This window comes from Bradyrhizobium sp. JYMT SZCCT0180, assembly GCF_018130165.1.
Classification (GTDB): domain Bacteria; phylum Pseudomonadota; class Alphaproteobacteria; order Rhizobiales; family Xanthobacteraceae; genus Bradyrhizobium.
This window is the reverse complement of sequence record NZ_JAFCLZ010000014.1, coordinates 168,744-225,111: the sequence shown is the minus strand read 5'-3', so window position 1 is coordinate 225,111 and position 56,368 is coordinate 168,744. Positions and strand designations below refer to the sequence as shown.

The following is a 56,368-nucleotide window of genomic DNA, read 5'->3' as shown; positions in this document are numbered from 1 at the left end:
CGTTTGGCGACCGCCATCTGGCTCAGGCCCGGATTGGCGCCGATCACCGTCAGCACCGAATACTGCGTCGGCTTGATATCGACCGCCGCCAGCGTCCGGATGAAATCCTGAAAGATCCAGATCTGGAAGCGCCGCACCGCGTAGCCGGCATGGCCGACCAGTCCGTCGAGGCCGACCTCGATGTCCTGCTCCCGGTGGCGTGCCTTGCCATTTCCGCCGCGCTTGCCGTTCGCGGAAACTGGGGTTTTCAAGGCTGGTTGGGTCGCTCTGCTCGACACATGCTTCTCCCCGCGTCGCTCTCCTTCTAGCGCTTTGCGGCCGGGAAGGAAATATTGTTGTTGACGACAACAATTGTTGCGACCAACAATATGCGCAAGAGCGGCCCACAGAGGCCTGCGGCCGACGGGCCGCGCGAGGAGGAAACCGATGACGACAGCCGCCGCCGCAGGCCGCGACCCATCCGAAGTGCTGTTTGCGAAGCCCGCGATATCAGCCGATCGCCGCGCGGACGGCAGCATCATCCTGAAATCGACGGTGCCGTTGCAGCCAAGCGCGCGTTGCGTCGGCGATTGGCTGGAACATTGGGCGCGGCAGACGCCGGAGCGGATTTTCCTCGCCGACCGCAAGACGCCAGATGCGCCGTGGAACACGGTCAGTTATGCCGATGCATTGCGGCAGGTCCGCTCGGCCGCGGCGTGGATTTTGGCGCAGGGGCTGAGCGCGCAGCGGCCATTGGTGATCCTGTCCGACAACGGCGTCGATCACGCGCTGTTCGCGCTGGCGGCCCAGCATGTCGGCGTGCCCTCGGCGGCGATCTCGCCGGCCTATTCGCTGATGTCCAGGGATTTCGACAAGCTCAAGGGTATGATCAGCCTGCTCGGGCCCGGCGCGATCTATGTCTCCAGCACCAAACCGTTCGCGGCGGCGCTCGCGGCGATTGCACCGCTGCACTCGGCTGCGATCGTCAGCAGCGACCCCAGCGACGGCGACGTAATCCCATTCCCAAAGATCGCGGCCACACCGGAAATGCCGGCCGTCGAACAAGCCTTCAAGGCCGTGACGCCGGACACGATTGCAAAGTTCCTGTTCACCTCGGGCTCGACCGGCACGCCGAAGGCTGTGATCAACACCCAGCGCATGCTGACCTCGAGCCAGCAGGCCAGGGCGCAGACCTGGACGTTCCTCGAAGCGGCGCCGGGCGATCTCGTGATCCTCGACTGGCTGCCGTGGAGCCACACGTTCGGCGGCAACCACAATTTCAATCTCGTGCTGCGCAATGGCGGCACGCTCTATGTCGACGGCGGCAAGCCGGCGCCGGGGCTGTTCGCGACGTCGCTGGCCAACCTGCGCAGCGTGATGCCGACGGTCTACTTCAACGTGCCGCGCGGTTTTGACATGCTGATCGCGGCGCTCCGCAGTGACGACGAACTATGCGGCAAGTTTTTCAGCGAGGTGAAGTTTGCCTTCTATGCGGGTGCCGCGCTGCCGCAGAATCTCTGGGATGCGCTAGAGGAACTCTCGATCAAGACCAGCGGCCGGGCGCTGCCGATGGTGTCGGCCTGGGGCTCGACCGAAACCTCGCCGCTCGCGACCGACTGCCATTTCCAGGCCAGGCGTTCCGGCAATATCGGCGTGCCGATATCAGGCACCGAACTGAAGCTGGTGCCGTCAGGCGACAAGCTCGAAGTGCGGGTGCGCGGCCCGAATGTCACGCCCGGCTACTGGAAGGCGCCGGAACTCTCCGCGCAGGCGTTCGATGCGGAAGGCTTTTATCTGATCGGCGACGCCGTGACCTTTGCCGATCCCGAGCGGCCGGAACTCGGATTGTTCTTCGATGGCCGCGTCGCCGAGGATTTCAAGCTCAACTCCGGCACCTGGGTCAATGTCGGCACGCTGCGCGTTGCGGGAATCTCCGCCTTGGCGCCGCTGGCGCAGGACATTGTCGTCACCGGCCATGGCGGCGATGAAGTGCGTTTTCTGGTGTTCCCCAACATCGCCGCTTGTCGTGCCCATGCCGGTCTGCCCGACAGCGCCGGCGCCGATGAGGTCATCGGCCACGAAAAAGTTCGCGCCGCGATCGGACAGGGTCTCGCCAAACTGAAAGCGCAGGGCAGCAACTCATCCGGCCACGCCACGCGCGCGCTGCTGCTGGCCGAACCTGCTTCCGTCGATGGCGGCGAGATCACCGACAAGGGCTACATCAACCAGCGCGCGGTGCTGACCCGCCGGGCAGGTGCGGTGGCGGTACTGGACCAAGACACGTCGGCCGAGTGGATCGGCTGCGCCGGCTAAGCGTCAAGTGGCGTCGCTTCGCGAAAGGTCGCGCCGGTAGGCCTCGACCAGCCGCGTCAGCATGTGAAGAAATGCCTCCCGCTCTGGCTTGCTGAGCGGGGCGAGCGTGTGTTCGTTGAATATCTCGCCAGCCCGGCTTGCCTCATCGGCCCGCCTTTGCCCGGCCGCGCTGAGCGAAAGCTCGACCGCGCGCTTGTCGCGGGACGATCGCTTCCGCCTCACGATGCCGGCCTCTTCCATGGCGGACAGGATCTTCACGAGGTTGGGGAGTTGCATCTTGAGCACGGCGGCGAGTTCGCTCTGCGTCACGGCCTCGTTGTCGCGCACGGTCATGAGGATGGAATATTCGACCGGCGACACTTCCAGCGTCTGGAAGTGCCGGAAGAAAGCTTCGAAATTCAAGAGCTGCAGGATCCGGATCATGAACCCGGGCGTCTGCTGTAACGCGCTCAGATCGAGAGACTTTTTCCTGTCATCGACGGTTTCAACCAGCGGCGATTTTTTCGCCGCGGCGCGGCTGCGGGGCTTTTGCATTTGTTCGGTGATTCCCGGTCGAGATTGACTCTCCGAAAAATACTTATATTATATAAGTAATTTCGGCAGCGTGAAGATTGCCTTTTGGGTTTGTAAACACAAGGAGGCCCTGATGGGTTATGTTTTTTCGCGGCTGAAGACGCCGCTCGTCGCTGCGGCCGCGGTGCTGCTCGTCTCCGGCGCGCAGGCGCAGGAAAAAGTCCGCATTGGTATCCTGAACGATCAGTCCGGCGTGTTCGCGACCTACCAGGGCATCGGTTCGGTGGTCGCGGCCCAGATGGCGGTCGAGGATTACGGCGGCAAGGCTGCCGGCAAGGTCGTGGAGGTGGTCGCGGCCGATCACCAGAACAAGCCTGACATCGGCGTCGGCATCGCGCGGCGCTGGTATGAAAACGAAAGCGTCGATGCGATCTTTGATCTGCCGAACTCGGCGATCGCGCTCGCGGTCGCAGGCATCAGCGAACAGAAAAACAAGGTGTTCATCGGCTCCGGCGCCGGAACCGTGCTGCTGACCGGCGCGAAATGCACCCCCAACACCGTGCACTGGACTTACGACACCTACGCCTATGGCCACGGGCTCGGCAAGGCGGTGGTGGCGAAGGGCGGCAAGAAATGGTTCTTCCTGACCGCCGACTATGCGTTCGGTCACGATCTCGAAAAGCAGGCGATGGAAGCGGTCAAGGCCGCCGGCGGCGAGGTGGTCGGCGCCGTCCGCCATCCGCTGGGAACGGCGGATTACGCCTCCTTCCTGCTGCAGGCGCAAGGCTCCGGCGCTGATATCGTCGGCATCGCCAATGCCGGCGACGACACCATCACGTCGATGAAGCAGGCGGCCGAATTCGGCCTCACCCAGAAGCAGAAGCTGGTCGGCCTGATCCTCGGCATGAACGGGTTGCCGGCGCTAACGTTGAAGGCGGCGCAGGGCGCGCAGATCATGAACCCGTTCTACTGGGATCTGAACGACGGCACCCGCCGCTTCGCCGCAAAGTTTGCCGAGCGCCACCCGCAGAAGAACTATCCTAACGACATGCAGGCCGGCGTTTATGCCTCGGTGATTCACTACCTCAAGGCCGTCGACAAGGCCGGCGGCGCCACCGATGGCAAGGCGGTTGTCGAAGCGATGAAGGCGATGCCGACCGACGATCCGCTGTTCGGTAAGGGTTTCATTCGCGCCGATGGACGAAAGATCCATCCGCTCTACCTGCTCGAGGTCAAGAAGCCGGATGAGTCGCAGTCGAAATGGGACCTTTTGAAAGTGGTCGGCACGATCAAGGGCGAGGACGCGTTCCGGCCCGAGAAGGACGGCGGCTGCCCGCTGTCGAAATAGGCGGCGCGCCGCAGCGCGCGGCCATTGTTCAGGGGCTGGCCGAAAAGCAGTCAGTACTTTCGCTTTTTCGTCATGGCCGGGCTTGTCCCGGCCATCCACGTCTTTCTGGCCGCGAGACCGCAAAGACGGGATGCCCGGCACAAGGCCGGGCATGACGAGCGTTTAACCCATTATCGATCTTCGCCAGAAAGCCGGTGGCCAAAGTTCCCAACCGAGCATTTCGTTGCTTCGGCAACACTATATTGTTGCCACGGCAACTAATTCGTGCCAGTCTCGCGGTCAATGATGGCCACAAAAGCAGTCCAACTGCCGGGTCTCGCAGGGAGGTATGGATGGGCGAAAGCCAAGGCGGGTCACGGGCCGCCGCGCTTCAAATTAAGTTTCCAGCGCTGGGCCGCCTACGGGCCGCCGACGCCCTTGACCGCATCGAGATTGCCGTGGACGCGGCGCAGCAGGTCGATCAACACCTCCCGCTCGTCCTTGCGCAGGACGGACAGCAGCCGTCGTTCGCGTTCGAGCGCAGCGACGATGACCTTGTCGTGGGTCGCGCGGCCCTTCGCGGTCAGCGATATCGAATGGGTGCGTCCGTCGTCCGGAGCGGTCCGGATCGCAACGAGGCCGCGTTTCTGCAGCATCGAGAGCGTGCGGCTGACCGGCCCCTTGTCGAATCCGATCACCTGGCAGATGCGCGAGGCCGGGATGCCGGGCTCGATCGCCAGCAGCGACATGATCCGCCATTCCGTGACGTTGACGCCGAAATTACGCTGATAGAACGCGGTGGCGCTGTTCGAGAGCTTGTTGGCGATGAAGGTGATGAACGCCGGAACGTAGCGCTCGAGATCGAGGGTCGGGCCGTCATCGGCGCTGGCGATTTCCGCCGGTCTCGGCCGGCGCGCATTCCTGGCGGGTGGTTGACTGCTCATGTCCCTGATCATCGCTGCAAACGCTGGGCTTGAGAGATAGAGACATGCGCCAGCGCTTTACAAGAACAAACTTTGGGAGGTCGGAATGAGTGCATCAGGCTTCGCGCCATCGGCGGGCGTGCCGCATATGGACATCGATCCGTTCTCGATCGAGTTCTTCGAAGACCCGCATCCCGCCCACGAGGTGCTCCGGGAAGCCGGGCCGGTCGTCTGGTTCGACAAATGGAAGGTCTACGGCGTCGCCCGCCATGCCGAGGTTCATGCCGTCCTCAACGATCCCCTGACCTTCTGCTCCAGCCGCGGCGTTGGCCTCAGCGACTTTGCGAAGGAAAAGGCCTGGCGGCCGCAAAGCATCATTCTGGAGGCCGATCCGCCGGAACATGCGCGCACGCGGGCGGTGCTGAGCCGGGTGCTCTCCCCGACGGTCATGAAGCAATTGCGCGGCAGCTTTGTCGCAGCCGCCGAAGCCCGGGTCGAGGCGCTGCTCGCCAAAGGCAGCTTCGACGCCATCGCCGACCTCGCCGAGGCCTATCCTTTGTCCGTGTTTCCCGATGCGCTTGGGCTCAAGCCGGAGGGGCGCGAAAACCTGCTGCCCTATGCGAGCCTCGTCTTCAATTCGTTCGGGCCGCCGAACAAGCTGCGCCAGGACGCGATCGAACGCTCGGCGCCGCATCAGGCCTATGTTGCCGAACAATGCCAGCGCGAAAATCTCGCGCCCGGCGGTTTCGGCGCCTGCATCCATGCCCGCGCCGACGCCGGCGATATCACAGCGGCCGAAGCGCCATTGCTGGTGCGCTCGCTGCTCAGCGCCGGCCTCGATACCACGGTCAACGGCATCGGCGCTGCGGTCTACTGCCTGGCGCGTTTTCCCGATCAATGGGCACGGCTGCGCAGCGACCCGACGCTGGCGCGCAACGCCTTTGAAGAGGCGGTGCGGTTCGAAAGCCCGGTGCAGACGTTCTTCCGGACCACAACACGGGACGTCGAGATCAGCGGTGTTGGGATCGGCGAGGGCGAGAAAATCCTGATGTTCCTCGCCGCCGCCAACCGCGATCCGCGGCGATGGGACCGGCCTGACGAATATGACGTGACGCGCAAGACCAGCGGTCACGTCGGCTATGGCTCCGGCATCCACATGTGCGTCGGCCAGCTCGTCGCGCGGCTGGAAGGCGAGGCGGTGCTTTCGGCGCTGGCGAAACGGGTCAGTGCGATCGAGATCACGGGGCCGGCGACGCGGCGTTTCAACAACACGCTGCGGGGCCTCGAAAGCCTGCCCGTGTCCATCAAAGCAGCGTGAGCCTGATCATGCCGACCATCATTTTCAATCGTCCCGACGACCGTTCCGAACGCATCGACGCGAGCGCCGGCGACAGCGTCATGCAGGTCGCAACCACGAATGGTATCGACGAGATCGTGGCCGAGTGCGGCGGCAACGCCATGTGCGCGACCTGCCATGTCTATGTCGATGAGGGCTGGATCGCGCGGCTCGCGCCCATGAGCGAGGAAGAGGATGAGCTGCTCAATGGCGTCGCCGCCGAGCGGCTCGAGAACAGCCGGCTGTCCTGCCAGATCAAAATCACGCCGGAGCTCGACGGCCTCGTCGTGCGGCTGCCGGACCGGCAGATCTGATTCAAAACCCGGCGCAGTCCGGGAACAACAACGATCACATTCATAGGGAGAGTATGATGAAGAATATCAGGGTCTATCTGGCGCTCGCGCTATCCTGCGCCGCGTTCGGACCGGCGCGGGCGGAGATTTCCGAAAACGTCGTCCGGATCGGCGTGCTCAACGACATTTCCGGCATCTTCCAGGACACCAACGGCATGGGGTCGGTAGAAGCTGCACGGATGGCGGCGGAGGACTTTGGCGGCGGCGGCAAGAACATCAAGGTCGAGATCGTCTACGCCGATCACCAGAACAAGGCCGATGTCGGCTCGGCGATCGCGCGCAAATGGCTCGACGTCGACGGCGTCGATGCCATTGTCGACGTGCCCAATTCTGCCGTCGGCCTCACCATCAACTCGCTGCTGCGCGATTCCCGCATGACGTTCCTGGCGTCATCGACGGCGAGTTCTGACCTCACCGGAAAAGCCTGTTCGCCGAACACCATTCAGTGGGTCAACGACGTCTGGGCCACCGGCAACGCCACGGCGGCGGCGATGGTCGGGCGGGGCGGCAAGGAATGGTATTTCGTCACGGTCAACTTTGCGCTCGGTCAGGGCATCGAGGCCGAGGCCACCAGCTACATCGAAAAGCACGGCGGCAAGGTACTGGGTTCGGCCAGGCATCCGCTCGGTACGTCCGACTTCGCCTCGCTGTTGCTGCAGGCGCAGAACTCCAAGGCCAAGGTGATCGGGCTTGCCAATGCCGGCGGCGACACCATCAACGCGGTGAAGCAGGCGGCCGAGTTCGGCATCCAGCAGGGCGGCCAGACCATGGTCGCGTTCCTGCTGTTCGTCAACGACGTGCACGGCATGGGATTGAAGGTCGCGCAAGGCCTGCAACTGCTCGAAGCGTTTTACTGGGATATGGATGACGACACCCGCGCGTTCGCAAAACGCTTTGCGGCGCGGCCCGGCATGAACGGCAAGATGCCGAGCGGCAATCAGGCCGGCGTCTACGCCTCCACGCTCGCCTATCTCAACGCGGTGGCGGCGACCGGCAGCGACCATGCCAGGGATGCCGTGCCGGAGATGAAGAAGTTCAAGGGCAAGGACAAGCTGTTCGGCGACGTCACCATCCGCCAGGACGGCCGGGTCATTCACCCGATGTATCTGTTCGAGGTGAAGAAGCCGGCGGAGTCGAAATATCCGTATGATTATTACAAGCTGGTTTCAACGATTCCCGCCGATCAGGCGTTCCGGCCGATGGCCGATGGCGGGTGCTCGCTAGTGAAGTGAGTGGAGGCCCGTAGGGTGGGCAAAGGCGCTCTTGCGCCGTGCCCACCATCACGAGCAATGCGGGAGACGGTGGGCACGCTTCGCTTTGCCCACCCTACGATTGCTGCGTCAGGGAGCTTGGCGGCTCACCCCGTAACCTTGCTGCTCCCCTGCGTGATCAGCCGCGCCGCGCGCTGGTTCCTGGCATGGATCCAGAGCCAGCTCATGGCGACGCTGAGCCGGTGGCGCAGGCCGATCAGGAAATAGATGTGGGCGATGCCCCAGATCCACCAGGCGAGATTGCCGCGCAGCTTCATCCAGCCGAAATCGATCACCGCCTTGCGCTTGCCGATCTGCGCCAGGCTGCCGGCATGCTTGTAGCGGAACGGTGGCAGCGTGCCGCCGCCGAGCCGCGCCTTGATGAGGGCCGCGACGTAGCGGCCCTGTTGCTTGGCCGCCGGCGCAATGCCGGGCACCGGATTTCCGCTCGCATCTGCAATCGTTGCGGTGTCACCCACAGCGAAGATATCGGGATGACCGGGCACTGTCAGGTCCGGCTTTACCTGCACGCGGTAGGCGCGATCGGCGGGCGCACCCAGCCATTCGGCCGCGCGCGAGGCACGCACGCCCGCGGCCCAGATGATGGTTTTCGCGTCGAGCCTGGTGTCGCCATAGACCACGCCATCGATGCTGCATTCCGTCACCGGCTTTCCCAGCATCACTTCGACGCCGAGGCCCTCGAGCGAGGTTTGTGCGTAGGCCGAGAGATCGTCGGGAAAGCCCGCCAGCACGCGGGGACCTGCCTCGATCAGCACCACGCGCGCCTTGCTGGTGTCGATGTTGCGGAAATCCTGCGGCAGCGTGTCCTTGGCGAGGTCGGCAATGGTGCCGGCGAGTTCGACGCCGGTGGGACCCGCGCCGATGATGACGAAAGTCAAAAGCGCGGCGCGCCGCGCCGGATCGGTCTCGCGTTCGGCGCGCTCGAAGGCGACCAGGATGCGCCGCCGCAGCGTGGTGGCATCCTCCAGCGTTTTCAATCCGGGTGCGAACGGTTCCCATTCGTCATGACCGAAATAGGCGTGGCGCGCACCGGTGGCGAGGATCAGCGTGTCATAGGGCAGCGCCTCGCCGTCATCGAGCAGCACCCGTTTGCCCGCGGCGTCGACGCCATTGACGTTGGCGAACAGCGTCGTGACATCGGGCCTGTCGCGCAGGAGATAGCGGATCGGCCAGGCGATCTCGGAGGTCGCCAGCGATGCGGTGGCAACCTGATAGAGCAGCGGCTGGAACAAATGGTGGTTGCGCCGGTCGATCAGCGTGATTTTCACGGGTGCGCCGGCAAGCCCGAAGGCGGCTTCCAGCCCGCCGAAACCGGCGCCGACGATCACCACGTGGTGCGGTTCTTTCGGCGCTGTCGTCATGGAATCCGACCTCGGTTTGAGTGTCTTCGTGCCCTGACAATGTAGTTATTTGTGCGCTGCATCCAAGGTGTGTTTGCCAATCGACCGATAACGAAAACGCATCGTTGAGGGTGCCAAGGACGGCCGCAAAAATATTCTTCGGACGCCTGCATCCTTTGCCTGCCGCCAAACGTCCTTGGCTCGAGACACCCACGCCATGGAGACGGCAAGATGAAACGCACCCTGATAAGGTATAAGACCAGGCCCGAAATGGCCGAGAAGAACGCCGATCTGGTTGCGGCGGTGTTCGCCGAATTGAAGGCGCTGCAGCCGGAAGGCGTCAGTTATCTCTCGCTGCGGCTGGAAGACGATACGTTCATCCATTTCGTCGAGACCACGGCCGACGACGGCGCCAGCGCGTTGCCCAAACTGGCATCGTTTGTTGCCTTCCAGAGCGGTATTCGGGAGCGTTGCGCTGAGCCGCCACTGGCGCGCGCCGTTACCATCGTCGGCAATTATCGGATGCTGGGCGAGGCGTGAGGTCTTCGGAAGCGAGAATGACAGAGATACCTGAAGCTTCGCCAGCTGCGACGGATATCGACGCGCTTCTGGTCGCGCTGCGGCCAAAGCTGCATCGCTATTGCGCGCGCATGGTGGGTTCGGTGATCGACGGCGAGGATGTGCTGCAGGACGCGCTGATCAAGGCGGTGGAGGCGTTCGCTGCCGCCACGCCGATCGGCAATCCCGAGGGTTGGCTGTTCCGGATCGCGCACAACACCGCGCTGGACTTTTTGCGTAGGCGCAAGCGCCAGGAGGCGCTTCATTCAGTTGTGGAGGTGGACATGATGGCCGACCAGCTCGATGCCGTGACAAGCCGCCAGATCGCCAGCGCCAGCCTGCGCACCTTCATGCGCCTCAACGTGACGCAACGCTCATCCGTGATCCTGATGGACGTGCTGGGTTGTTCCTTGGCGGAAATCTGCGCGGTCATGGATGTGAGCCTTGCCGCCGCCAAGGCCGCGCTGGTTCGCGGCCGCGCGCAACTTCGAAAATATGCCGATGAGCCTGACGATGCGCCGCAGCCGAAATTATCCGACGCCGATCGCAAGCGGCTCGGCGCTTACGTCGCCCATTTCAATGCGCGGGATTTCGACGCCATCCGCGCCATGATATCAGACGACGTGCGGCTCGATCTCGTCAACAAGACCCGCATGACCGGCAAGGCCGAAGTGTCGCGTTATTTCGGCAACTATTCCAAGGTCAGCGACTGGCATCTGGTGCCTGGCCTGGTGGAGGGGCAGCCGGCCATCCTGGTGTTCGATCCAAATGAGCCCAACCCACAGCCGAAATATTTCATGCTGCTGGACTGGTCGGCCGACAAGGTCGCGACCATCAGGGATTTCCGCCACGCGCCCTACATCATCGAGGGGGCGGAATATCTGGTTTGAGCCATAGTGCCGAACCGGGCCGCAAAGCAGGATCAATGCCTATGTAGCCGCGGCTTTCACCAGGCAGTCCGACAAGCGCTGCGCGGCAGGCGAGAGACTACGGCCGCGAAGATGCGCCATCACGAACGCTCCCGGAGCGGCCTGCGGCGGAACGTTGAGGATGCGAAGCGCGCCGAGCTTGAAGAAGTATTCCGCGACATCGGCTGAAAGCAGCCAGATCAGGTCGGAACCATTCATCAACGCGACATTGGTCTGGATCGACGATGATTCCACCAGGCAACGTTCGGGCCGGCACCGCTGCTTTCGAAACAGAGTCTCCGCGGCGCTGCGCATCGCGGTGCCGTTTTCCGGCAGGATCCAGGGATACACCATCAGGTCGTTCCAGCCCGTCGTGCGTTTTCTTGCCAACGGATGATCGGGTCCGCAGACCGCCCTGACAGCAGGCCGGTACAGCTCGCGGGTGACGATGTCGGCGTTCTGGACGTGGTTGGAGAAGCGCCCGACGAGAATGTCGATGTTGCCGGTGTGCAATCTGGTGAGAAGTTCGTCCATCGGCCCTTCGCGGACGGTGACGTTGATGCGCGGCGCCTCCGTCAAAAGCAGACTCAGCGCCCGCGGTACGATGACGTAGCAAGAGCTCACGCCAGCGCCGATGCTGGCCGCGCCAATCAGGCCTCCATCGATCGCCTCGAGTTCCTGTTGCGTGCGGTCGATATCGGCAATCAGCCCCGCGGCCCTCCGGACCAGGGTCCGTCCCGCGGCCGTCGGCTTCAAGGTCCGTCCGACGCGTTCGAACAGGCCGATGTTCAGATCGGATGCCAATGTCCGCAGCAGGCGCGACGCCGCCGGTTGGGTCAGATTCACTTCACGGGCGGCGGCGCTCAGTGTCTCCGTCCTTTCCATCGCGGCGAGCAGTTCGAGTTGCGAGGGACGAAGGCGGCTTAGCAGCCGGGTCTTCCGCTTGCGGGGGCTTTTCATCGACACATTCCAGAATTGGTATGTATTGGCGTCAACAATTCATTGGATATGATAGCTCAAAAACCACAGCATTGGGCAAGGTGCACTCCGCAGACCGAAAGCTCCTCAAGAAGCCCATGACCCAATCGGCTGGATTCATCGAAAAGCACGGGCTCTGGTCCGACGATCAGCGCCGCCAGGCCGCGGAGATTGCCGCGCGGCTCGAACGCGAAGATATCCGGCTGGTGCGGATTGCCTGGAGCGATCCCCACGGCGCGTCGCGCGCCAAAATGGTAACGGCGCAGGCGTTCCTGTCGGCTCTCAAGGGCGGTTACAACATCAACGTCGCCACCGCGATGCTGGACGGCTCGGGTGCCCGCGTCTTCTCGTCGTTCACGCGTGGCGGCGGCCTCGGACTGGAGGAAATGACCGGGTCGCCCAATCTCATCGTGGTGCCGGATCCCGCGACGTTTCGCGTCTTGCCATGGGAGCCCGATGTCGGCTGGGTCCTGTGCGACGATTATTTCAGCTCCGGCCGGCCGTTTCACTTCTCGCCCCGCCATTTGCTTCGCAAACAGCTCGCGCGGCTGCAGCAGCGAGCGATGCGCGGCGTCGTCGGGCTCGAAGTCGAATGGTATCTGCTTCGACTGTCTGAGGAGCATCTGACGGACGAGCATATCGGCGCGCCCGGGATCAAGGGACGGGCGGTGCGCGCCCATCCGCCCGAACCGGGATACTCGTTCCATTCCGAGACCAACCTCGACCGGATGCACGCTCCGCTCTCCGCTTTGGCGCGTGCGTTCGCGAAGTTGGACCTGCCGGTCAGGTCGTTCGAAAACGAGTGGGGCCCGGGTCAGGTCGAATGCACGTTCGCGCCTGCCGAGGCGCTGCAGGCCGCCGACAACATGGTCCTGTTTCGAAGCGCGACACGGCAATTGTGCCGCCGGATGGGTTATCTTGCGAGCTTCATGTGCCGCCCGAAACTGAAAGGGATGTATCCGAGCGGCTGGCATCTGCACCAGTCACTCGTCGACATCAGCAATGGAAGCAACCTGTTCGCGCCGCAGTCGCCCGACGAGAATCTATCGCCGGTCGGCAGGGCCTATCTCGGCGGCGTGTTGAACCATGGGCTTGCCGCGACCATCTTCGCCAATCCGACCGTCAACGCCTATCGCCGGTTTCGCGCCAATTCGCTGGCGCCGGATCGGCTGGCGTGGGGCACGGACCATCGCGGCGTGATGCTTCGCGTACTCGGCGAGGTCGGCGACCCCGCCAGCCGCATCGAGAACCGGATCGGCGAGCCGGCCGCCAATCCCTACCTCTATATCGCCTCCCAGATCATTACCGGCCTCGACGGCATCGACCATGCCCGCGATCCCGGCGCACCGGATACCGACCCCTACAATGCGGAGCGGGCCAAGCTGCCAAAAAGTCTGCTCGCCGCGCTCGATGCGCTCGAGGGCGAGCCGCTGTTTCGTCGCGAAATGGGTGACCTCTTCATCGACTACTATCTGGCGTTCAAACGCGTCGAAGCGGGACGCTTCATGGAATTTGCCAGGCAGAACGATCTCGATCCGTCGAGCGACGAAATCACGGATTGGGAACAGAACGAATATTTCGATTTCTTCTGACGCGCCGGAAGTCGGCCGGGCGTCGAATTGAGAGCATGAGCATGACACAGATGGAACGCGTGGAGACGGTGCGGCCGCGTAACTTCGGCGTATCGTATGATTGGGACGAATTGGTCCAGGAAGACCGCGTCCATCATTTGCTCTACACGGATGCGGCGATCTTCGACGCCGAGATGCGGCACATCTTTGGCGGCACCTGGGTCTACCTGGCGCACGAAAGCCAGATTCCCAATGTCGACGACTACGTCACCGCCAAACTCGGCCTGCGTCCGTTGATCATGACGCGCGACAGCGACGGGATCATCCGGGCGCTCTACAACCGCTGCACCCATCGCGGGACCACGCTGTGCCGCTTCGAGAAAGGCAACAAGCGGTCGTTCCAATGCCCGTATCACGGCTGGAATTTCCTCAACAACGGCAAGCTGCGCGGCGTGCCATGGGCCGAGGGCTATGGTGAAAACCTTACCAGGGATCCGAAGTTCAACCTCGCACAGGTGCCGCGCGTGGAATCCTATCGCGGCTTCATCTTCGGAACATTGAACGCGTCGGCGCCGCCGATCGGCGAACATCTCGGTCCGATCAGAAAGCCGATCGACGAATGGCTGGACCGCAATCCGGGCGGCAAGGTCGTGGTCTGCGAGGCCAATCGGATCAAATACAAGGGCAACTGGAAACTCGCCTACGACAATTCGGGCGACGGCTACCACGTGCTCTACTCGCACCGCTCGCTGCTGGAGACTGAAAACCGCTTCGTCGACGAAAATACCGAAAAGGGCATGTCTTACTACAGGACGGCGCCCGACGAGCAGCCGATGTACATGCAGTACATGGGCAACGGCCACCACTTCAAGGACAAGCGGCCCAATCTGCAGCCGCGCAATGGCGGCCTGTGGGCGATCGAGTCGCTGCATCCCGGGATGGAACATGTCGAGCAAAAGCTGCGCAGGCAATTTGGTGATCGCGCCGACGCGTTGCTCGATCTTGCGGGCTCGGAACCGGTCAACATCAACGTGTTTCCGAACCTGTCGCTGCTCGGAAACCACATTCAAGTGTTTCAGCCGGTGTCGTTCGAGGAAACCGATACGATCTGGTACGGCACCAGGATCGAGGACGTCGACGGCACGATCGGCGAGGATGCGTTGAACGACATCAACACCCTGCGCATGCGAACCCAGGAGGGGTTTCCGAACTTCGGCGAAGTCGATGACGTCACCAATTTCGAGCAGATCCAGCGCGGACTGCGCTGCCAGGAGGACGAGTGGATCTACATGAATCGGGGTCTCGGCATTCCCGGACGCATTCACACCCTGGAGGACGGCACGATCAAGGCGCCAGCGACGGATGAGATGTTCATGCGGGAATATATCAAGGAATGGAAGCGCCTCATGAAGGCCGAGCCCCACCTGACCATTCAGCGGGAGCCCTGATCATGGCCCAGCCCGCTCACGATCCATCACGCCATTCCTATTATGTCGGTGACGCGCTTTACCAGGAACTGATCGCCGATTTTGACGTCGTGCGACGGGATGACCCGACGATCCAGGACTTGGCGGAGCGCGACGTGTTTCGTGGCCTCGTCGAGCGCGAAGCCCGACTGCTCGACCGGCTTCAGTTCAAGGAATGGTTGCAGCTCTATGCGGACGAGTGCCTGTACTGGGTGCCGAGCACGCCCAATGGCGGCGATCCGCGGCGCGAGATCGCCGTCATGTTCGACGACCGTCGCAGGCTGGAAGATCGGGTATTCCGGCTCGCGACCGGTTTCGCATGGTCGCAGGCGCCGTCGTCGCGGACCGTGCGGATGGTCTCGAACGTCGAGGTCTTCGCGTCCGAAAATCCCGATCAGCGCCTGGTGCGCTCGAATTTCTTGATCCACGAATTCTGGGATGACGAAACCCGGGCGCTGGCGGGGTGGGCCGGGCATCGGTTTCGAAAGTTCGATGGCGTTTGGCGGATATCCGCCAAACAGGTGAATCTGCTGGTGTGCGACCAGTGCATCCGCAACCCCAGCATCATTTTGTAGCGCCGTTTGTCGTCAGTTTGACGTTGCCGGTGTCCCCGATGGGGGCGCTGTTTGCAGGGCAGACGATCGTACCAGCAGATGGTCGCTATTTGGGTGACGGCCACACGGTAGAGGCCTCGATGATTTCAGCGGTTCGCCGGTAATGTTCGGCCAGATAGCCCACGGCGTCTTCGCTGCGGCGAAGCGTGGCGTCCATGATCTGCTGATGCTCGGCGGCAACGTCGCGCGCCGGCGTTCCCGCCACCCGGCCGACCAGGCACGGCAGCCGGTAGCGCTGGGTTTCGACATAGAGCTGGTCGGCGAGGTCGAGCAGCCGCGGCGAGCCGCAATGGGCGATCAGCGCCCGATGGAATTGATAGTGCCGCTCGTCCATCGCGTGCATGTCGACGGCGCCTACTTCGCCGGAGAGGCGCGATTGCCGTTCGGCCTGCAGGCTGAGCGCATGGAAGGCGGCCACGATGCCGGCTTCCCAATCATCGTCGCCGCCCTGCATCGATCGGCGCAGCGCGTCGGATTCGATCAGGATGCGGGTTTCCGTCGCGTCCTTCATTTCCTCGCGCGACAGCGGCGCGACGGAGAAGCCGCGCAGCGCCGTCGAGAGCACCAGACGCTCGGACTGCAGCCGCATCAACGCCTCGCGCAGCGGCGAAAAGCTCAGGCCGTAGCGCTGCTTCAGCGCTTCGAGCCGCAGCGGCTTGCCCGCGTCGAGCGCGCCGGAGACGATGTCGGTGCGCAGGCGCTGATAGGCCACCTCGCTCAATGTTCCGGGCTCGCCAGCTGCTTCGCTGGCGATCCGGCGGTCGTTTCCTGCTTTCGCGGCCGCCACCATCGGTTCAATTTCTTTCGAAAATTTCCTATTGCTTCGAACATATATCCTATTTTATATGATTGGCAATCCAGGGAGAGCGAAATGGCAGCAGGACGCCGCGAAAACCACCGGGAAGACGTCGCCGGGCGCGCCAATGTCGAGGACACCCCGGAACTGCTCGCCTATTACGACGAGCTGGAAAATCTCGACGCCGGTGCGCTGTGGACGGTCGCCAACAAGATCGAGCCCTGGCAGCCCAAGTCGTCATCGGTCCCCGTGCTCTGGCGCTACGAGGACCTGCGCAAGCATGTCTTGCGATCCGTCGAACTGGTGTCTCCCGAAAAGGCCGGCCGCCGCGTCATCTATCTGAACAATCCCGGCCGTCGCGACCACGCCGCCGCCGTGGGTTGGCTGTATTCCGGGCTGCAGGTGATGCATCCCGGCGAGGTTGCCTCCGCCCATGCGCACTCAGCCTCTGCGCTGCGCTTCATCATGGAAGGCGAGGGCGCCTACACCATCGTCGATGGCCACAAACTCACACTCGGCGCCAATGATTTCGTGCTGACCCCAAACGGCACGTGGCACGAGCACGGTGTCTCCGGCGACGGCACGCCGTGCATCTGGCAGGACGGTCTCGATATCCCGCTCGTCAACACGCTCGAGGCCAATTTCTACGCGGTGCATCCGAAGATGCAGCAGGAGGTCGGCTATCCCGTCGACGACATGACCCACGCCTGGGGCAATCCGGGCCTGCGCCCCGCGGGCGCCGAATGGACGCGCGGATATTCGCCGCTGCTGAAATACGAGTGGGGCCCGACCTACGAGGCGCTGCAGCGCTACGGCAAGGCCTCCAACGGCTCACCCTATGACGGCGTGCTGATGAACTACGTCAATCCCGTCACCGGCGGTCCTGTGATGCAGACGATCGGCGCGTCGATGCAGATGCTGCGACCCGGCGAGGCCACCAAGGCCCATCGTCACACCGGCAGTTTCATCTATCAGGTGGCGAAAGGAAGCGGTCACTCGATCATCGACGGCAAGCGCTTCGACTGGAAGGAGCGCGACATCTTCTGTGTGCCGTCCTGGTCCTGGCACGAGCATGTCAACGGATCTGCCAGCGACGACGCCTGCCTGTTCACCTTCAACGATCTGCCTGTGATGCACGCTCTCGGCCTGTATCGCGAGGAGGCCTATGGCGACAATCAAGGCCGGCAGCCTCTGACATCTTAAGGATACAACCATGCGTCTTGTTACCTACCGCGCCAACATCGAGGCGGCGGCCCGTCTCGGTGCCATCGTCGATGACCTGGTCGTGGACGTCGAGCGGATCGGCGCGCATGCCGGCACGGCATTGCCGTCCTCGATGCTCGATCTCATCGATCTCGGGCCGCCGGCGACGGTGGCGCTGAAGAAGATTTTGAGTGATCACGCAAGCCATTGGCCGGTAGGCACGGCGCTGCCGCTTGCAAATGTCCGGCTGCTGGCGCCAATCCCGCGGCCCCGGAAGAACATTTTCGGGATCGGCCTGAACTATGTCGAGCACGTCGCGGAATCATCGCGCGCCCTCGATACAGCGAAGGAATTGCCGAAGCAGCCGATCATCTTTTCAAAGCCTCCGACCAGCGTGATCGGGCCCAACGAGGCCATCGAGCACAACCGGACCATCACGCAGCAGCTCGATTGGGAAGTCGAACTCGCGGTCGTGATGGGGCGAACGGCGCGCCGCATTCCGGAAGCGCAGGCGCTCGATTTCGTTTTCGGCTACAGCGTGATGATCGACGTCAGCGCGCGCGACAATCGCCGCGCCGGCCAGTGGATCTATTCCAAGGGCCAGGACACCTATGCGCCGTTCGGTCCATGCATCGTGACATCAGATGAAATCGGCGATCCGCACGCGCTCGATCTCTGGCTCACGGTGAACGGCGTAGAGAAGCAGCGCTCCAACACCCGCCACATGCTGTTCAAGGTGCCGCTGCTGATCTCGGACATTTCGGCCGCGATCACGCTCGAGCCGGGCGACATCATCGCGACCGGCACGCCCGATGGCGTCGGCGCGGGGCGGACGCCGCAGGAATGGCTGTGGCCTGGCGATGTCGTGGAGGCGGAAGTGGCCGGCATCGGCCGGCTGCGTCATCCGGTCGTGGCGGTCTGAGCGCGGGGGCCGGCGATGCTGTTCGACATGGAGACGCTGGAGGCTCAACAACGCTACAAGATATTGACGGCGACGGTGACGCCGCGGCCGATCGCCTGGGTGACGACGCTGTCCGAAGACGGGGTCATCAACGCGGCGCCCTACAGCTTCTTCAACGTGTTGGGGCACGAGCCGCCGACGCTTGCGATCGGGCTGCTCGCCGGGCCGGGGCGCTTCAAGGATACCGCGACGAATATCCTCGCGACCGGAGAGTTCGTGGTGAATCTCGTCTCCGAACGGAACGCCGCTGCCATGAATGTCACCTGCATAGATGCGCCGCCCGATATCGACGAGCTTGCGCTGGCGGGCCTCACCGCCGCTCCGTCACATGCGATACGGCCGCCGCGCATCGCGGAGTCCCCGGTTTCCTTCGAATGCCGGGTGCTGAGTTCGATGGTGACCGGACCGCGCCAGACCGCAGTGATCGGCCGCATCCTGTGCGCGCACGTCGATGGTGCGGCGGTTCAGGACAAGGAGCGCTGCTATATCGACACGCCCGCGCTGCAGTTGATCGGCCGCATGCATGGCAGCGGCTGGTATGCCCGCTGCACCGATCTGTTTCAGCTCGACCGGCCGAACTGGGCGGAGTGGCGACGAAACGCCGCGCCCCAACCGGATCAGGCGCCATGAACATGATGGCGCGCGCTGTCTCTTCCGATTGTGTTGCGGCCGTGCCCTGCGACATTTGTTGCCCCGGCAACCGGAACTATAGTTCTTGCCTTCCGCGCCATCTGCGAATTATGGTGCAGGCCGCTGGGGTATGGGCCGAAGGTTCTAATCGGAGCTTTCGGTTCGTGCTTGCTGCGGGCCGCAGATTTCGCGCACAAAATATCCGGGCTTACCGGGATTATACGAAGGCGCAGGCCTCGAGACGGCAGCCGCACTGGCTGGCGGAACAAAATAGATAATGAGGAGGGGAGTGAATATGAAAAAGACATTCTGGCTGGCGGGCGCAATGGCTCTGGCGCTGGCGCAGCCCGCGCTCGGCGCCGACAGCATCAAGATCGGTTTCGTCTCGACCTTCAGCGGCCCCACGGCCGCGATCGGCAACGACATGCGCAACTCGTTCGAACTGGCGCTCGATCATCTGGGCCGCAAGATGGACGGCAAGCCGGTCGAGGTGATCTATGAGGACGACGGCCAGAAGCCGGATGTCGGCAAGCAGAAGACCGAAAAGCTGATCCAGTCCGACAAGGTCGATTTCATCGTCGGCTACATCTGGTCGAACGTGCTCTTGGCCTCGCTGAAGACCGCGGTCGATGCCAAAACCTTCCTGATCTCGGCCAATGCCGGTCCCTCGCAGCTCGCCGGCGAATTGTGCTCGCCGTACGTGTTCTCGACTTCCTGGCAGAACGACCAGACGCCGCAGGCGATGGGCACCTACATGAACCAGAAGGGCGTCAAGTCGGTGTTCCTGATCGGCCCGAACTATGCCGCCGGCAAGGACATGCTGGCCGGCGTCAAGAGCACGTTCAAGGGCCAGGTGGTCGGTGAGGAATACACGGTGTGGCCGAGCCAGCTCGACTTCTCCGCCGAACTCACCAAGGCCAAGAACTCCAAGGCCGAGTCGATCTTCGTGTTCTATCCGGGCGCTGCCGGCGTGCAGTTCCTCAACCAGTATGCGCAGGCCGGCATCAAGGCGCAGATCCCGCTCTATACGGCGTTCACGATCGACGAATTGTCGCTGCCGCTGCAGAAGGAGAACGCGCTCGGCGTTCCCGGCGCCCAGCAATGGGTCAACGACCTGCCAAACCCCGAGAACAAGAAGTTCGTCGAGGACTACCGCAAGAAATATCCGAACCTGCGCCCGACCTTCTATGGCGCGCAATCCTATGATGCCGCGAACCTGATCAACAGCGCGGTGGTTGCGGTCAAGGGCGACACGACCAAGAAGGACGCGATGAAGGCCGAGATGGAGAAAGCCAACTTCAAGTCGGTGCGCGGCCCGTTCAAATACGGCAAGAACCACATTCCGATCCAGAACTTCTATCTGCAGGACGTGGTCAAGGATGCCGACGGCCAGCTCGCGCTGAAGACGGTGGCCACCATCGTCAAGGACAGCCAGGATGGCTTCCACGATAAATGCCCGATGAAGTGATTGTTGGCATGACCGGTGCATGATCGGCCAAGGGGCTTGTCGAAAAATTACTTTATGTTTAAAGTAATTTCAGAAACCCGATGGCCTGCTTCGGAGGCGTGGATGTGTAAGCGGTTTGGCAAATGATCCTGCGCCAACAAAAATAGGCGGCGGCGCCGACGCGCTGCCGCTGTTTTGTTTCGGATTGAGGGGCGCGATCTGAAAGGGAAGCCGGTTTTCCCTCGCGACGAACGCGTGGCGTCGGCGTGAGATCACGATCGGAGAGGGGTCTATCGTTGGTTCTTGTCGAACAATCGCTGAACGGGTTTCAGTTCGGCCTGTTGCTGTTCCTGCTGGCGGCCGGGTTGACGCTGGTGTTCGGCATCATGGATTTCGTCAATCTGGCGCACGGCTCGCTCTACATGATGGGCGCCTATTTCGCCGCGACGTTCACCGCCTGGACCGGGAGCTTCATCCTCGGCGTGCTGCTGGCGCTCGGCGCCACGCTGCTGCTCGGGATCGTACTGGAATTCGTCGCGCTGAGACATCTCTACGGCCGCGACCATCTCGACCAGGTGCTGGCGACGTTCGGACTAATCCTGTTTTTCAATGACGCGGTGCGGCTGATCTGGGGCCCGGCCGGCCTTGCGCTGCCGCTGCCGGCCTGGCTGACCGTGCCGGTCCAGATCATCCCCGGCGTGTATTATCCGGCCTACCGGCTGTCGATCATCATCGTCGCGCTCGCGGTCGCCGCGCTGCTTTACGTCGTGGTGATGCGGACCAAGATCGGCATGCTGATCCGCGCCGGCGCCTCCAACCGCGAAATGATCGGCGCGCTCGGCATCAACATCAAGCTGCTGTTCACGCTGGTGTTCGGGCTTGGTGCGGCGCTTGCCGGACTTGCCGGACTGATGCAGGCGCCGATTCTCACCGTGCAGATCGGCATGGGCGAGAACATCCTCATCCTCGCCTTCGTCATCATCGTCATCGGCGGGATCGGCTCGATCCGCGGCGCGTTCCTGGCCGCAATCTTTGTCGGCATGATCGATACGCTCGGTCGCGCCTTCCTGCCTGATCTCCTGCGCATGGTGCTGAGTTCCGCCGCCGCCTCCACCGCCGCACCCGCGCTGTCCTCGATGCTGATCTATCTCTTGATGGCGATCGTGCTGGTGGTGCGGCCGGAGGGGCTGTTTCCGGCCGCCAAGCGATGAAATTACAGATCAATACAAGCAACGTCGTCGTGGCGCTGGTCGCTGCCGGGCTGCTTTTGCTGCCGCTCTATTCGCAGCTCACCGGCAACATCTTCATCCTGACGCTGTTCACCCGCATCATCATCTTCGCGCTGGCCGCGGCCAGCCTCAATCTCATCATGGGCTATGGCGGCATGATGAGCTTCGGCCACGCGGCCTATCTCGGCATCGGCGGCTATGCGGTCGGCATCCTCGCCTTTGAAGGCATCGGCTCCGGCTTCATCCAGTGGCCGGTGGCGCTGGTGGCGTCGGCGCTCTATGCGCTCGTGATCGGCGCGCTCAGCCTGCGCACCCGCGGCGTCTACTTCATCATGATCACGCTGGCCTTTGCGCAGATGGCCTATTACATCGCCTCGGGCATGTCGCGTTACGGCGGCGACGACGGCCTGACCATCTACAAGCGCAGCAATTTCGGCGGCTTGATCGACCTGTCGAACCGCGTGCAGTTCTATTACCTCTGCCTCGGCTGCCTGTTCGGCGGCATCTACCTGATCTGGCGGATCATCAATTCGCGCTTCGGACTGGTGGTGCAGGGCATTCGTTCCAACGAGCAGCGCATGCAGGCGATCGGCTATCATGCCAACCGCTACCGGCTGGTCTGTTTCGTCATCTCCGGCACCATCTGCGGCCTGGCCGGCGCGCTGCTGGCGAACAACACCGACTTCATCAGCCCGGCCGGAATGTACTGGACCCGATCCGGCGAACTCATGGTGATGGTGGTGTTCGGCGGCATGGGCTCGCTGTTCGGTCCTGTCATCGGCACGATCTTCTTTCTGCTGCTGGAAGAGCTGCTATCGCAATTCACCGAATACTGGGCGCTGATCATGGGGCCGCTGCTGCTGCTGATCGTGCTGTTCGCGCGCGGCGGCATCATGGGCCTGCTCGGGAGGTTTAACCGTGGCTGATCCCTTGCTCCGCGTTGAAAACCTGGTGCGGCGCTTCGGCGGCATTCTCGCCACCGACAATCTGTCGCTCGACGTCATCCCCGGCGAGTTGCACGCCATCATCGGCCCCAACGGCGCCGGCAAGACCACGCTGATCAGCCAGCTCACCGGGCAATTGACGCCGAACTCGGGCACCATTGTTTTCGGCGGCCGCGACGTCACCGGCCTGCCGTCCTATGAGCGCAGCCGGCTCGGGCTGGCGCGCTCGTTCCAGATCACTTCGCTGCTGCCGAATTTTACCGCGGCCGACAATGTCGCGCTCGCAGCGCAAGCCCATGACGGGCACTCGTTCCGGTTCTGGGGCAACGCGCGCAAGGAAAAGCCGCTGCGCGACGCCGCGCAGGCCGCGTTGACGCGGGTCGGGCTCGGGGCACGCGCCGACGTTCCGGTGTCCGAACTCAGCCATGGCGAACAACGCGAACTCGAGCTTGCGGTCGCGCTCGCCACAAAACCGCAATTGCTGCTGCTCGACGAGCCGATGGCGGGGCTCGGCGTCACCGAGTCGGCACGCATGGTGGCGCTGCTGAAGGAATTGCGTAAGGAAGTCACCATCGTGCTGGTCGAGCATGACATGGAGGCGGTGTTCGCGCTCGCCGACCGCATCACCGTGCTCGTATACGGCCGCGTCATCGCCTCGGGCGATCCCGATGCGATCCGCCACAACGACGAAGTCAAACGCGCCTATCTCGGCGATCAGCACGTGGTGGTCGCTCATGGCTGAAACAAGAACGGCTGAAACCCTGCTCGAAATTGACGGCATCGAAACCTGCTATGGCCTCAGCCAGGTGCTGTTCGGCCTGTCGCTGAAGGTTCAGTCAGGCGAAATGGTCGCCCTGATGGGCCGCAACGGCATGGGCAAGACCACGACCATCCGCTCCATCATGGGCATGACGGGCGCGCGCGCGGGCACCATCCGTTTCGCCGGGCAGGAGGTTCGCAGCCTGCCGTCGTACAAGATCGCAAAACTCGGCATCGGCCTGGTGCCGGAAGGCCGCCAGATCTTTCCGAATCTCACCGTCTACGAAAACCTGGTCGCGGCTGCCGGCAATCGCGCAGGGAATTCCGATCCCTGGACCATCGAGAAAATCCACGCGCTGTTTCCGCGCCTTGCCGAGCGCGGCGGCAACATGGGCGTGACGCTGTCCGGCGGCGAGCAGCAGATGCTCGCGATCGGCCGCGCGCTGATGACCAATCCGAAGCTCCTGATCCTCGACGAAGCCACCGAAGGCCTGGCGCCCCTGATCCGCGAGGAAATCTGGAGCTGCCTGTCGATGCTCAAGGGGCGTGGGCAATCGGTGCTGGTGATCGACAAGAACGTCGCCAACCTCTCCCGCATCGCCGACCGGCATTACATCATCGAGCGCGGCCGCACGGTGTGGAGCGGCACGTCCGAGCAGTTGATCGCCGAGCCGGATTTGCAGCACCGGTATCTGGGGATTTGAGAGGGCGGCGTGAACGTCTCCTTCGTCATGGCCGGGCTTGACCCGGCCATCCACGTCTTTCTTGCTCTGCGGAGAAAAAAAGACGTGGATACCCGGGACAAGCCCGGGCATGACGGGTTGAGAGACTGACGCGTTCACAACGCCCATACCACGTCGACACCATGAACCCCGACGCCGACCGCATCATCGGACTCTATCAACGCCACGGCCGCGCCTGGGCGCAGGACCGCGGCAACCGGCTGATGGAGCGCACGTGGCTCGACCGGTTTCGCGCCCGGCTGCCGGGTGGAGCTGCCGTGCTCGACATCGGCTGCGGTTCGGGTGAACCGATCGCCCGTTACCTCACCCGGCAAGGATGTCATGTCACCGGTGTGGATTCGTCGCCAGAACTGATTGCGCTGTGCACGGCGTCTTTTCCGGATCTTGCGTGGCACATAGCCGACATGCGCACGCTCGCCCTCGCACGGCGCTTCGACGGTCTGCTGGCGTGGGACAGTTTCTTCCACCTCTGTCCGGATGACCAGCGCCGGATGTTTGCCATCTTCCGGCAGCATGCTGCGCCGCGCGCGGCATTGATGTTCACGAGCGGTCCGGCGCATGGCGAAGCGATCGGGAGCTACAGGGGCGAGCCGCTCTATCATGCCAGCCTGGACGCCGACGAATACCGCGCGCTGCTCAGCGCGAACGGTTTTGACGTGGTGGCGCATGTCATCGAAGATCCGGACTGCGGCGGTCATACGGTCTGGCTGGCGCAGATCGAAACCGGCTAGGGTTGGACTTTTTTGCGGAGGGCGCATGGCAAATTCAAACGGGACCACGAGCGCTGCCGAAGGCACCGTGCAGGTCGGCGGTCGGTCACTTTGTTACTTGCAGGTCGGCGATCCCAACGGTCCGCTCGTCATTCACAATCATGGCGGGCCTTCCAGTCGGCTCGAAGCACAGGTCTTCGCAACTCATGCGCTCAATCTTGGTTTGAGATTCGTATGCGTGGACCGTCCAGGCCAGGGCAAATCGGATCCTCAGCAAAACCGTACATTCGCCGGTTGGGCAGCCGACCTGGAAGCAATTGCCAACGCGCTTGAGGCTGATCGCTTCGCGGTTACCGGTTGGTCCGAAGGCGGCCCGTGGGCGCTTGCGGCGGCAGCGTATATCGATCCCGCAAAGCTGGTTCATGTCAGCAGCATCGCACCCGGATCCTATGGCGCGTTCGGGACCAATTGGGCGGCCAAGTATCTGTCGCAGGCCGACGCGATGGGCGGTTTCCTTGCATTGCATTTTCGGCCCGGCTTCCAGCTCATGTACGAGTTGATCGATATCGCCGCGACCCGGTTTCCGGAGCAGTACAAGAAAGGGCTGCTGAAGGCGAGTTGTCCCGCCGATCTCGACGTACTTGCCGATGCGCAAGTGTTGAACACCATGGCGGAGTCCGGACGCGAGTGTTTCCGCCAGGGCGCTGAAGGCCTCGTGGCCGACGCGCGGATGCTCTACCAGCAATGGCCGTTCGACATAGCGGCCATCCATCGGCCGGTCCATCTGTGGCAGGGCACCGCGGATACGTTTGTGCCCTACGCAGTGAACAAGCCATTGGGTGAGCGCATGCCTGGGGCGATGTGGCACGAAGTCGCCGATGGCGGGCATTTCATCGCGGTTTCTCACGCCGCCGAGATATTGGCGATCGCTAGCAAGGATTTTGCAGCGAAGGCGTGAGTCCGAAGGCGCGCAGTCCAGCCATCGCCTGGCGGGATTGTTGGAAGATGAAGAACGCTGGTATACTCATCCCTACAACCCGAACTGTTCAGGCCGTGTGCGCTGAACCACAAAACGAGCCCCGGCGGGCCGCCATCAGGCTAAAGTATGTCCAGTAGTGTGTTCAATTCCTTCCCGCAGCGACCGGAGCGTCATTTCGCAATCATTGACGCCGCGGCAGACGTTCAAAGGAATGCGCGAGGCATTGCTTGATGCCAACCGATCCGTCAGTCGAGTTCCGATCCATCGCCTCCCGCAAGGGCGTGCCGCTGGCGCTGTTTCTTGTCTCGATGAGCCTGATCGCCGCGGTGTGGTACTGGCTGGCGAGCCCGGTGCTGCTGGATCATGCGCTGATCGATCCCGCCAGGAAGCTCGACTGCGTGTCCTACGCGCCGTTCCGGAGCGGGCAGACGCCGTGGAATTCCAACATCATCATCAGCCCGGAGCAGATCGCGGAAGATCTCGGCCAGCTGGCCGGGATATCGAACTGCATCCGCACCTACTCGGTCGAGAACGGCCTCGACAAGGTGCCTCAGCTGGCGTCGAAGGCCGGGATCAAAGTCATCCTCGGCATCTGGCTCGGACGCGACCGTGTGAAGAACGCAACGCTGATCGACACCGCGGTATCGCTGGCCAAGGATTATCAGGGGACCGTGACGTCAGTCATCGTCGGCAGCGAGGTGCTGCTCCGGGGCGAAATGACGGTGGAAGACCTTCGCGAAATCCTCCGCTCGGTCAGGTCGCGTATCACGACGCCGATAACCTACGCCGATTCCTGGGATTACTGGCTGCGCTACCGCGAGATGGCGGCCGACGTCGATTTCGTCACAGTCCACATGTTGCCGTTCTGGGAAGATGAGCCGATCCGGGCCGAAAACGCGGCGGCACATGTCATCGATATCTACCACAAGGTCGCGCAGGCGTTTCCCGGCAAGGAAATCCTGATCGGGGAGGCGGGCTGGCCGAGCAAGGGACGCATGCGGGAGGTCTCGCTGCCGTCTCGCATCAATCAGGCCCGCTTCGTTTCCGAACTGCTCGACCGGGCCAGTCGCGAAAAAATCCGCGTCAATGTGTTTGAGGCCTACGACGAGTCCTGGAAGCGCCAGTGGGAAGGCACGGTCGGCGCCCATTGGGGCCTTCTCGATGGCGACAGCCGTCAGATCAAGCACGCGCACGGAGCGGCCGTCAGCAATTATCCGTTCTGGAAGCTGCAACTGGGAGCCGGCCTTGCTTTCGGCATTTGTGTCTTTGCCGTTGCATTGTTGACGCTCTGGCGTCGACGGACGGCGACAGCATTGGCGCCGTGGCTGGCGGTGTCGGCTTGTGCAACGACAGGCGGAATCCTGCTGGGGTTGGCGGCCGAAAAGGCCTTCTATGAGAACTATGGCGTCGCCGGTCAGCTGAACCAGGGATGGCTTCTGACCGCGGCCGTCGCGCTGCCGCTGCTGTGCGCCAACGCGTTGATGGCCGGACGGCCGTTGCCGTCGTTCCGGGAATTGCTTGGCCCGCGCGAGGGCTGGCCCACATCATTGCCTGCGCTGGTCCTGGGCGTTGTGCTGATGGTCACTACGCTGATCACCGTAGAGGTCGCGCTCGGCCTCGTGTTCGATCCGCGTTCACGGGATTTCCCGTTCGCCAGCGTGACCATGGCGGCTGTGCCGCTCTGGACGGTGGCGCTGCTCTGCCGCCAAAAGCCGGACGACGGCGTCACCGCCGAGGCGGTGTTCGCGGGCCTGCTCGTGGCGGCTGCGCTTTTCCTCTTTTTCAATGAGGGTGTTCACAACTGGCAGTCGCTGTGGACGGCGGCGGCGTTCGTCCTGTTTGGCGCCGCGCTGTGGCCGACGCGCTTTGTTGCCGTGTGGAGCGCGCACTCGAATATGCCGTTCGTCTTCCGGAAGACGCTTCGCAAGCAAGAACTCGCCGTTCAACCGGTTGCCGTCGCTTCCCTGCCGCCGCCAAAGCCGCCGGCCGCTACCGCCGGCGGCTTCGTTGCGGCAACGTCAAAGGTCGAATGCGATAAATAGCTGTGTGCTGAACAGGGCTCTGGTCCGGAAACGAACGCATGTGGTCGAACAGATTTTCCCGGCGCCGTCTGGGCAAGCTTGCAGGATGGGCGGCGCTTGGCCTGTCGACGGGATCGGTCAAGTCAGCCGATGCACAAAGCAGCTCCAGCGGCCAGAAACCCAGCGCGGCCTTTCCGGCTGATTTTCGATGGGGCACCGCGACCTCGTCCTATCAGATCGAAGGCGCCGTCAACGAGGACGGCCGAGGACCGTCGATCTGGGATCGTTTTGCGCACACGCCCGGAAAAATTACCGATCACAGCACTGGCGACGTCGCTGACGACCACTATCATCGCTACAAGGACGACGTCCAATTGATGAAGGCGCTGGGGACGAAGACCTACCGCTTCTCGATCGCGTGGCCGCGTGTTTTCCCGGAAGGAACAGGTGCGCCCAATCCGAAGGGCCTCGACTTCTACAACCGGTTGCTCGACGAGCTGCTGGCAAACGGCATCGAGCCGTTTGCCACGCTGTATCATTGGGACCTGCCGCAAGCGCTGCAAGACCGCTTCGGCGGCTGGATGTCACGCGAGACCGCGAAAGCGTTTGCGGATTATTCCGCCTATGTCGCCGAGCGCCTGAGCGACCGCGTCAAGCATATCTTCACGATCAACGAATGTTCGAGGCTGGTTCATCTCGGCCACGGCCTTGGCCTCGACGCGCCGGGCTTGAAACTGTCGCAAGGCGAGCAGAACCAGGTTCGTCACCACGTCGCCCTTGGGCACGGCCTTGCCGTGCAGGCGATCCGGGCACACGCCAAGGCTGGAACCAAAATCGGCCTCGCCGAGAACATGGTCAACTGCATCCCCGCGATCGAGACGCCGGCGAATATCCGCGCCGCCGAGATCGCGGTGCGCGAGCTCAATGCTGGCTATCTGACCGCGATCCTCGAGGGAAAATTCACCGACGCCTATCTGGCGCAGGCCGACGCCCCGAAACACACCGCCGACGATCTCAGGATCATTTCGTCGCCGATCGATTTCGTCGGGCTGAACGTCTACACGCCCGACCATTACGTGCTGGCCGCGGACAATTCGCGCGGCTACACGCTGGCGCCGTTTCCGGCATCGTTCCCGCATATGGATGCGTCCTGGCTGAGGATCGGTCCGGAGGCGCTGTACTGGGCGCCGCGTCACGCGGCGAAGATCTGGGGCGTGAAGTCCATCTACATCACCGAGAACGGGACGTCGTCGACCGATCAGCCGGCCGCGGACGGCAACATCTATGACGTCGACCGCGTCATGTATCTGCGCAACTATCTGTTCCATCTGCAGCGCGCGACGTCGGAAGGCGTCCCGGTGGCCGGTTACTTCCTGTGGAGCCTGATCGACAATTTCGAATGGATGGACGGCTACCAGAAGCGCTTCGGCATCTATCACGTCGACTTCAATACCCAGCGCCGTACGGCGAAACTGAGTGCGTCGTTCTATCGGGAAGTGATCAAGCAGAACGCGGTGGTGTGAGGGGGCTAGTGGCCCTCTCTCCGTCGCCCCGGCCTTGAGCCGGGGCCCATACGCCGCGGCCCATCCGTGAAAGTGACGGCGTCAGATATCCTTTTTAAGCAATAACCGCCGCGGCGTATGGGTCCCGGCTCAAGGCCGGGACGACAAAATCAAAACATCTCGAAATATTCGCGATGCTCCCAGTCCGACACCTCGGCCTGGAACCGCTCGATCTCGGCGTTCTTGATGTGGACGTAATAGTCGACGAACTCCTTTCCGAACGCTTGACGGAAAAACGGATCGTCGTCGAGCGCGAACACCGCCTCGCGCAGCGTCTTCGGCAGCAGCGCCGCCTTGGCCTCATAGGGCGTGTCGGCTGACGGCCCGGGATCGAGCTTGCGGTCGACGCCGTCGAGGCCCGAGAGAATCTGCGAGGCCATGTAGAGATAGGGATTGGCGGCGGGCTCGCCGATGCGGTTTTCGAGGCGCGTCGCGGCATCATTGGGGCCGCCGAGCACGCGGATCATGACGCCGCGGTTGTCGCGGCCCCAGATCGCGCGATCCGGCGCCAGCGAATACGTGCGGTAGCGCTTGTAGCCGTTGATGGTCGGCGTCGTGAACACGGCAGAGGCGCGGGCGTGGGCCAGCAGTCCCGCGAGATAGTTGCGCGCAAACGGGCTTAGCACCTCGCCGCCTTCGGTGGTCATGAAGGCGTTCGCGCCGCTGGTGCGCGACACGATCGATTGGTGCAAATGCCAGCCGGACGCGAACACGTTCGGCAGTTTGGGCCGGCACATGAAGGTGGCGTGATAGCCGTGGCGCCGGGCGATCTGTTTTACGGCGCTGCGAAACAGCACCATGTTGTCGGCGGGCGTCAGCCCGCTCGTCGGCGCAAAGGTGAATTCGCACTGGCTCGGGCCGAACTCGACCTCGACCGACCGCAGCGGCAGGCCGAGCGCCAGCACGTCGCGCCGGATGATTTCCAGCACCGGCTCCATCTGGTCGTAGCGCTGCTCGGTCAGATATTGATAGCCGTGCGACAGCAGGCTCACCGAAGGCGGCTGGCCCGGCTGCCCGGCATCCTCAGGCGCCATCTTTGCGTCTTCGAGCTTGAAGATGTGAAACTCGACTTCGAGGCCCGCGACAAAATCGTAGCCGCGCTGGCCGAGCTGATCGAGCACGCCGCGATAGAGATGCCTTGTGGCGAACGGAACCGGGCGGCCATCGCTGAAATGGATGTCGCACAATAGCCAGCCTGTCGTCGGCGCCCATGGCAGCACGCGGAACGTGGTGGGATCCGCGACCATCAAGACGTCGGCGGCACCTTCCATCTCGCGCATGCCAAAACCGCCGCCGGAGGTGAACACCGGAAACACCGTGCGGTGCGAGGTGTCCTTGGCGAGCATGGTCGTGGTGATGAAGCAGCCGCTCTCCAGCGAGGCCAGCGCCTCGCTCGCGACCAGCGTCTTGCCGCGCAGGATGCCGTGCTGGTCCGGAAACGAGAGCCGGATGACTTCGAGTTTTTGCTCTTCGACAATGCGGCGCAGGCGGCTAGCCGCCTCCTTCTGCTCCGCCGACCATAGGCCGTGACGCTCCACGAAACTCAACGCGTGGCCTCCTCAGTCGTCATTGCGAGCGAAGCGAAGCAATCCATGTCTCGGCAAGCACAAGCATGGATTGCTTCGCTTCGCTCGCAATGACGCAGAACCACCATCACTCAGCCGCCGTCAGATGCCGGATCTTGTCGGATATCTCACCCGGCACGGGCGCCGCCCATGGCGCGCCGCGGCGGCGTTTGACGTCGACTTCCATCCAGTAGATTTCCCAGCCCCTCGTCGGCCCGATGCCGTCCATGGTGGCCGGCCCCTGGATGCTCCGCGCACGGGACGCGTCGAGGAACATGAACGGCTTCTCGCCGCCGGAGACCTTTTCAATCTCCTGCCGCAGCAGGCGGCGATATTGCACGATCGCCTTGTCTGAGGTGCCGAGATGTTCGTTGGTGCGATCCTGGATCGCGCCCATCGATTCCACCGCCCACTGGTCGTGCACGTTGATGTCGGCGCCCATGCCGGTATAGGTCTCGGTTGCCTGTTCGTGCGGATCGAAGCCGTAATCGTTCGACTTGTTCTTGCGCGATTTGTAGTCGGGCAGCTCATAGAGTTCGAGGCGCTGGTCGCGCATCTTCTTCTTGTCGACCGGCGTCGTGTAGGAAGTGAAGATCGCGTACCAGTAGCAATTCTCGTCATCGACAGGCACATGCCACTGCGTGATCGTCATCTCCTGGCTCATGGGAATGACGAAGCCGTGCGGGAACAGCTGGTTGGTGACGCGCACATGGGTGCGCTCCTCGTCGATCTCGCGCAGCGCGATCAGCCGCAGGCCGTATTCGGTGTGCTCGACATTGATGATCGGGTTGTCGTATTCGCGCAGGATTTTCGTCATCGGCATGTCTGATCCGGCGGACGCGCCGCGGAACTGCTTGCCGTAACTGGCGGACGTATCCTCATCCTCGAAGAAGCGATGCAGGAAGGAGGCGTGCGCCGGATCGATGCCGACTTCGAGCGCCTGCAGCCAGTTGCAATTGATGTGGCCCTTGAACGCAAACGTATGGCTGTCGGGTGCGATGAAGCAGTCGATCTCCGGAAATGCCGGCGGCTCGCCCTCGCCGAGGTAAGCCCAGAGGATGCCGCTCTTCTCGACCACGGGATAGGAGCGCTGCTTGATGCCCTTGCACAAGTTCGAGCCCTTCGGCTCCGCCGGCGTCTCGATGCACTGGCCCGATGTGTCGAACAGCCAGCCATGGAACGCGCAGCGCAGGCCGCCATTCTCAAGCCGCCCGAACGCGAGATCGGCGCCGCGATGGGCGCAATGGCGGTCGATCAGGCCGTAGCTGCCGTTCTCGCCGCGGAACAGCACGAGGTTTTCGCCGAGCAGCTTGACGGCTTTGACCGGCCGCGGCCCCTGCAGTTCGTCGACCAATGCGGCCGGCTGCCAGTACATCCGCATCAATTTCCCGCAGGGATCTTTTGGCCCGGTGCGGGTGATCAGGTCGTTCGCTTCCTGGCTCATCATGGCGGTCAGCCCTTTCGTCGGAGGCAGTTTGTTCGCCTATTGAACGAATGGGCGAATTATGCCATGACTGGAGAGGACGGCAAGCACAATTTTGAACGCTTCCAATCGGAAGGGCCAATGCCAAAGCTGAAACGCGCCGAAGGCGACGAGCGCGCCACCGATTTCGTCGAGAGCCTCGACCGCGGCGTCCGCCTGCTCCAGATGTTCGGCACGATCGGGGGCCCCGCGACCTTGAGCGATCTGGCGCGCGCCGCCGATCTGCCGCGCGCCACCGCCCGCCGCATCCTGTTCACGCTCGAGCATGGCGGCTTCGTCACGTCGGACGGCAAGCTGTTTACGCTGACGCCGCGCGTGCTGACTTTGGCCGCCTCCTATCTGCAATCGAGCCAGGTGGTGACGGTGCTGCAACCGGTGCTCGACCGGATCGCGCTGGCCGCTCAGGAAATAAGCTCGCTGGCGGTGCTCGATGGCGACGAGGTCGTGTTCATCGCGCGCGGCAGTCCGACGCGGGTGTTCTCCGCCGGCCTCGACATCGGCTACCGCCTGCCGGCGTTCTGCACCTCGGTCGGCCGCGTCATGCTCGGCCAGTTTGGTGATGACGATCTCGCCGCGCGGCTCGCCGCCATGCGGCGCGAGCCGATGACACCGCACACGGTGACCGATCCAAAACGATTGCTCGCTTGCGTGCGCGGCGATCGCGAACAGGGCTATTCGCTGGCCGATCGCGAGGCCGAGCCGCATTTCCGTTCGATCTCGGTGCCGGTGCGCCGTTACGACGGCGTGATCGTCGGCGCCATCAACATGGGCGCGCATGTCGACCGCGTTTCGACGAACGAGATGGTCGAGCGTTTTCTGCCGCTGCTGAAAGAGGGCGCGGCGTCGGTCAAGTCGATGCTGTTGTAAGCATTGCTGCGTAGGGTGGGCAAAGGCGCTCTTCGCGCCGTGCCCACCCTCTTTTGCGCGACATAGAATTTGGTGGGCACGCTTCGCTTTGCCCACCCTACGGCCGCAAACCTGGAATTTTTCTGCCCCTTGCCATGAACGCGATCCCCTCCGGCCTGCACGAAGTCGATGCAGATGCCGTGAGAAACGTAATGAAAAACCCCGACTGGGCTGTCCGTATCGTCGCCGTCCCTCCCGGCGAGGCGCCGCTATGGGTGCGCCAGAAATGGGTCGGGCTCGACCTGCCGGTCATCCGCTATGCGGCGCACCGCAAAATGCTGGCCTTCGGCGTCCTGTCCATACCGCAGTCGTGGCCGGCGCAATGGGCAGCCATTCTCCGCGGACGCGCCGAGCGCGTCGCCGGCTATGCGGTGGCGGCGGCGCCCGCCGTCGGCATTCTCGCCAAAGCAAGTCCCGAAGCCGCCGCATGGTGGCGCGAGAACACGCCGCATCTGATCGCGCCGAAGCGCTACCTCGTGTTTCACGAAGAAGTCTGCCGGATTGCCGATATCTGACGGGATACTAAATCCGCTTGAGCGCGGCGGCGATCATTTCGAACTTGGCGACGATCTGCGGTGTCACCAGATAGCGAAGCGTGCCCGCAACCGACAGGCTGACGACGATCGCGACGATCGTGTACTGCGCCGTCAACACCGCCAGTATCGCGCGAAGCGGGCGCGGCCGGCTCCTCGGCATCTTCGCGGCGATGCGGATGGAAGCGTCGTCTTCAAGGGTACTCATGCGATCTCATCCTGCGCCAGTTTCCGTGATCGCATCAGTGTTCGGATCGCAGCTGATCGAGGCGCGACCGCAGTTGCCGGTTCGCCCGTTCGCTGGCGCGCAGCTTGCGCGCCCAGTTCAGCTCGACGACGCCTCCCGTTTCGCTTGCACCTGAAAACACCAGACCGGCGGCGAATTGATCGCGCCAGACCAGGCGCGCCAGGCAGGAGATTCCCTTGCGTTCGATTTCGAAATCAACCTCGTCGGGCACGAGGGCGGAACTTTCAAACTCGATCCTGGCCCCGAACGGGCTGAAGTTGCGCACGACGCAGGCGAGCGTCGAAGAGCGGGCGTTGAACGCGACCCTTCCGCCGTAATAGACGCGGTTTCTCGGTAGTTTGCGGCGCTCGGACATGATCTGTATTCCCTGCGTTTAACGCTTTGGTAACACTATTAAAGGGTGTGTTTCCGCAAGGAACCGTTGCGGTGGTTAACCGCGGCCGTGGTTAATGGTGGCGTTCTTTTCGCGAGCCGGACGCGACGCCGCGTCGTCGGCGCTGAGCCCCGCGCTATCCACCACGGCGCTACCCTGCGTTAAGCCCAAAATGGCCGATGATTTCTCGCGCCGTCGCGTCCGCCGGTTTCTCCTCTGTATCCAGAGTGAGGCAGTCGGGTCGCGGCACCGGCGAAAATTGATAGCGATCAAGATAGCTGAGCAGGCGTTCTGCCGAACTCATCTTGCGCCGGTCGACCCGGTCTGGATTGCCGACCCTGCGCGCAGCCTCCTCACGCGAGCAGTGCAGGAACACCGGCAGCACGTCGCCGCCGTTCCGCTGCATGATCGCTTCGAATGCCTCGAGTTGCGCGCGGTCATCCGGGTCGACGTAGCATAGGGTCGTGACTAGGAGCTCAACGCCGTGCCGCGCGGCGGCGTCGATGGCTGCGTATCTCACGTCGTGAACGAGCTCCCAGAAACCGGGAGCGTCGAACTCGAAGATGGTCCGCGCCAGGTCGATCGACGCGTGATTGTCCATGAGCCGTCCCGGCACCCGCGCCAGCAACGCCTTTGCGACCGTCAATTTGCCGGCGGCGGGTGCGCCGTGGAGGAGCAGCAGTTTCATGCGTATTGCTTATCGCAATTGACGGATGCGGGCGAGGCCCCGGCGCCCGCTCAGCCCCGCGCGAACATCCGCGCTTCATCGTGCAGCACCGGCGCGACCGCATCGACCAGCCGCGACGCGGCGTCGTTGACGTTCAGCCCCGCGGTATCCACCACGGCCGACGCGCGGGCGTAGAGCGGCTCGCGGCTGACCAGAATGGTGCGCAGTTCGGCCATCGCGGAACGATCATCCGCCATCGGCCGCAGGTCGCCCTGGCCGCGCACGCGCGCCATGTGTTCTTCGGGCTTCGCCTTCAGCCAGATCGTGTAGAACGACGACAGGATCAGGTCGAACGTCAGCGGTTCGGAGACGATGCCGCCGCCGGTTGCGAGCACCATCAGCTCCTTGCGCGCCAGCAATTGCCCGAGCGCGGCCTGCTCCATGCGCCGAAAGCCTTCCTGGCCGTAGAGCGCGATGATCTCGGCGACGGACAATCCGTTCTGCGCCTCGATCTCCTTGTTGAGTTCGACAAAGCTCCAGCCGATCTTCTTCGCCAGCATTTTGCCGAGCGTCGATTTGCCGGCGCCGCGCAGCCCGATCAGCGCGATGCCCGAGAACGACATCTTGCGATGCGCCGACGTACTGCCGCCCGCGAGCACGTCCTTGGCCTGCGCGATCTGCGCGGATGTCGCCTTGCGCACGAGGTCGCGGATGACAGCCCAGTCGGGCACAGGTTCGGTGGAGGGAATGAGATCTTCCAGATGCGCGCCCATCGCGTTCGACACCCGACGCAGCAGCACGATCGAGACGTTGCCCTTGCCGCTTTCGAGCTGGGCGATATAGCGTTCGGAAATGCCGGAGACCTTCGCGAGCACTTTTCGCGACATGCCGCGCAGCGCCCGCATGGTGCGCACGCGCTGGCCGAGCTGCTCAAGAAAGCCGGTTTCGGGATCGCTGGTTTCGGACATTTCCCTTGGGTAGCCCCTTAGCTCGCCCTGGCTGCAAATCAGCGCGTTTCGGAAACATAATGCCGATGAGGATTGACAGCAAGCGCGCCCGGTGGTCTTTATATGAATTATAATTCTTAAAATCTGGGAGAAGCGTCTTGAGCGGCACGTCCGGTTCCTACAATGCGGTGACCTGGCTGCTTGATCGCAATGTCGACGAGGGCCGCGGCGCCAAGCTCGCCTTCACCGATACGGTCTCCGAACTCACCTATGGCGACCTGCAACGCCAGAGCTGCCGCGTCGCCAACATGCTGCGCCGGTTTGGCGTCCGCCGCGAAGAGCGCGTCGCGATGATCATGCTCGACACGGTGGATTTTCCTTGCGTGTTCCTCGGCGCGATCCGCGCCGGCATCGTGCCGGTGCCGCTCAACACGCTGCTGACGGCGGATCAATATGCCTACGTGCTGGCGGATTGCCGCGCGCGGGTGCTGTTCGTGTCCGAAGCGCTCTATCCCGTCGTCAAAGACATCGTCGGGCGGATGCCGGACCTCGAGCATGTGATCGTGTCCGGCAAGGAGGCGCGCGGCCACAAGAAGCTTGCCGACGAACTCGCGCGCGAGAGCGACAGCTTTGCGACCGCGGCGACGCATCCCGATGAGCCCGCCTTCTGGCTCTATTCGTCGGGCTCCACCGGCATGCCCAAGGGCGTTCGCCACCTGCATTCCAATCTCGCCGCCACTGCGGAAACCTACGCCAAACAAGTGCTCGGCATTCGCGAGGACGATATCGGCCTCTCGGCGGCAAAGCTGTTTTTTGCCTACGGCCTCGGCAACGCGCTGACCTTTCCGATGTCGGTCGGCGCATCAACGGTGCTGAATTCCGATCGTCCGACGCCGGCGGCGATGTTCGCGCTGATGAACAAATACAACCCCAGCATCTTCTTCGGCGTGCCGACATTGTTCGCGGCGATGCTCAACGACGAGACGCTGAAGGACGCGGGCGCCGGCCAACGGCTTCGCGTCTGCACCTCGGCGGGCGAAGCGCTGCCAGAATCGGTCGGCAATGCCTGGAAGGCGCGGTTCGGCGTCGACATTCTCGACGGCGTCGGCTCCACCGAGCTCTTGCACATCTTTCTGTCCAACGCGCCCGGCGACATCAAATACGGCTCGTCCGGCCGTCCCGTGCCGGGCTACCGCGTGCGGCTGGTCAATGAAGCGGGCGCCGACGTGCCCGATGGCGAGGTCGGCGAATTGCTGGTCGATGCGCCCTCGGCCGGCGAAGGCTACTGGAACCAGCGCAGCAAGAGCCGGCAAACGTTTGAAGGCCACTGGACCCGCACCGGCGACAAGTACATCCGCGACGCCGACGGCCGCTACACGTTCTGCGGCCGCAGCGACGACATGTTCAAGGTCTCCGGCATCTGGGTGTCGCCGTTCGAAGTCGAGAGCGCGCTGATCACCCATCCCGCAGTGCTGGAAGCCGCCGTGGTGCCCGAGGCCGATCCGGAAGGCCTGCTGAAGCCAAAAGCTTTCGTCGTGCTGCGCGCCGAAACCAAAACCGACGGCCTGCATGATGCGCTGAAGGAGCACGTCAAGCAGAAGATCGGGCCGTGGAAATATCCGCGCTGGATCGATGTGGTGGACAGTTTGCCGAAGACGGCGACGGGAAAAATCCAGCGGTTCAAGCTGCGGGAACACTAGCCGTCATGGCCGGGCTTGACCCGGCCATCCACGTCTTGCTTGCCGCTTCCAAGGACGTGGATGCCCGGGACAAGCCCGGGCATGACGAACGAGAGATTCAATTCGCAGGTACAATAGACATGACCCTCTCCCCCACCGGCTTCCTCACCATCGGCGCCGCCAATCTCGAATACCGCATGATCGGTCCGTCACCTCAGGACGCGCCGACCATCGTGATGCTGCATGAAGGCCTCGGCTCGGCCGGCTTGTGGGGCGATTTCCCTGACAAGCTTCAGGCCGCCACCGGCGCCGGCGTGTTCGCCTATTCGCGCGCGGGCTATGGCGCTTCCACACCGGCGAAACTGCCGCGCGCCGTCGACTACATGCACAGCGAAGCACTCGACGTGCTGCCAAAGCTGCTCAATCAAATCGGCTTCCGCCGCGGGCTGCTCGTCGGCCATTCCGACGGCGCCTCGATCGCGGCGATCTATACGGGTGCGCATCAGGATCACCGCGTCGAAGGCGTCGTGATGATCGCGCCGCATTTCATCGTCGAGGACATCTCGGTGGCGTCTATCGCGAAAATCAAGACCGCCTATGAGACCTCGGACCTGAAGGCAAAGCTGGCGCGCTGGCACAAGGATGTCGACAACGCCTTCCATGGCTGGAACGGCGCCTGGCTCGATCCGGCCTTTCGCAACTGGGATATTTCCGAATACCTCGCCTATATCCGCGTGCCCGTCGCGATCCTGCAGGGTCGCGATGACGAGTATGGGACAATGCGCCAGATCGAGATCGCCCAGGAAGAGTGCTACTGTCCCGTCGATGTGACGGTGATTCCGGGGGCGGGACACCAGCCGCATCGGGAGGCGCCGGGGGCGACGCTGGATGCGGTCCAGGAATTCGCAAACGCGGTGTTGCGTGTTGACGGCTCGCAGGGACGGGCCGCGTAAGCTATTTTTCGGTGCACTGTTTGGGACTACGAAACGCTGGCGCAGGTCACGGCATTGGTGCCGTCGCGGTTCGGCGGCCATGTGCCGGCACGTCATCCGGCGCTGCGTTACGCTCTGCGGCTCAACGACCACGGCTATTTCTGGGAGTCGCAGGAGATCCTTGAAGCGGTGTGGGCCGCCGCACCACAAGGCGGCCGCGAGCGAATCCTGCTGCGCGCCTGCATTCAGATCGCGACCGCGAATTTGCGCCTGCGCATGCAAAAGCCGCACGCCGCAGCAAGGTTGCTAGGGGAAGCGCTCGGCGAACTCAAGGCGCTCGGCCTGCGCAACGCCGGCGGCGACGGGTTCGCCGACGGTTTTCCGGTTTTTGCCCTGGCCGAACTCGTCAAGGCCAAACTGGGGCGGCCACAGCTTGCCAAGGTCGATTGGGTGGCCTTTGGCTCTGTTAGCCGAACATGAAACAAAATGCATGTTTCGACGTTTTAGACTAGACTTGATCAAAAACATGCACTATTGTGCATGTCAGGTAAGGCAAACAAAAGCGTCAGGGTGGCCCAATGGCTGGCGAAGATCGCGTCCTCGCAGGCGGTGCAAAATACATCGATTTCCAGACTGATCCGTCGCGCTACCGGCATTGGAAGATCGATGTCGATGGTGACGTCGCGACGCTGACCATGGATGTCGACGAGAATGCCGGCCTGTTCGAGGGCTATCAGTTAAAACTCAATTCCTACGATCTCGGCGTCGACATCGAACTCGCCGACGCCGTGCAAAGGCTGCGCTTCGAGCATCCGGGAGTAAAAGTCGTGGTGATGCGCTCGGGCAAGAACCGCGTGTTCTGCGCCGGCGCCAATATCCGCATGCTGGCGGGCGCCACCCACGCCCACAAAGTCAATTTCTGCAAATTCACCAACGAGACCCGCAACGGTCTGGAAGACTCTTCCGAGAATTCCGGGCAGCGCTTCATCAGCGTCGTCAACGGCACCGCGGCCGGCGGCGGCTATGAGCTGGCGCTGGCGACCGATCACATCATGCTCGCCGACGACGGCTCGGCGGCGGTGTCGCTGCCGGAAGTGCCGCTGCTCGCCGTGCTGCCGGGCACCGGCGGCCTCACCCGCGTGGTCGACAAGCGCAAGGTGCGCCGCGATCACGCCGACTATTTCTGCACCATCGAGGAAGGCATCAAGGGCAAGCGCGCCGTGCAATGGCGCCTGGTCGACGAGATCGTGCCGAACAGCAAGCTGGAGGCCAAGGTCGCGGACCGCGCCAAGGAATTCGCCGCAGCTTCGAAGCGCAACGGCAACGGCAAGGGTCTCGCGCTGACGCCGCTCCAGCGCACCATCAACGAGACCGGCATCCGCTACGGCTTTGTCAGCGTCGATATCGACCGCGCGCAGCGCATCGCCACCATCTCGATCAAGGCGCCGGAAGAAGCCCCGCCCGCTGATATCGACGGCCTGATCGCGCAGGGCGCATCGTTCTGGCCGCTGCAGGTCGCGCGCGAACTCGATGACGCGATCCTGCACCTGCGCATCAACGAGCTCGAGACCGCGATGCTGCTGTTCAAGTCGCATGGCGATCGCGCAGGCGTCGTCGCCTGCGACGCGTTCCTCGAGGCCAACAAGGCGCATTGGCTGGTCAACGAGATCAGGCAATACTGGAAGCGGGTGCTCAAGCGCATCGACGTCACCTCGCGCACGCTGGTGACGCTGGTCGAGCCCGGCTCCTGCTTCGTCGGCACGCTGGCTGAACTCGTGTTCGCCGCCGACCGCTCCTACATGCTGATCGGCCAGAAGCAGGGCGACAACCGCGCCCCGCCGACCATCGAACTGACCGCGATGAATTTCGGGCCGTATCCGATGAGCCATGGTCTTACGCGGCTGCAGTCGCGCTTCCAGGCCGATCCGTCGGATCTCGAGCGCGCCGAGGCGACTATCGGCACCACGCTCGATGCGGAGGCTGCCGAAGAGCTCGGCCTCGTCACCTTCGCGCTCGACGATATCGACTGGGACGACGAGGTGCGGGTGTTCCTGGAGGAGCGCACCTCCTTCTCGCCCGACGGCCTCACCGGCATGGAAGCGAATCTGCGCTTCGTCGGACCCGAGACCATGGAATCGAAGATCTTCTCGCGCCTCACCGCTTGGCAGAACTGGATCTTCCAGCGTCCCAACGCCGTCGGCGAAGACGGCGCCCTGCGCCGCTACGGCACCGGCCAGAAGGCGCAGTTCGATATGACGCGGGTTTAGATTTCGTGTCCCGGGCGCTGCGCGGCACGCTTGTGACGCGCTGCAGAACCGGGACCCACACGGACCGTTACTGAAATGGTCCCGGCTCTGCGGCGCACCGCTTCGCGTCGCACCGCGTCCGGGACACGAGAGCGAGCAAGGAGCACGCCATGAACTTCATGAACGTCGACTACTCAACCAAGATTCCTAACAACGTGAATCTCAGTGAAGATCGCCAGGTGCTCAAGGCGCTCGAAGGCTGGCATCCCGGCTACATGGATTGGTGGAGCGACATGGGGCCGGAAGGCTTCCAGCAATCCTTGGTCTACCTGCGCACCGCCTATTCGGTCGATCCGCGCGGCTGGGCCAAGTTCGATTACGTCAAGATGCCGGAATATCGCTGGGGCATTCTCCTTGCTCCCCAGGAGGAAAATCGCGTCATTCCGTTCGGCGAGAACTTCGGTAAGCCGGCCTGGCAGGAAGTCCCGGGCGAACACCGCGCCACGCTGCGCCGCCTGATCGTGATCCAGGGCGACACCGAGCCGGCCTCGGTCGAACAGCAGCGCCATCTCGGCAAGACCGCGCCCTCGCTGTACGACCTGCGCAATTTGTTCCAGGTCAATGTCGAAGAGGGCCGCCATCTCTGGGCGATGGTCTATCTGCTGCAGAAGTATTTCGGCCGCGACGGCCGCGAAGAGGCCGATGATTTGTTGCGCCGCCGCTCCGGCGACGCGGATAGCCCACGCATGCTCGGCGCCTTCAACGAGGCGACACCCGACTGGCTGTCATTCTTCATGTTCACCTACTTCACCGACCGCGACGGCAAGATGCAGCTGCACTCGCTGGCGCAGTCCGGCTTCGATCCCTTGTCGCGCACCTGCCGCTTCATGCTGACCGAAGAGGCGCATCACATGTTCGTCGGCGAGACCGGCATCAGCCGCGTCGTGCAGCGCACCTGCGAGGCGATGAAGGCGGCCGGCATCACCGATCCCACCGATATCGCAAAAGTCCGCGCGCTCGGCGTGATCGATCTGCCGACCATCCAGAAGAAATTGCATTTGCATTACTCGCTGTCGCTGGATCTGTTCGGCTCGGAAGTCTCCACCAACGCCGCGAACGCCTTCAACGCCGGCATCAAGGGCCGCTACAAGGAAACCCAGATCGACGACGACCATCAGCTGAAGAACGCGACCTATCCGGTGCTGAAGCTGGTCGACGGCGTGATCAAGCGCGTCGACGAGCCGGCGCTGACCGCGCTCAACATGCGCCTGCGCGACGACTACACGCAGGATTGCGCCAAGGGCATGCTGCGCTGGAACAAGATCATCTCGCTCGCCGGCTACCAGTACAAGCTGACGCTGCCCGACGTCGCCTTCCACCGCCATATCGGCGAGTTCAAGGACATCAACGCGACCCCGGAGGGTGTGCTGATCGACACCGCCACCTGGAACGCGCGCAAGAACGATTGGCTGCCGTCATCGGACGATGGCGACTTCATCGCCTCGCTGATGACCCCGGTTACCGAAGCCGGCACCTACGCCTCCTGGATCTCGCCGCCGAAAGTCGGCATCGACAACAAGCCCGGCGATTTCGAATACGTGAAAATCGAGACGTGAGGCGCTTGCTTAACCTCTCCCCGCTTGCGGGGAGAGGTCGCCGCGCTCTTGCGCGGCGGGTGAGGGGGTACCGGTCTCACTCCGCTCTGAACTCGTGGATAGAGCCCCTCACCCCAACCCTCTAAGAGCGAGCTTCGCTCGTCTCGACCCCGCAAGAGCGGGGCGAGGGAGCGGACCACCGGTGACGCCTTAGCGCCGCTCCTACCCCGCGATCTCCAGTCCCGCATTCGCATACACCACGCCGCCGTCGACCGCGATGGTGTTGCCGACGACATAATCGCCGGCGCGCGAGGCGAGATAGATCGCAATCCCGGCCATATCCTCATCGGTGCCGATCCGCTTCGCCGGAATGCGTTTTGCGACATCATCCGAGTGATCGCGCGCGGCCTTGTTCATGTCCGACTTGAAGGCGCCCGGCGCGATCGCGGTGACGTTGATATTGTCCTTGACCAGTTTGGTCGCCATGCGCCGCGTCAGATGGATCACCGCGGCCTTGCTCGCGGCGTAGGAATAGGTCTCCGTCGGGTTGACGAAGATGCCGTCGACCGAGGCGATGTTGATGACCTTGGCCGGCCGTTCGTGCGAGGCCGCCGCGCGCAGCGGTTTCGCCAGCGCCTTGGTCAGGAAGAACAGCGACTTGACGTTGAGGTCCATGACCTTGTCCCAGCCGCTCTCCGGAAACTCGTCGAACTCCGCGCCCCAGGCGGCGCCGGCATTGTTGACGAGGATGTCGAGCTTCGGCTCGAGCTTGATCATCTCGGCGGCCAGCCTGTCGCAGCCTTCGACCGTCGAAATGTCGATCGGCAGCGCGATGCACTCGCCGTCATAGGCCGCAGTGAGCTCTTTTGCGGTCGCTTCGCAGGGACCGGCCTTGCGCGCGGTGATGTAGACCTTCGCAGCTCCCTGCGCGAGAAACCCGGCCGCGATCATCTTGCCGATCCCGCGCGATCCACCCGTCACCAGCGCGACGCGGCCCTTTAGCGAAAACAGATCCTTGAACATGCGTTCCTCCTTTTGCTCTTGCCAGCGGTTTTGAGCGCGAGGGGAGGGCGAGTCAAGGAAACATGATCGCCGTCGTCCCTGCGAACGCTCAGATGCGCAATTGCGCATCGGGGGACCCATACTCCGCGGCCTTGGTTGCTGAAAAAAGGAAGATAACTACCTGCGTGCAAGACAATTGCCGCCGGTGGTTATGGGTCCCTGCGTTCGCAGGGACGACAACGGTGAGGTAACTACACCGCGTCGATGCGCCGGAAGCCGTTCCACATCGCGGTGGCGGCGCCGGAGGTCAGCACCGGGATGATGCGCTCGTCCTGGTAATTGCCGTTGAGCGAGACCCGCTGCAGCGCGGTCAAATGGCCAGCGCTTTCCGGGAAGATCATGCCCGGCCGGGTCGTCACCGCGGTCTTGAAGCCGGCCGCCTTGGCGAGTGTGAACTCCCGCTGGCCGGCGGCGATCTTGTCGCCGTAGGGATAGGCAAGATGCAGCACCGGGCGTTGCAGCGCCGCCTCGATCCGCATCCGGCTGGTGGCGATTTCGAAACTGGCGGTCGCCTCGGTCTGCTTCGCCAGATTGCAATGCGTGATGGTATGCGCGCCGATGGTCACCAGCGGTTCGTCGGCAAACGCCTTCAACTCGTCCCAGGACATGCAGAGGTCGCGGGCGATCTTCGTCTCGTCCACGTCATAGCGCGTGCATAGTGCGGAGATTTCGCGTTGCACGTCGATCTCGCCCGGCAGGCTGCGCAGCCACTCGTGCAGCCGGTCGAAGGCGACCTGCTTGGCCGCCGGCGTCGAGGCATCGAGACGGGTAACCACGCCGCCGATCGGCACCTCGATCGAGGATGCCTTGGCGAGCGCCAGCTCCATTGCAACCCACCACAGCCGGCCGGTGCCTTCGGCGAAATCGCTGGTGACGTAGACCGTCATGGGTGCGTCGAATTCACGCATCACGGGCAACGCGAAATCGCGGTTGTCGCGATAACCGTCGTCAAAGGTGAAGCAGGCGAAGCGCCGCGCGAAATTGCCTTGGGAAAGCCGCGCATGCGCCTCGTCCATGGTGACCAGGTCGACGTTGAGGGACCGCAGATGCGCCAGCACCGCGCGCAGGAATTCGGGTTCGACCTCGAGATGATAATTGGGCTGGAATTCCGCGTCACGGCGCGGGCGCACATGGTGCAGCATGAAAATTGCGCCGACACCTGCGAAGATTGGTCGCAGCAGATAATGCGCACCCGAGAAGTAAAGCGCTTCCAATCCGGCGCGGATAACGGTGTTGCGGAGCATTTTCATCAGGACTTGCCGCCTGTTTCATTATGTTTCTAACTTAGCGGCAGACCGTTGAAGAAACGGTTAGCTGGGCAAATATCTGCACCCCGACGCTTCTCTGCTATTTCGGGTTTGACAGCCCCGCAAGGGTTTGTTTTCTCTCTGTTTCCGGACCCTTAGGAACTCGAATGCACGGACTTTTCAGGTGGAGTGGCAAATGGTGGCCGGGTGTGATTCCGCTCGTCATCCTTTGGGGTTTCGCCGCCTGGACAAGCACCGTGCCGCTGGAAGCCGACCTGGCGCAGCGTTCTACCACAGCGCTGAAAGATACCGTCCTCGACAAAAGGCGAATAGTGGTTGCGGGCCGCGACGTGACGTTTGCAGCCGAAGCCTTCTCGGAAGAGGGCCGGCTGAGCGCGGTTGCGTCGGTGGAAGCGGTGCCGGGCGTGCGGCTGGTCAACGACGAAACCCGCCTTGTTCCCGAAGCCAAGCCGTTCGTGTGGTCCGCTGAACGCGACGTCGTCCGGGTGACGCTGGGCGGCAGTTCGCCGCTGCCTTCGAGCAAAAGCAAGCTGATGGAAGCCGCGCGCGCGATGCTCGGTGGCGTCGAAGTCTCCGACCGGATGAACCTGGCGCGCGGCGCGCCGCAGCGCTTCGACGCTGCCGCGCTGCTGTTGCTCGACCAGATTGCAAAGCTGAAGGACGGAAAGATCACGCTGTCGGACAACAAGGTCACGCTGTCAGGGATGGCGCGTGAACTTGGCGGCCGCGAAGCCATCGCCGCCGCGCTGAAGAATCTGCCCGAGGGCTATTCGGTCGCGGCCAACGACGTCAAGGCGCCGCCCTACATCTTCCAGGCCTACAAGGACCCGGTTGCGGTGACGCTGACGCTGACCGGCTATGTGCCCGACAACAACGCCCATGCCGCGCTGGTGGCGGCGGCGGGCCGCAAGTTCTTCAGCGAGAAAGTCGTCGACAACCTGAAGGCGAGCGTCGGTGCGCCCAGTGGATTTGCCGCGGCCGTCGTGCCGGCGCTCGGCGCGCTGTCGCGGCTGTCGACCGGGACGCTCGTGGTCAGCGACCGCGAGGTCAAACTGTCAGGCGATGCGCTTTACGAGGCGGCCGCGACCCAGATCCGTGCCGGCCTTGGCAAGGAGTTTCCGCAGGGGTGGCAATTCAAGCCTGAAATCTCGGTCAAACCGACCGCGGCGCCGGTCGACCCCACGGTCTGCCAGCAGCTGTTTACCGATCTGCTCGGCAAGGCCAGGATCCGGTTCGAATCCGGGAAGGCCGACATCGTGGCTGACTCCGCCGGGCTGCTGGATCGGCTGATCGAGACCGCATTGCGCTGCCCGAACGCCAATATCGAGGTCGTCGGACATACCGATTCCGACGGCGAGGAAGGTGCCAATCAGGCGCTCTCGGAGAAGCGCGCCCAGGCGGTCACCGATTATCTGGTCAAGGCAGGACTGCCCGCGAACCGTTTCACGTCGACCGGCCTTGGCAGCACCCAGCCGATCGCCGGTAATGACACCGACCAGGGCAAGGCGCAGAACCGCCGTATCGATTTCGTGGTGAGGTAAGGATGGCCTTTCTGGCGTCGTTCTTCTGGGGCTGGCTGTTGGGCTCACTGCTCCTTGGCCTCGCCATGGGCTGGATTTCCATCGTTCAGCACGGCGAGGGCGTATCGAAAAAATGGAAGCGGTGGCTGGCGGCGCTGGCGGTCGTCCTGGTCGCGGCCGCGGCTTCGCGGCTGATCCCAGGCCGGTTTGGCTACTGGCTCGACCTCGGACTGATCATGTTCGCACTCTATCTTTGCGGCTGCGCGGCGGGATCGTGGCTGCGGGACTGGGTGGTCTCCCGCAGCGCGCCGGCGGCCTGACACATTCCGATGCTTCTATCCGCCCATTATCGGATGTTCGGTCGCTACAACGCCTGGGCCAACACTCGGCTTTACGACGCGGCGGCGCGGCTGAGCCGTGAACAATATCACGCCGATCGCGGCGCCTTCTTCAAATCCGTCCACGGCACCCTGAACCATTTGCTGGCGACCGACCGCATCTGGATGCAGCGTTTCACCGGCACAGGTGAGGCGCCAGCCAAGGTGGACGCCATCCTGTTCGAGAGTTTTGCCGAACTTCGCCCCGCGCGCGAGGCAGAAGACGGCCGCATTGTCGGTTTCGTGGATGGGCTGGACGAGGCCCGGATGGCCGGTTCGATCAGATACCGCCGGGTCTCGACACCGGAACTATTCGAGCAGCCCCTGGCTTCCGCGCTGGCCCACTGGTTCAACCACCAGACCCACCATCGCGGCCAGCTTCATGCGCTGTTAACCGGTTTGGTCGGCCAGGCGCCGGAACTCGACCTGCTATTCTACCAGCGACTTTCCGGCAAACTCGGTGCCGTATGACGTGCCGCGGCCGATTCTATGCGACAGTTACCCGGGATCGCCCCAGTTGCGGACGCCGCCTTGGGCGCGCAGAATGCAGCAAAACTGTGCATCCACTGTCATCAAATCCGCCTAATAGGTTGAAGAACCGCGTTTTATTGTCGTTAGACGAATTCCACTCCGGCCCAAAACGCGCTACTGGAGTCCCCAGGGAGCAGCGGAGCGTCGGCGGAATTCGCACCGTTGCCGTCGTCGCGGGATCGCAATTCGAGGTCTAGATGCTGGAAGCAATACGCAGGGCGGTTTCGTTTCTGCGCCAGAAGCAGGTCCTGCATAAGCTCGGGGTTGTGATCAGTATCGCGGTCATCGGAACCGCGTGCTACGTGCTCTATCATATGCTGCGGGGCATCGACACCAACGAGGTGATCGAGGCCATCAAGAGCACGGAACCACGCCAGATCGTGCTGGCGGCGCTGTTCGTGGCGGCGGGTTACTTCACGCTGACCTTCTACGATCTGTTTGCGGTGCGGGCGATCGGCCACACCCACGTCCCCTACCGCATCACCGCGCTTGCCGCCTTCACCTCCTATTCAATCGGCCACAATGTCGGCGCCAGCGTCTTCACCGGCGGCGCGGTGCGCTACCGGATCTATTCGGCCTGGGGGCTGAACGCGATCGACGTCGCCAAGATCTGCTTCCTGGCCGGGCTCACCTTCTGGCTCGGCAATGCCGCGGTGCTTGGCCTCGGCATCGCCTATCACCCGGAAGCCGCGGCCTCGATCGATCAGTTGCCGGCCTGGCTCAACCGTGCCCTGGCGTTTGCGATCATCGCCGGCCTCGTCGGCTATGTGGTCTGGGTCTGGAGCCAGCCCCGCAGCGTCGGTCGTGGGCCGTGGACCGTGACGCTGCCGGGCGGGCCGCTGACACTGCTGCAGATCGGTATCGGCATCATCGACCTCGGGTTCTGCGCGCTGGCGATGTATGTGCTGACCCCCGATGAACCAAACGTTGGCTTCGTCGTCGTCGCGGTCATCTTCGTCTCGGCGACGTTGCTCGGCTTTGCCAGCCACTCGCCCGGTGGTCTCGGCGTGTTCGACGCGGCCATGCTGGTCGGGCTCTGGCAGATGGACCGGGAGGACCTGCTGGCCGGGATGCTGCTGTTCCGGGTCCTCTATTATATTGCGCCTTTTGTCATATCTGTAATCTTGCTGACGCTTCGGGAGGTTATCCTGGGTGCGCGGTCGAAGCGCCTGCGCCAGTTGGCGCCTGGCTCCGACGCCGAGCCGAGACGTGAGGCCGTCTATGTGCGCGAGCGTGGAGACACCGGCGCCTGAAAACGCGTAAAAGACGCAAAAGACAGAGGGAACAAAGCCAACGATGGCGATAGACGATTCCTCCGCTTCCTCCTCCTATTTTGCCCCATGGTCCGACCGGTTACGGCATTCGGCCATTATCCTGCTGGTCGCGGGCCTCGCTCTGTCGGTCTTCGTCGCCACCGGCGAACTCGGGGTGGCGCGCGCAATTGCCGCCTTTATCTGCATTGCCGCCGCAGCTTTGGTGCCATGGCGGCTGCATGATGCGGTCACCTCGCGCGAAGACGTTCGCGGCGTCAATCCAGTCGAAGCCGCCGCCGTCAGCGCCGTCGTGGCCGGCATGCCCGATCCGGCCGTGCTGCTCGACCGCGCCGGCCGCGTGCTCCATCTCAATGCGGCGGCAGCCCAGCTGGCGCCTGCGCTGCGCAAGAACGAGCTTGCCCAGTTCGCGCTTCGCTCGCCCGAAATCATCACCGCCCTGCGCGAGGCGATCGCGACCACCGAACCGCGCCGCGCGACCTATCTCGACCATGTGCCGGTCGATCGCTGGATGGAGCTGATCATCACGCCGGTGCCGGTGCCGACGCTGTTCGGCGGCACCGACAAGTGCATGCTGATGACGTTCCACGACCAGACGCCGCTGCGCCGGGTCGAGGAGATGCGCGCCGATTTCGTCGCCAATGCCAGCCACGAACTGCGCACGCCGCTCGCCGCTTTGTCCGGCTTCATCGATACGCTGCAAGGGCCGGCCAAGGATGACGTCAAGGCGCGCGAGCGCTTTCTCGGCATCATGCACGCGCAGGCGACGCGGATGGCGCGGCTGATCGACGATTTGCTGTCGCTGTCGCGGGTCGAATTGTCGGCGCATGTTCGGCCCGACACCTCGGTCGACATCGTGCCGATCATCCGCCAGGTCGCCGACGGGCTGGAGCCGCTGGCGCATGAACGCCAGGTCAAGATCGAGATCGATCTGCCTGAGCTGCCGGTGACGATCGCGGGCGATCGCGAGGAGCTGCTGCGGCTGTTCGAAAATCTGATCGAGAACGCGCTCAAATATGGCGCCTCCGGCGGCAAGGTCATCGTCTCGCTGGTGCAGGCGGCTTCCGCCGACGGCGCGCCTGAGGTCCGCGTGCTGGTGCGCGATTTCGGGCCCGGAATTGCCCCGGAACACCTGCCGCGGCTCACCGAGCGGTTCTACCGGGTCGATGTCGGCGACAGCCGGGCGCAGGGTGGAACCGGGCTCGGTTTATCCTTGGTGAAACATATTGTTAACCGCCATCGCGGCCGGCTTTTGATCGAAAGCGTGCCCAAAAACGGGGCCACTTTTACCGCCTGTTTTCCCCAGCCGAAACTCCCGGTGGCGACTTAAACTCCAGCGATTTCAATCGCTTGAGACTGTCATCCAACTGTCATCGAACCTTCGTAAAAGCTCTATTGACCGCACCTAAACGGATGCGGCGTGAGCGCGATCGGGCGTTAACAGGCGCTTCGCTCACCAGATGGAGACCAGCCATGAATTTCATCAAGACAATCGTCGCGGCAGGCCTCGTCGCCGCCTCGACCTCGGCGTTCGCCGCCGATATCACCGGCGCGGGCGCCACCTTCCCGTTCCCGCTCTATTCCAAGTGGGCCGATTCCTACAAGAAAGAGACCGGCAACGGTCTGAACTACCAGTCGATCGGTTCCGGCGCCGGTATCAAGCAGATCATCGCGAAGACCGTGACCTTCGGCGCCAGCGACATGCCGCTCAAGTCGGAGCAGCTCGACAAGGAAGGCATGATCCAGTGGCCGCAGGCGATGGGCGCCCTGGTGCCGGTCGTCAACCTCGAAGGCATCAAGCCGGGCGAACTGGTATTCACCGGCGAATTGCTGGGCGACATCTATCTCGGCAAGGTCAAGAAGTGGGACGATCCCGCGATTGCCAAGCTCAATCCGAAGCTGAAGCTGCCGACCGACGCCATCACCGTGGTCCGCCGCTCCGACGGTTCGGGCACCACCTTCCTCTGGACCGACTACCTCTCGAAAACCAATGCCGAGTGGAAGACCAAGGTAGGGGCCGGTACGGCGGTTGAATGGCCGACAGGCGTTGGCGCCAAGGGCAACGAAGGTGTGGCAGGCAATGTCGGCCAGACCAAGAACTCGATCGGTTATGTCGAATACGCCTACGCCAAGCAGAACAAGCTCACCCATGCCGGAGTGATCAACAAGGCGGGCAAGACCGTGCAGCCCACCATTGGGGCATTCCAGGCCGCAGCAGCCAATGCCGACTGGGCCGGCGCCAAGAACTACTACGTGATCCTCACCGACCAGGCCGGCGAAGCTTCATGGCCGATCACCGGCGCGACCTTCATCCTGATGCACAAGGACGCCACCGACAAGGCGGCTGCCAAGGAAGCCATCAAGTTCTTCACCTGGGCCTTCGCAAAGGGCGACAAGATGGCTGAAGACCTCGACTACATTCCGATGCCGGACTCGGTGGTCAAGATGATCGAAAAGACCTGGACCGCCGAGATCAAGAGCTGAGCCGAGAACAAAGATCTGGGCCGCGTTCCGGCCCGGCGAACAGCGGGAGCGTGCTTCCACTCTACCCAACCCGGTCTCTCCGGGTTGGGTCTTTCCCTCCGGGCTGGAGGGCGAATACAGGGCGGTCCGGCTACCAGGAAATCTGGTGGCAATGTCCGGTGTAAAACCGGCGCCGGAACCAGGGCATTTGGGCTATACAGTACAGGGGATTGGCGTGGCAGACATGGCGGTTCAGAGCGACATAATGGAAGCTGCCGGACCTTACGATCGCGCCAAGGCTCTCAGCGCTTTCAAGTTTGGCGACGTGACATTTTACTGGATCACGCGCGCCTGCGCGATCTCGGTCCTGCTCATCCTCGGCGGCATCATCGTCTCGCTGATCGCGGGCGCCTGGCCGGCGATCAGGGAATATGGCTTCTCCTTCCTGTTCACCTCGCGCTGGGCGCCATCCAACGATCCGCCGGTGCTCGGCGCACTCGGGCCGATCTATGGCACGCTGGTCACCTCGGTGATCGCGATGACGATCGCGATCCCAGTCGGGCTCGGCATCGCGATCTTCCTCACCGAGCTTTGTCCGCAGTGGCTGCGTCGCCCGATCGGCATTGCCGTGGAATTGCTCGCCGGCATCCCCTCGATCATCTACGGCATGTGGGGGTTCTTCGTGCTGGGCCCGTTCATGGCCGACAGTTTTCAGCCGTTTGTGATCAAGGTGTTCGATGGCGTCCCGATTCTCGGCACCATCTTCGCTGGTCCGCCGTCTTATCTCAGCCTGTTCAACGCGTCGCTGATCCTTGCGATCATGGTGCTGCCGTTCATCACCGCGATTTCGGTCGACGTGTTCAAGACGGTGCCGCCGGTGCTCAAGGAAGCCGCCTACGGCGTCGGCTGCACCACCTGGGAAGTCGTCCGCAACGTCGTGATCCCCTATACAAAGGTCGGCGTGATCGGCGGCATCATGCTGGCGCTCGGCCGTGCGCTTGGCGAGACCATGGCGGTGACGTTTATCATCGGCAACGCCTTCAAGATCACGGGCTCGGTGTTTTCTCCGGGCACTACGATCTCGGCGGCGATCGCATCCGAATTCGCCGAGAGCGACGGCTTGCACCAATCCGGCCTGATCCTGCTGGGGCTGCTATTGTTCGTGCTGACGTTCTTCGTCCTGGCGGCCGCGCGGATAATGCTGATGCGGCTGGAAAAGAAGGCGGGGAATTAAGATCATGAACCCGATTTATACCCGTCGCCGCCGCGTCGACATCGTCGTCAAGGTCCTGTGCCTCGGCGCCGCGGTTTTTGGCGTCACCTGGCTGGGGCTGATCCTATTCACCTTGTTCTTTAACGGCCTCGCCGGGATCAATCTCGCGGTCTTCACGCAGAATACCCCTCCACCGGGATCAACCGACGGCGGATTGCTGAACGCGATTGTCGGCTCGATCATCATGACCGTGATCGGCGTTGGCATCGGCGCGCCGCTCGGCCTGTTCGCCGGCACATACCTTGCCGAATACGGCAGGAACGACAAGCTCACCTCGGTGATCCGTTTCATCAACGACATCCTGCTCAGCGCGCCCTCGATCATCATCGGCCTGTTCGTCTATGGCGCGATCGTGGTGCCGATGGGCGGCTTCTCGGCCTTTGCCGGCTGTCTGGCGCTGGCCGTGATCGTGATCCCCGTGGTGGTGCGCACGACCGAGGACATGTTGCTGCTGGTGCCCAATCCGTTGCGCGAGGCCGCGTCCGCGCTCGGCCTGCCGCGCTCGCTGGTGATCAAGCGCATCGCCTACCGCGCCGCGCGCGCCGGCCTCATCACCGGTGTGCTGCTCGCCACCGCCCGCGTCGCCGGCGAAACCGCGCCGCTGCTGTTCACCGCGCTGTCGAACCAGTTCTTCAGCCTCGACCTCACCAAGACGATGGCGAACCTGCCGGTCACCATCAACAACTTCGTGCAGAGCCCCTACGAATACTGGAAGCAGCTCGCCTGGAGCGGGGCGCTGCTCATCACCCTGACCGTACTCGCCCTGAATATTGGCGCGCGCATCCTTGGCGCCGAGAGGACCGCAAAATGAACGATCTTTCCGTATCCGTGAGTGCTGCGAACGGACCTGTTCCGCAGGTCGCCTTGCCCGACGCGCCGCCGAAAGTGACGGCGCGCGGCCTGAACTTCTACTATGGCGAGCACCACGCGCTGAAGAACATCAACCTCACGCTCGGCACCCACCGCGTCACCGCCTTCATCGGGCCGTCCGGCTGCGGCAAGTCCACGCTGCTGCGGATCTTCAACCGGATGTACGACCTCTATCCGGGCCAGAAGGCGACCGGGCAATTGATGCTCGACCAGACCAACATCCTCGACCCCAAGCTCGATCTCAATCTGCTGCGCGCCCGGGTCGGCATGGTGTTCCAGAAGCCGACGCCGTTTCCGATGACGATCTACGAAAACATCGCCTTCGGCATCCGCCTTTATGAGAAGATCTCGAAATCCGAGATGGACGGCCGCGTCGAAAAGGCGTTGCGTGGCGGTGCGCTGTGGAACGAGGTCAAGGACAAGCTGAATGCATCGGGGCTCAGCCTGTCCGGCGGCCAGCAGCAGCGGCTCTGCATCGCGCGCACGGTGGCGGTGCGCCCTGAAGTGATCCTGTTCGACGAGCCCTGCTCGGCGCTGGACCCGATTTCGACCGCCAAGGTCGAGGAGCTGATCCAGGAATTGTCGGAGGACTACACCATCGCCATCGTGACCCATAACATGCAGCAGGCGGCGCGCGTCTCGGACAAGACCGCCTTCATGTATCTCGGTGAACTGGTCGAATTCGACGACACCAACAAGATTTTCACCTCGCCGAGCGATCGACGCACCCAGGATTACATTACCGGCCGGTTCGGCTAAGCGCACATCGCGAGGAGAAGACAATGGCTTCAGAACATACCGCGAAGGCGTTCGACAGCGATCTTCAGGAATTGACCCGCCTGGTCGCCGAAATGGGCGGCCTTGCCGAACGCATGATCACCGAATCCGTCGATGCCTTGATCCGGCGCGACGTCGCGCTCGGCAAACGCGTCGTCGCTTCCGACGTCGAGATCGACCGCCTGCAGCACCTGATCGAGGAACGCGCGGTGCTGACGATTGCCCGCCGCCAGCCGATGGCGATCGACCTGCGCGAGATCGTCGGCGCCATGCGGGTGGCCACCGATCTGGAACGGATCGGCGACCTCGCCAAGAACATGGGCAAGCGCGTCGCCGCGCTGGAGAACGATTTCCAGCCGCTGAAGCTGATCCGCGGTCTCGAACACATGACCGATCTGGTGCAGTCGCAGGTCAAGTCCGTGCTCGACGCCTACGCGTCGCACGATCTGCCGGCGGCGATGGCGGTCTGGAAGGGCGACGAGGAAGTCGACGCCATCTGCACCTCGCTGTTTCGCGAGCTCCTGACCTACATGATGGAAGATCCGCGCAACATCTCGTTTTGCATCCATCTGATGTTCTGCGCCAAGAACATCGAGCGGATCGGCGACCATGCCACCAACATCGCCGAGACCGTGTTCTACATGATCGAAGGCCAGCAGATCCTAGACAAGCGCCCGAAGGGCGACATGACCAATTTCGCCACCACGGTGCCAGGAAACTAGAAGCGGAACTAGAAGCGGAAGACGTTCGCGTAACAAACCGCGTCAAAATATCGGATATCAAGAGGCTTACATAGATGAATGCACGCATTCTGGTGGTTGAAGACGAGGAAGCGCTCACCACGCTTCTGCGCTACAACCTCGATGCCGAAGGCTATGAGGTCGAAACCGTCGCCCGCGGTGACGACGCCGATACGAGGCTGAAGGAGCGGGTGCCCGACCTGATCGTGCTGGACTGGATGCTGCCGGGCCTGTCCGGCATCGAACTGTGCCGCCGCTTGCGGGCGCGGCCGGAGACCAAGGCGCTGCCGATCATCATGCTGACCGCGCGCGGCGAGGAAAGCGAACGGGTACGGGGGCTGGCGACCGGCGCCGACGACTACATCGTAAAACCCTTTTCCGTGCCGGAGCTGCTGGCGCGGGTGAAGGGCCTGTTGCGGCGGGCGAGCCCGGAGCGGCTGGCCACCGTGCTGACCTATGGCGATATCGAACTCGACCGCGAGAAGCGCCGCGTCGCGCGCTCGGGCCGTCCGATCGATCTCGGCCCCACCGAATATCGCCTGCTGGAGTTTTTCCTGGAACATCCCGGCCGCGTGTTCAGCCGCGAGCAACTGCTCGACAGCGTCTGGGGCCGCGACATCTATATCGACGAGCGTACCGTCGACGTCCATATCGGCCGCCTGCGCAAATTGCTCAACCCCGGCCGCGAACAGGACCCGATCCGCACCGTGCGCGGCGCCGGCTACGCGCTGGATGATCGGTTCGCGAAGGTGGAGTAGGGCGCGGCGTAAACAAGTTTGCGTCGTCCCGGCGAACGCCGGGACCCATAACCACAAATACTAATTGCTAAGAAAGCTGGAGCTCCAGCCAAGCCTAACCACGGCCATCGGTGGTTATGGGTCCCGGCCTTCGCCGGGACGACGGCTAATATTCGTTGTAACGCCGCGCGAACTCAGCGCGTCGGCTTCGGTGCCGGGCGGCGGCGATCGGAGGCCGGCTGATAGGCGATGCGCGAGTGATGTGCGCAATAGGGCAGGCTGGTGAGCGCCTTGCCGCCGCAGAAAAAGAATTCCGAGCTCGAGGGATCGCCGATCGGCCAGTGGCAGGTGGCCTCGTTCAATTCGAGCAGCGTCAGCCGCTGGCTCATCGGCACCACATTGTCGTAGGCGACCGGATCCGGCTCCATCTCCACCTCGAAGGCGTGGGCCAGCGCGGTGTTGCCGCGCGACACCGGGCGCGCCACCCGCATCATCTGCGGGGCGGGACGCGCCTTGCGCTGACGCGGCGCGGCCGAGGAGGGGCTCTTGGCACGGCCGGAAAGACCCAGCCGATGCACTTTGCCGATCACTGCATTTCGCGTCACATTCCCGAGTTCCGCGGCGATCTGGCTGGCGGAAAGTCCGCCCTCCCAGAGCTTTTTAAGCTGCTCGACGCGCTCGTCGGACCAGGTCAATACCGTCATCGCATTCTTCCCTTCGCACAGAGCCGGCCAAACCGGGGGCAGCGCTGGCGATGCCAATTCTCAAAAATCCCAGCGGGCAGAATCCCTTAGCCCTCGCCGGGCGCATAAAAGCCGCCCGAACGTTTACGCCTTACAAAATGGACTCTAGGGGTCAGTACTTCCGCACGA

General features: G+C 63.1%; 55 protein-coding genes (1 of these 55 running past the window's edge). 40 read left to right on the top strand and 15 right to left on the bottom strand.

Annotated elements, in window-relative coordinates:
* Nucleotides 1-251 carry the 5' portion of a MarR family winged helix-turn-helix transcriptional regulator gene (locus JQ641_RS21835; RefSeq protein ID WP_211998016.1) on the bottom strand. It extends 241 nt beyond the left edge of the window, so only the first 251 of its 492 coding nucleotides appear in the window; the start codon lies at nt 249-251; its stop codon lies beyond the left edge, outside the window.
* A gap of 175 nt (nt 252-426) precedes the next feature.
* Here JQ641_RS21835 and JQ641_RS21830 point away from each other — a divergent pair, with 175 nt between their 5' ends.
* Nucleotides 427-2,292 (top strand): feruloyl-CoA synthase, encoded by a 1,866-nt coding sequence (locus tag JQ641_RS21830; RefSeq protein WP_211997994.1) that lies wholly within the window; start codon nt 427-429, stop codon nt 2,290-2,292.
* A gap of 3 nt (nt 2,293-2,295) precedes the next feature.
* On the opposite strand, the gene JQ641_RS21825 is transcribed toward JQ641_RS21830, so the two are convergent.
* Nucleotides 2,296-2,826 (bottom strand): MarR family winged helix-turn-helix transcriptional regulator, encoded by a 531-nt coding sequence (locus JQ641_RS21825; RefSeq protein WP_211997993.1) that lies wholly within the window; start codon nt 2,824-2,826, stop codon nt 2,296-2,298.
* A gap of 112 nt (nt 2,827-2,938) precedes the next feature.
* On the opposite strand from JQ641_RS21825, the gene JQ641_RS21820 reads away from it, so the two are divergent.
* Nucleotides 2,939-4,153, top strand: coding sequence for an ABC transporter substrate-binding protein (locus JQ641_RS21820; RefSeq protein WP_211997992.1), 1,215 nt, complete (start codon nt 2,939-2,941; stop codon nt 4,151-4,153).
* 398 nt (nt 4,154-4,551) lie between these two features.
* Here the strand turns inward: JQ641_RS21820 and JQ641_RS21815 are convergent, their stop codons facing one another.
* Nucleotides 4,552-5,076 carry a MarR family winged helix-turn-helix transcriptional regulator gene (locus JQ641_RS21815; RefSeq protein ID WP_211997991.1) on the bottom strand — a complete coding sequence of 175 codons (525 nt, stop codon included), beginning with the start codon at nt 5,074-5,076 and terminating at the stop codon, nt 4,552-4,554.
* Between the two features lie 85 nt (nt 5,077-5,161).
* Between JQ641_RS21815 and JQ641_RS21810 the strand changes: the two genes are divergently transcribed.
* From JQ641_RS21810 to JQ641_RS21800, 3 genes are read left to right on the top strand one after another with little or no spacing between them, the layout of a single operon-like run.
* Entirely contained in the window at nt 5,162-6,373 is a 1,212-nt protein-coding gene (locus JQ641_RS21810; RefSeq protein WP_211997990.1) for a cytochrome P450, read from the top strand.
* Nucleotides 6,374-6,381: 8 nt separating this feature from the next.
* Complete coding sequence (locus JQ641_RS21805; RefSeq protein ID WP_211997989.1) at nt 6,382-6,705, top strand: 2Fe-2S iron-sulfur cluster-binding protein; 324 nt, start codon at nt 6,382-6,384, stop codon at nt 6,703-6,705.
* 56 nt (nt 6,706-6,761) lie between these two features.
* Nucleotides 6,762-7,976, top strand: coding sequence for an ABC transporter substrate-binding protein (locus tag JQ641_RS21800; RefSeq protein ID WP_211997988.1), 1,215 nt, complete (start codon nt 6,762-6,764; stop codon nt 7,974-7,976).
* Between the two features lie 125 nt (nt 7,977-8,101).
* Here JQ641_RS21800 and JQ641_RS21795 read toward each other — a convergent pair whose 3' ends face one another.
* Entirely contained in the window at nt 8,102-9,376 is a 1,275-nt protein-coding gene (locus JQ641_RS21795; protein ID WP_211997987.1) for an NAD(P)/FAD-dependent oxidoreductase, read from the bottom strand.
* Between the two features lie 210 nt (nt 9,377-9,586).
* Here JQ641_RS21795 and JQ641_RS21790 point away from each other — a divergent pair, with 210 nt between their 5' ends.
* Both JQ641_RS21790 and JQ641_RS21785 read left to right on the top strand, forming a co-directional pair.
* Nucleotides 9,587-9,895 carry a hypothetical protein gene (locus JQ641_RS21790; protein ID WP_211997986.1) on the top strand — a complete coding sequence of 103 codons (309 nt, stop codon included), beginning with the start codon at nt 9,587-9,589 and terminating at the stop codon, nt 9,893-9,895.
* A 17-nt stretch (nt 9,896-9,912) separates the two neighbouring features.
* On the top strand, nt 9,913-10,803 hold the full coding sequence (locus JQ641_RS21785) for a sigma-70 family RNA polymerase sigma factor (protein WP_211997985.1): 891 nt from the start codon (nt 9,913-9,915) through the stop codon (nt 10,801-10,803).
* Between the two features lie 39 nt (nt 10,804-10,842).
* Here JQ641_RS21785 and JQ641_RS21780 read toward each other — a convergent pair whose 3' ends face one another.
* Entirely contained in the window at nt 10,843-11,781 is a 939-nt protein-coding gene (locus JQ641_RS21780) for a LysR family transcriptional regulator (RefSeq protein ID WP_211997984.1), read from the bottom strand.
* Between the two features lie 116 nt (nt 11,782-11,897).
* Between JQ641_RS21780 and JQ641_RS21775 the strand changes: the two genes are divergently transcribed.
* The 3 genes from JQ641_RS21775 to JQ641_RS21765 are packed head-to-tail and all read left to right on the top strand — an operon-like array spanning nt 11,898 to nt 15,411.
* Nucleotides 11,898-13,391: a glutamine synthetase family protein gene (locus JQ641_RS21775; protein ID WP_211997983.1), complete on the top strand. Its 1,494-nt coding sequence runs from the start codon at nt 11,898-11,900 to the stop codon at nt 13,389-13,391.
* Nucleotides 13,392-13,426: 35 nt separating this feature from the next.
* Nucleotides 13,427-14,818: an aromatic ring-hydroxylating oxygenase subunit alpha gene (locus tag JQ641_RS21770; RefSeq protein WP_211997982.1), complete on the top strand. Its 1,392-nt coding sequence runs from the start codon at nt 13,427-13,429 to the stop codon at nt 14,816-14,818.
* A gap of 2 nt (nt 14,819-14,820) precedes the next feature.
* Complete coding sequence (locus JQ641_RS21765) at nt 14,821-15,411, top strand: aromatic-ring-hydroxylating dioxygenase subunit beta (RefSeq protein ID WP_211997981.1); 591 nt, start codon at nt 14,821-14,823, stop codon at nt 15,409-15,411.
* Nucleotides 15,412-15,496: 85 nt separating this feature from the next.
* Here the strand turns inward: JQ641_RS21765 and JQ641_RS21760 are convergent, their stop codons facing one another.
* Nucleotides 15,497-16,240 carry a GntR family transcriptional regulator gene (locus JQ641_RS21760; RefSeq protein WP_211997980.1) on the bottom strand — a complete coding sequence of 248 codons (744 nt, stop codon included), beginning with the start codon at nt 16,238-16,240 and terminating at the stop codon, nt 15,497-15,499.
* Between the two features lie 81 nt (nt 16,241-16,321).
* On the opposite strand from JQ641_RS21760, the gene JQ641_RS21755 reads away from it, so the two are divergent.
* The 12 genes from JQ641_RS21755 to JQ641_RS21700 all read left to right on the top strand — a co-directional run bounded on the left by JQ641_RS21755 (nt 16,322) and on the right by JQ641_RS21700 (nt 29,395).
* On the top strand, nt 16,322-17,449 hold the full coding sequence (locus JQ641_RS21755; protein WP_211997979.1) for a cupin domain-containing protein: 1,128 nt from the start codon (nt 16,322-16,324) through the stop codon (nt 17,447-17,449).
* Nucleotides 17,450-17,459: 10 nt separating this feature from the next.
* On the top strand, nt 17,460-18,371 hold the full coding sequence (locus JQ641_RS21750) for a fumarylacetoacetate hydrolase family protein (protein WP_211997978.1): 912 nt from the start codon (nt 17,460-17,462) through the stop codon (nt 18,369-18,371).
* Nucleotides 18,372-18,386: 15 nt separating this feature from the next.
* The gene (locus tag JQ641_RS21745; protein WP_211997977.1) at nt 18,387-19,040 is read left to right on the top strand and encodes a flavin reductase family protein; all 654 of its coding nucleotides are present in this window, start codon (nt 18,387-18,389) and stop codon (nt 19,038-19,040) included.
* 295 nt (nt 19,041-19,335) lie between these two features.
* A complete protein-coding gene (locus tag JQ641_RS21740) occupies nt 19,336-20,508 on the top strand; it encodes an ABC transporter substrate-binding protein (RefSeq protein ID WP_211997976.1) in 1,173 nt (390 codons plus the stop codon).
* Nucleotides 20,509-20,783: 275 nt separating this feature from the next.
* On the top strand, nt 20,784-21,698 hold the full coding sequence (locus JQ641_RS21735; protein WP_192735491.1) for a branched-chain amino acid ABC transporter permease: 915 nt from the start codon (nt 20,784-20,786) through the stop codon (nt 21,696-21,698).
* Nucleotides 21,695-22,642, top strand: coding sequence for a branched-chain amino acid ABC transporter permease (locus JQ641_RS21730; protein ID WP_211997975.1), 948 nt, complete (start codon nt 21,695-21,697; stop codon nt 22,640-22,642). The genes JQ641_RS21735 and JQ641_RS21730 overlap by 4 nt, the downstream gene beginning before the upstream one ends.
* Complete coding sequence (locus JQ641_RS21725) at nt 22,635-23,402, top strand: ABC transporter ATP-binding protein (protein ID WP_211997974.1); 768 nt, start codon at nt 22,635-22,637, stop codon at nt 23,400-23,402. Before JQ641_RS21730 ends, JQ641_RS21725 begins: the two co-directional genes overlap by 8 nt.
* A complete protein-coding gene (locus JQ641_RS21720; RefSeq protein ID WP_211997973.1) occupies nt 23,395-24,123 on the top strand; it encodes an ABC transporter ATP-binding protein in 729 nt (242 codons plus the stop codon). The genes JQ641_RS21725 and JQ641_RS21720 overlap by 8 nt, the downstream gene beginning before the upstream one ends.
* Nucleotides 24,124-24,284: 161 nt before the next feature.
* Entirely contained in the window at nt 24,285-24,893 is a 609-nt protein-coding gene (locus tag JQ641_RS21715) for a class I SAM-dependent methyltransferase (protein ID WP_211997972.1), read from the top strand.
* Nucleotides 24,894-24,918: 25 nt separating this feature from the next.
* The gene (locus JQ641_RS21710) at nt 24,919-25,830 is read left to right on the top strand and encodes an alpha/beta fold hydrolase (RefSeq protein ID WP_249150588.1); all 912 of its coding nucleotides are present in this window, start codon (nt 24,919-24,921) and stop codon (nt 25,828-25,830) included.
* A 251-nt stretch (nt 25,831-26,081) separates the two neighbouring features.
* Nucleotides 26,082-27,893: a glycoside hydrolase family 17 protein gene (locus JQ641_RS21705; protein WP_211997971.1), complete on the top strand. Its 1,812-nt coding sequence runs from the start codon at nt 26,082-26,084 to the stop codon at nt 27,891-27,893.
* A gap of 38 nt (nt 27,894-27,931) precedes the next feature.
* Nucleotides 27,932-29,395 carry a GH1 family beta-glucosidase gene (locus JQ641_RS21700; protein WP_211997970.1) on the top strand — a complete coding sequence of 488 codons (1,464 nt, stop codon included), beginning with the start codon at nt 27,932-27,934 and terminating at the stop codon, nt 29,393-29,395.
* Nucleotides 29,396-29,544: 149 nt separating this feature from the next.
* Here the strand turns inward: JQ641_RS21700 and JQ641_RS21695 are convergent, their stop codons facing one another.
* Together JQ641_RS21695 and JQ641_RS21690 are read right to left on the bottom strand one after the other, a co-directional pair.
* Complete coding sequence (locus tag JQ641_RS21695) at nt 29,545-30,981, bottom strand: glutamine synthetase family protein (RefSeq protein WP_211997969.1); 1,437 nt, start codon at nt 30,979-30,981, stop codon at nt 29,545-29,547.
* Nucleotides 30,982-31,087: 106 nt separating this feature from the next.
* On the bottom strand, nt 31,088-32,446 hold the full coding sequence (locus JQ641_RS21690) for an aromatic ring-hydroxylating dioxygenase subunit alpha (RefSeq protein WP_211997968.1): 1,359 nt from the start codon (nt 32,444-32,446) through the stop codon (nt 31,088-31,090).
* Between the two features lie 117 nt (nt 32,447-32,563).
* On the opposite strand from JQ641_RS21690, the gene JQ641_RS21685 reads away from it, so the two are divergent.
* Nucleotides 32,564-33,349, top strand: coding sequence for an IclR family transcriptional regulator domain-containing protein (locus tag JQ641_RS21685; RefSeq protein ID WP_211997967.1), 786 nt, complete (start codon nt 32,564-32,566; stop codon nt 33,347-33,349).
* A gap of 191 nt (nt 33,350-33,540) precedes the next feature.
* Nucleotides 33,541-33,903 (top strand): hypothetical protein, encoded by a 363-nt coding sequence (locus tag JQ641_RS21680; protein WP_211997966.1) that lies wholly within the window; start codon nt 33,541-33,543, stop codon nt 33,901-33,903.
* Between the two features lie 7 nt (nt 33,904-33,910).
* On the opposite strand, the gene JQ641_RS21675 is transcribed toward JQ641_RS21680, so the two are convergent.
* The 4 genes from JQ641_RS21675 to JQ641_RS21660 form a co-directional block, all read right to left on the bottom strand.
* Nucleotides 33,911-34,129 carry a hypothetical protein gene (locus JQ641_RS21675; protein ID WP_211997965.1) on the bottom strand — a complete coding sequence of 73 codons (219 nt, stop codon included), beginning with the start codon at nt 34,127-34,129 and terminating at the stop codon, nt 33,911-33,913.
* Between the two features lie 34 nt (nt 34,130-34,163).
* The gene (locus JQ641_RS21670; protein ID WP_211997964.1) at nt 34,164-34,523 is read right to left on the bottom strand and encodes a PilZ domain-containing protein; all 360 of its coding nucleotides are present in this window, start codon (nt 34,521-34,523) and stop codon (nt 34,164-34,166) included.
* Between the two features lie 169 nt (nt 34,524-34,692).
* Entirely contained in the window at nt 34,693-35,229 is a 537-nt protein-coding gene (locus tag JQ641_RS21665) for a phosphotransferase-like protein (protein ID WP_211997963.1), read from the bottom strand.
* 50 nt (nt 35,230-35,279) lie between these two features.
* On the bottom strand, nt 35,280-36,176 hold the full coding sequence (locus JQ641_RS21660) for a helix-turn-helix transcriptional regulator (protein ID WP_211997962.1): 897 nt from the start codon (nt 36,174-36,176) through the stop codon (nt 35,280-35,282).
* 137 nt (nt 36,177-36,313) lie between these two features.
* On the opposite strand from JQ641_RS21660, the gene JQ641_RS21655 reads away from it, so the two are divergent.
* The 5 genes from JQ641_RS21655 (at nt 36,314) to boxB (ending at nt 42,628) form a co-directional block, all read left to right on the top strand.
* Nucleotides 36,314-37,855 carry a benzoate-CoA ligase family protein gene (locus JQ641_RS21655; protein WP_249150587.1) on the top strand — a complete coding sequence of 514 codons (1,542 nt, stop codon included), beginning with the start codon at nt 36,314-36,316 and terminating at the stop codon, nt 37,853-37,855.
* A gap of 119 nt (nt 37,856-37,974) precedes the next feature.
* The gene (locus tag JQ641_RS21650; protein WP_211997961.1) at nt 37,975-38,787 is read left to right on the top strand and encodes an alpha/beta fold hydrolase; all 813 of its coding nucleotides are present in this window, start codon (nt 37,975-37,977) and stop codon (nt 38,785-38,787) included.
* Nucleotides 38,788-38,844: 57 nt separating this feature from the next.
* The gene (locus tag JQ641_RS21645) at nt 38,845-39,246 is read left to right on the top strand and encodes a DUF309 domain-containing protein (protein WP_349628598.1); all 402 of its coding nucleotides are present in this window, start codon (nt 38,845-38,847) and stop codon (nt 39,244-39,246) included.
* A 98-nt stretch (nt 39,247-39,344) separates the two neighbouring features.
* A complete protein-coding gene (gene boxC, locus JQ641_RS21640; protein ID WP_211997960.1) occupies nt 39,345-41,033 on the top strand; it encodes a 2,3-epoxybenzoyl-CoA dihydrolase in 1,689 nt (562 codons plus the stop codon).
* A 158-nt stretch (nt 41,034-41,191) separates the two neighbouring features.
* Nucleotides 41,192-42,628, top strand: coding sequence for a benzoyl-CoA 2,3-epoxidase subunit BoxB (gene boxB, locus JQ641_RS21635; RefSeq protein ID WP_192735721.1), 1,437 nt, complete (start codon nt 41,192-41,194; stop codon nt 42,626-42,628).
* A gap of 201 nt (nt 42,629-42,829) precedes the next feature.
* Here boxB and JQ641_RS21630 read toward each other — a convergent pair whose 3' ends face one another.
* Both JQ641_RS21630 and JQ641_RS21625 read right to left on the bottom strand, forming a co-directional pair.
* Nucleotides 42,830-43,630: an SDR family NAD(P)-dependent oxidoreductase gene (locus JQ641_RS21630; protein WP_211997959.1), complete on the bottom strand. Its 801-nt coding sequence runs from the start codon at nt 43,628-43,630 to the stop codon at nt 42,830-42,832.
* Nucleotides 43,631-43,860: 230 nt separating this feature from the next.
* The gene (locus JQ641_RS21625; protein ID WP_211997958.1) at nt 43,861-44,919 is read right to left on the bottom strand and encodes a polysaccharide deacetylase family protein; all 1,059 of its coding nucleotides are present in this window, start codon (nt 44,917-44,919) and stop codon (nt 43,861-43,863) included.
* 164 nt (nt 44,920-45,083) lie between these two features.
* On the opposite strand from JQ641_RS21625, the gene JQ641_RS21620 reads away from it, so the two are divergent.
* The 11 genes from JQ641_RS21620 (at nt 45,084) to phoB (ending at nt 55,517) form a co-directional block, all read left to right on the top strand.
* Nucleotides 45,084-46,478, top strand: a complete 1,395-nt coding sequence (locus JQ641_RS21620; protein ID WP_211997957.1) for an OmpA family protein — start codon at nt 45,084-45,086, stop codon at nt 46,476-46,478.
* Nucleotides 46,479-46,480: 2 nt separating this feature from the next.
* Nucleotides 46,481-46,777, top strand: a complete 297-nt coding sequence (locus JQ641_RS21615) for a hypothetical protein (RefSeq protein WP_211997956.1) — start codon at nt 46,481-46,483, stop codon at nt 46,775-46,777.
* Between the two features lie 33 nt (nt 46,778-46,810).
* The gene (locus tag JQ641_RS21610) at nt 46,811-47,305 is read left to right on the top strand and encodes a DinB family protein (RefSeq protein ID WP_249150585.1); all 495 of its coding nucleotides are present in this window, start codon (nt 46,811-46,813) and stop codon (nt 47,303-47,305) included.
* 257 nt (nt 47,306-47,562) lie between these two features.
* The gene (locus tag JQ641_RS21605; RefSeq protein WP_211997954.1) at nt 47,563-48,618 is read left to right on the top strand and encodes a lysylphosphatidylglycerol synthase domain-containing protein; all 1,056 of its coding nucleotides are present in this window, start codon (nt 47,563-47,565) and stop codon (nt 48,616-48,618) included.
* A 43-nt stretch (nt 48,619-48,661) separates the two neighbouring features.
* A complete protein-coding gene (locus tag JQ641_RS21600; protein WP_211997953.1) occupies nt 48,662-49,966 on the top strand; it encodes an ATP-binding protein in 1,305 nt (434 codons plus the stop codon).
* Nucleotides 49,967-50,109: 143 nt separating this feature from the next.
* Nucleotides 50,110-51,120, top strand: a complete 1,011-nt coding sequence (gene pstS / locus JQ641_RS21595) for a phosphate ABC transporter substrate-binding protein PstS (RefSeq protein WP_211997952.1) — start codon at nt 50,110-50,112, stop codon at nt 51,118-51,120.
* Nucleotides 51,121-51,334: 214 nt separating this feature from the next.
* On the top strand, nt 51,335-52,333 hold the full coding sequence (gene pstC / locus JQ641_RS21590) for a phosphate ABC transporter permease subunit PstC (protein ID WP_211997951.1): 999 nt from the start codon (nt 51,335-51,337) through the stop codon (nt 52,331-52,333).
* Nucleotides 52,334-52,337: 4 nt separating this feature from the next.
* Nucleotides 52,338-53,183, top strand: a complete 846-nt coding sequence (pstA, locus tag JQ641_RS21585) for a phosphate ABC transporter permease PstA (protein ID WP_211997950.1) — start codon at nt 52,338-52,340, stop codon at nt 53,181-53,183.
* Nucleotides 53,180-54,001 carry a phosphate ABC transporter ATP-binding protein PstB gene (pstB, locus tag JQ641_RS21580; RefSeq protein ID WP_192735465.1) on the top strand — a complete coding sequence of 274 codons (822 nt, stop codon included), beginning with the start codon at nt 53,180-53,182 and terminating at the stop codon, nt 53,999-54,001. Before pstA ends, pstB begins: the two co-directional genes overlap by 4 nt.
* 23 nt (nt 54,002-54,024) lie before the next feature.
* Nucleotides 54,025-54,741, top strand: a complete 717-nt coding sequence (phoU, locus tag JQ641_RS21575; RefSeq protein ID WP_192735464.1) for a phosphate signaling complex protein PhoU — start codon at nt 54,025-54,027, stop codon at nt 54,739-54,741.
* A 74-nt stretch (nt 54,742-54,815) separates the two neighbouring features.
* Nucleotides 54,816-55,517, top strand: a complete 702-nt coding sequence (gene phoB, locus JQ641_RS21570) for a phosphate regulon transcriptional regulator PhoB (protein ID WP_192735463.1) — start codon at nt 54,816-54,818, stop codon at nt 55,515-55,517.
* 173 nt (nt 55,518-55,690) lie between these two features.
* Here phoB and JQ641_RS21565 read toward each other — a convergent pair whose 3' ends face one another.
* A complete protein-coding gene (locus JQ641_RS21565; RefSeq protein WP_211997949.1) occupies nt 55,691-56,200 on the bottom strand; it encodes a GcrA family cell cycle regulator in 510 nt (169 codons plus the stop codon).
* Between the last annotated feature and the right edge of the window lie 168 nt (nt 56,201-56,368).

Coding starts and splice junctions, on each gene's coding strand:
- JQ641_RS21830 (WP_211997994.1), top strand. CDS start 427: ATGACGACAGCCGCCGCCGCAGGCCGCGACCCATCCGAAGTGCTGTTT.
- JQ641_RS21825 (WP_211997993.1), bottom strand. CDS start 2,826: ATGCAAAAGCCCCGCAGCCGCGCCGCGGCGAAAAAATCGCCGCTGGTT.
- JQ641_RS21820 (WP_211997992.1), top strand. CDS start 2,939: ATGGGTTATGTTTTTTCGCGGCTGAAGACGCCGCTCGTCGCTGCGGCC.
- JQ641_RS21815 (WP_211997991.1), bottom strand. CDS start 5,076: ATGAGCAGTCAACCACCCGCCAGGAATGCGCGCCGGCCGAGACCGGCG.
- JQ641_RS21810 (WP_211997990.1), top strand. CDS start 5,162: ATGAGTGCATCAGGCTTCGCGCCATCGGCGGGCGTGCCGCATATGGAC.
- JQ641_RS21805 (WP_211997989.1), top strand. CDS start 6,382: ATGCCGACCATCATTTTCAATCGTCCCGACGACCGTTCCGAACGCATC.
- JQ641_RS21800 (WP_211997988.1), top strand. CDS start 6,762: ATGAAGAATATCAGGGTCTATCTGGCGCTCGCGCTATCCTGCGCCGCG.
- JQ641_RS21795 (WP_211997987.1), bottom strand. CDS start 9,376: ATGACGACAGCGCCGAAAGAACCGCACCACGTGGTGATCGTCGGCGCC.
- JQ641_RS21790 (WP_211997986.1), top strand. CDS start 9,587: ATGAAACGCACCCTGATAAGGTATAAGACCAGGCCCGAAATGGCCGAG.
- JQ641_RS21785 (WP_211997985.1), top strand. CDS start 9,913: ATGACAGAGATACCTGAAGCTTCGCCAGCTGCGACGGATATCGACGCG.
- JQ641_RS21780 (WP_211997984.1), bottom strand. CDS start 11,781: ATGAAAAGCCCCCGCAAGCGGAAGACCCGGCTGCTAAGCCGCCTTCGT.
- JQ641_RS21775 (WP_211997983.1), top strand. CDS start 11,898: ATGACCCAATCGGCTGGATTCATCGAAAAGCACGGGCTCTGGTCCGAC.
- JQ641_RS21770 (WP_211997982.1), top strand. CDS start 13,427: ATGAGCATGACACAGATGGAACGCGTGGAGACGGTGCGGCCGCGTAAC.
- JQ641_RS21765 (WP_211997981.1), top strand. CDS start 14,821: ATGGCCCAGCCCGCTCACGATCCATCACGCCATTCCTATTATGTCGGT.
- JQ641_RS21760 (WP_211997980.1), bottom strand. CDS start 16,240: ATGGTGGCGGCCGCGAAAGCAGGAAACGACCGCCGGATCGCCAGCGAA.
- JQ641_RS21755 (WP_211997979.1), top strand. CDS start 16,322: ATGGCAGCAGGACGCCGCGAAAACCACCGGGAAGACGTCGCCGGGCGC.
- JQ641_RS21750 (WP_211997978.1), top strand. CDS start 17,460: ATGCGTCTTGTTACCTACCGCGCCAACATCGAGGCGGCGGCCCGTCTC.
- JQ641_RS21745 (WP_211997977.1), top strand. CDS start 18,387: ATGCTGTTCGACATGGAGACGCTGGAGGCTCAACAACGCTACAAGATA.
- JQ641_RS21740 (WP_211997976.1), top strand. CDS start 19,336: ATGAAAAAGACATTCTGGCTGGCGGGCGCAATGGCTCTGGCGCTGGCG.
- JQ641_RS21730 (WP_211997975.1), top strand. CDS start 21,695: ATGAAATTACAGATCAATACAAGCAACGTCGTCGTGGCGCTGGTCGCT.
- JQ641_RS21720 (WP_211997973.1), top strand. CDS start 23,395: ATGGCTGAAACAAGAACGGCTGAAACCCTGCTCGAAATTGACGGCATC.
- JQ641_RS21715 (WP_211997972.1), top strand. CDS start 24,285: ATGAACCCCGACGCCGACCGCATCATCGGACTCTATCAACGCCACGGC.
- JQ641_RS21710 (WP_249150588.1), top strand. CDS start 24,919: ATGGCAAATTCAAACGGGACCACGAGCGCTGCCGAAGGCACCGTGCAG.
- JQ641_RS21705 (WP_211997971.1), top strand. CDS start 26,082: ATGCCAACCGATCCGTCAGTCGAGTTCCGATCCATCGCCTCCCGCAAG.
- JQ641_RS21700 (WP_211997970.1), top strand. CDS start 27,932: ATGTGGTCGAACAGATTTTCCCGGCGCCGTCTGGGCAAGCTTGCAGGA.
- JQ641_RS21690 (WP_211997968.1), bottom strand. CDS start 32,446: ATGATGAGCCAGGAAGCGAACGACCTGATCACCCGCACCGGGCCAAAA.
- JQ641_RS21685 (WP_211997967.1), top strand. CDS start 32,564: ATGCCAAAGCTGAAACGCGCCGAAGGCGACGAGCGCGCCACCGATTTC.
- JQ641_RS21680 (WP_211997966.1), top strand. CDS start 33,541: ATGAAAAACCCCGACTGGGCTGTCCGTATCGTCGCCGTCCCTCCCGGC.
- JQ641_RS21675 (WP_211997965.1), bottom strand. CDS start 34,129: ATGAGTACCCTTGAAGACGACGCTTCCATCCGCATCGCCGCGAAGATG.
- JQ641_RS21670 (WP_211997964.1), bottom strand. CDS start 34,523: ATGTCCGAGCGCCGCAAACTACCGAGAAACCGCGTCTATTACGGCGGA.
- JQ641_RS21665 (WP_211997963.1), bottom strand. CDS start 35,229: ATGAAACTGCTGCTCCTCCACGGCGCACCCGCCGCCGGCAAATTGACG.
- JQ641_RS21660 (WP_211997962.1), bottom strand. CDS start 36,176: ATGTCCGAAACCAGCGATCCCGAAACCGGCTTTCTTGAGCAGCTCGGC.
- JQ641_RS21650 (WP_211997961.1), top strand. CDS start 37,975: ATGACCCTCTCCCCCACCGGCTTCCTCACCATCGGCGCCGCCAATCTC.
- boxC (WP_211997960.1), top strand. CDS start 39,345: ATGGCTGGCGAAGATCGCGTCCTCGCAGGCGGTGCAAAATACATCGAT.
- boxB (WP_192735721.1), top strand. CDS start 41,192: ATGAACGTCGACTACTCAACCAAGATTCCTAACAACGTGAATCTCAGT.
- JQ641_RS21630 (WP_211997959.1), bottom strand. CDS start 43,630: ATGTTCAAGGATCTGTTTTCGCTAAAGGGCCGCGTCGCGCTGGTGACG.
- JQ641_RS21625 (WP_211997958.1), bottom strand. CDS start 44,919: ATGAAAATGCTCCGCAACACCGTTATCCGCGCCGGATTGGAAGCGCTT.
- JQ641_RS21620 (WP_211997957.1), top strand. CDS start 45,084: ATGCACGGACTTTTCAGGTGGAGTGGCAAATGGTGGCCGGGTGTGATT.
- JQ641_RS21615 (WP_211997956.1), top strand. CDS start 46,481: ATGGCCTTTCTGGCGTCGTTCTTCTGGGGCTGGCTGTTGGGCTCACTG.
- JQ641_RS21610 (WP_249150585.1), top strand. CDS start 46,811: ATGTTCGGTCGCTACAACGCCTGGGCCAACACTCGGCTTTACGACGCG.
- JQ641_RS21605 (WP_211997954.1), top strand. CDS start 47,563: ATGCTGGAAGCAATACGCAGGGCGGTTTCGTTTCTGCGCCAGAAGCAG.
- JQ641_RS21600 (WP_211997953.1), top strand. CDS start 48,662: ATGGCGATAGACGATTCCTCCGCTTCCTCCTCCTATTTTGCCCCATGG.
- pstS (WP_211997952.1), top strand. CDS start 50,110: ATGAATTTCATCAAGACAATCGTCGCGGCAGGCCTCGTCGCCGCCTCG.
- pstA (WP_211997950.1), top strand. CDS start 52,338: ATGAACCCGATTTATACCCGTCGCCGCCGCGTCGACATCGTCGTCAAG.
- pstB (WP_192735465.1), top strand. CDS start 53,180: ATGAACGATCTTTCCGTATCCGTGAGTGCTGCGAACGGACCTGTTCCG.
- phoU (WP_192735464.1), top strand. CDS start 54,025: ATGGCTTCAGAACATACCGCGAAGGCGTTCGACAGCGATCTTCAGGAA.
- phoB (WP_192735463.1), top strand. CDS start 54,816: ATGAATGCACGCATTCTGGTGGTTGAAGACGAGGAAGCGCTCACCACG.
- JQ641_RS21565 (WP_211997949.1), bottom strand. CDS start 56,200: ATGACGGTATTGACCTGGTCCGACGAGCGCGTCGAGCAGCTTAAAAAG.